This window comes from Rhodococcus sp. BP-349 (assembly GCF_019835845.1).
GTDB lineage: Bacteria > Actinomycetota > Actinomycetes > Mycobacteriales > Mycobacteriaceae > Rhodococcoides.
In genome coordinates, this window is the sequence record NZ_JABUDR010000001.1 from 1,706,431 (window position 1) to 1,763,095 (window position 56,665).

Below are 56,665 nucleotides of genomic sequence, written 5' to 3' on the forward strand. Positions count from 1 at the left end.
CATCGGCCCTGCGGCGTGCGCTGCGCCGCGCCCGCGACGGTGTGGTGATCAGTGTCGACGAGGCGACCACCCTGCTGCACGCCCGCGGCGACGACCTGACCGATCTGTGCGCGTCCGCGGCGCGGGTGCGGGACGCGGGTCTGCTGGCCGAGAACCGACCCGGCACGGTGACCTACTCGCGCAAGGTGTTCATTCCGCTCACCCGGCTGTGCCGCGACACGTGCCACTACTGCACGTTCGTGACGGTCCCTGGCAAGCTGCGCGCCGAGGGACACGGGATGTTCCTCGAGGCCGACGAGGTGCTCGACATCGCCCGGCGCGGTGCCGAACTGGGATGCAAGGAAGCGTTGTTCACGCTCGGTGACCGCCCCGAGGCCCGCTGGCCCGAGGCGCAGGAGTGGTTGGACGCGCGCGGCTACGACTCCACGCTCGACTACCTGCGGGCGATGTCGATCCGCGTGCTCGAGGAGACGGGTCTGCTCCCGCACCTCAATCCCGGAGTGATGAGTTGGGAGGAGATGTCGCGCCTCAAGCCGGTCGCCCCGTCGATGGGCATGATGCTCGAGACCACCTCGCGGCGACTGTTCGAGGAGAAGGGGCAGGCGCACTACGGCAGTCCCGACAAGGACCCCGAGGTGCGACTGCGCGTGCTCACCGACGCCGGCCGACTCACCGTTCCGTTCACCACCGGCATCCTCGTGGGCATCGGCGAGACGATCCGCGACCGCGCCGAGTCGATCATGGCGATCCGCAAGTCGCACAAGGCTTTCGGTCATGTCCAGGAAGTCATCGTGCAGAACTTCCTGGCCAAGGACGACACCGCGATGCGCTCCGCACCCGATGCCGGCCTGGAGGAGTTTCTCGCCACCATCGCCGTGTCCCGCATCCTTCTCGGCCCGGCCATGCGCATTCAGGCTCCGCCGAACCTGGTCTCCGCGCAGGAATGCGCGGCGTTGCTCGCCGCGGGCGTCGACGACTGGGGTGGCGTCTCGCCGCTCACTCCCGATCACGTCAATCCCGAGCGGCCGTGGCCGAATCTCGACACGCTCGCGCAGCTGTCCGCGGACGCCGGCTTCACCCTGACCGAACGCACGGCGGTGCAGCCGAGGTACGTCCTGGCCGGCTCCCCGTGGATCGATCCGCGGATCTCGGCACACGTGCACGCGCTCGCCGACGGCGCGACGGGACTGGCGGTGCCCGAGACGATCCCGTCCGGCCTGCCGTGGCAGGAACCCGACGAGGTGTGGGAGTCCACCGGCCGCGTCGACCTCAACACCGGCATCGACACCGAGGGCCGGAACACCGAGACACGCAGCGACATGGGCAGCGCGTTCGGTGACTGGGAGTCCATCCGTGAGCAGGTGGCGCACCTGGCGACGCTGGACAGCGTCGACCGCGACGTGGTCGCCGCGCTGCGCGCCGCGGAGAAGGATCCCGGCAACTGCACCGACGAGGAGTACCTCGCACTGGCCACCGCCGAGGGTGCGGCGCTCGACGCTGTGACCGCGTTCGCCGATCAGCTGCGCCGTGACGTCGTCGGTGACGACGTCACGTACGTCGTGAACCGGAACATCAACTTCACCAACATCTGCTACACCGGCTGCCGTTTCTGCGCGTTCGCGCAACGCAAGGGTGACGCCGACGCGTTCTCGCTGTCGACCAGCGAGGTCGCGGACCGTGCCTGGGAGGCACACGTCCTCGGCGCCACCGAGGTCTGCATGCAGGGTGGCATCGATCCGGAGCTCCCCGTGACCGGCTATGCCGATCTCGTGCGCGCGGTGAAGGCGCGGGTGCCGTCGATGCACGTGCACGCCTTCTCGCCCATGGAGATCGTCAACGGGGCCTCGCGCGGGGGCCAGTCGGTGCGCGACTGGTTGACCGAACTGCGGGAGGCGGGGCTGGACACCATCCCCGGTACGGCGGCGGAGATTCTCGACGACGAGGTCCGCTGGGTACTCACCAAGGGCAAGCTGCCCGCGCAGACGTGGATCGACGTCGTCACCACGGCGCACGAGGTGGGATTGCGGTCGAGCTCGACGATGATGTACGGCCACGTCGACAACCCGTCGCACTGGGTGGGGCATCTGAACGTGCTCAAGCGCATCCAGGACCGAACCGGCGGATTCACCGAGTTCGTTCCGTTGCCGTTCGTGCATCAGAGTTCACCGCTGTATCTCGCCGGTGCATCTCGGCCGGGACCGACACAGCGGGACAACCGCGCCGTGCACGCGCTCGCGCGGATCATGCTCCACGGCCGCATCGACAACATCCAGACGAGCTGGGTGAAACTCGGCGTGACGGGAACTCGGGTGATGCTGAACGGCGGCGCCAACGACCTGGGTGGCACGCTGATGGAGGAGACGATCTCGCGGATGGCGGGATCGCAGCACGGATCGGAGAAGACCGTCGAGGAACTACACGCGATCGCCGAGGGAATCGGACGACGCGCAGTCGAGCGCACCACCGCCTACGCAGACCGGACGGAAGCAGCATGAGCGCTGATCGATTGGGCGACGAGCGCGTCGCCGGAGTTCTCAAGGCCGCCGTGCGCGTCATCGTGCCGGTACTCGAACTGCTCGCGGACCGCGACCCGCTCGGCCTCAAGAAGCGCACCTTCCGCGAGCAGGCGGACGCGAGCGGCACCAAGGTCGACGCCGCCCTGAACGCCGTGGCCTCGGTGTTCGACGCCGCCGACACGCCGGGAACCAAGGCGTGGGAGTCGATGACCGTCGACCAGCGCGTCTCGTGGTGGGTCGGCCGCGTCGGCGGCATCGGCACCGTTGCGGTGGCGTTCCCCGGCATCTTCGGTGTGCTCGCCCGCCGACTTCCGCTCGGCGACGTCCTCGGGTTCGCCAATCAGGCCATCGTCCTGGTGGCCGTCGCCCGTGAATACGGCATCACCGAGCAGGACGAGCAAGTTCGACTGCTCGCATCGGTGCTGTGCAATCGGGAACTGCCGAGGGGCGCCAGCGTCCACGCGCCCGAACCCGACGTCGACGGCGTCACGGACGACAGCCGGGTCACCGAGCCGTCCGGGCGGTTGTCCCGGTCCCCGTTCGCGCTGCTGTCGACCTTGTGGTCCGTCACCAAGATCCTCAAGGCAGTCACCGACGAATTGGACAAGCGGCCCCGCAGCCGTACCGTTTACAGATGGCTCGGTAACCTGCCCGTGGTCGGTGCGGTCGCCGGGTACTTCGGCGAGCGCGGCGCACTCTCTCGCGCTGCGAAGCTGGGGCGCCGGTGGATCGAGCAGAACAGCACAACTGCGTCGAGCGGGTCCTTGCGGCGCCGCGACACGCACATGGAACGGAAAGGGTAAGGAGAACCCCAGTGACGTACACGATCGCTGAACCGTGCGTCGATGTCCTCGACAAGGCATGCATCGAGGAATGCCCGGTCGACTGCATCTACGAGGGTGGACGCATGCTCTACATCCAGCCCGACGAGTGTGTGGACTGTGGTGCCTGCGAGCCGGTGTGCCCTGTCGAGGCGATCTTCTACGAGGACGACGTCCCCGAGCAGTGGTCCGCCTACGTCAGCGCCAACATCGACTTCTTCGACGACCTGGGATCGCCCGGCGGCGCGGCCAAGGTGGGCAAGACCGACCACGATCCGGCATTCATCAAGGCTCTGCCACCCATGGGTGAGAACTGAGCGTGACGGACGCACCCGTCGTCTCACGTCGGTCGCCCACCGAACGTCGGTCCACGGCGAGTCTGCTGCCCGAGTTTCCCTGGGACACGCTGGCCGACGTCACCGCGCAGGCGCGGTCACATCCCCACGGCATCGTGAACCTGTCCGTGGGAACGCCGGTGGACCCGGTCGCCGATGTCATCCGTGACGCTCTCGCCGCGGCCTCCGCGCAGCCGGGTTATCCCACGACAGTGGGCACACCCGAACTGCGGGCGGCCGCTGTGGGCGCGCTCGCCCGCCGCTACGGCATCGGCGGCCTGGACGAGCGTTCGATCCTGCCGGTGATCGGCACCAAGGAAGTCATCGCCTGGCTGCCGACGCTGCTCGCGCTCGGCCCGGACGATCTCGTCGTCATCCCGGAACTGGCGTACCCCACCTACGAGGTCGGGGCCCTGCTCGCGGGGTGCCGCACACTCCGCGCGGACGGAGTGTCGCGCCTCGGTCCCGAACGTGCGTCCCTGATGTTCGTCAACTCGCCGTCCAATCCCAGTGGCCGAGTGCTCGGCGTCGCACACCTGCGCAAGGTGGTCGAGTGGGCGCGCGAGCGCGGCACGATCGTCGTGTCCGACGAGTGCTACCTCGGTCTCACGTGGGAGGGACGCGCCGTCTCGATCCTCGACGACGAGGTGTGCGGTGGGGACACGACCGGGCTGCTGGCCGTGCACTCGCTGTCCAAGACGTCGAATCTCGCCAGCTACCGCGCCGGGTTCGTCGCGGGTGATCCCGCTCTGGTCGCGGAGCTGCTGGCGGTCCGCAAGCATGCGGGCATGATGGTCCCCCTGCCTGTGCAGGCTGCCATGACCGCGGCGCTGAGCGACGACGACCACGAGAACGTCCAGCGCGAGCGCTACCGCGATCGTCGGACCGCGCTCGCCGCCGCCGTGGTGGCGGCCGGCTTCACCATCGATCATTCCGAGGCGGGCCTGTACCTGTGGGCCACGCGCGGGGAGCCGTGCCGAGACACCGTGCGCTGGTTCGCCGAACGCGGCATCCTCGTCGCTCCGGGGGAATTCTACGGTCCCGACGGCAGCACCCACGTCCGCATCGCGCTGACGGCGACCGACGAGCGCATCGCCGCCGCCGTCGCCCGTCTCACGGTCTGAGCCCGGCCGTGGGAGCGCTCGACCGCGCCCAGGAGGACCTCGCTCGCGGGGAGCCGTGGAGTGCGCGCAAACGCCTGACCGCGCTGCTCGATCAGGACGCCGCCTCGCAGCCCGCGCTCGACCTCCTCGGCTACGCGTGCCTGGCGATGGACGACCCGGCCGGTGCCGGTGCGGCCTGGTTCCTCACCGATCGAGACGACGAGGACCCGCTGGTGCGGCACGCGCTCGACTCGTTCGTCGCCGCCTGCCCGACGCCGCTGGTGCTCGCGCGCCGGCTACCCATCAACGCGCCGTCGCGGGCGTACCCGCCCCGCGTGCGCGAACGGCTGGCGGTGCTCGAATCCCGGGTGCGCGCCAGCGGCGAGGAGTGGGAGCCGCCCGGCGAGGTGCACTACTTCGCGCAGGAGGGCGTCGACGTCGAGGCCTTCGACGAGTGGTCGGAGGCTCCCGTCTCGTCCCGATCCGGCGTGAAGATGGTCGCCGCCGTCCTGGTGATCGCCATGATCGGCACCGCGTCCATCGCGACCGTTCTCACCGTCTTCTTCTGACGACGCGCCGCCGCGAGGCCGAGGACGTGTCGGGGGCCGGTGGTACAGATGGAGTCATGAAGGATTCGCTGACGGGATGCGTCGAGTGTCTCGGCGCGCTCGACCATTGTCACGGCACGCTCGTCGTCCACTCGTACGGTGCGGTCGAGTGCACCGACGACGCCTGCGTTCTGCTGCACGCCGTCCGCCACACCCTCGTCGTCGATTGTTCCGCGGTCGCCGGGGGCTGCACGTGCGTCGAGGTCACGGAGCTGTCGCGGGCGTCGTGAGAGACTCCTCGGTGTGCTGCTCCGGTCTCTGAACTCGTACGCGATCACCCACGGCGGCGACGTCGACGACGCCGTCACCGTCGGTGACGTGGTGCTCTCTCGACGTGATCTGCTCGGTGCGGCCACGTCGGTGGCGGAGCGCATCATGGGCGTCGACCGGGTGGCCGTCCTCGCGGAACCGACCGCACGTACCGTCGTTGCCGTGGTCGGCGCGCTCATCGCCGGGGTGGCCGTGGTGCCGGTGCCACCGGACTCGGGGCCGACCGAACTCGACCACATCCTCGCGGACTCCGGTGCCCGCGGGTGGCTGGGTGTGGCGCCCGATCACGACGGCGGTCTGCCCGTCGTCCCGGTCCGCATGCACGCACGGTCCTGGCACAGCTACGCGGAGCCGTCCGACGACGCGACCGGGCTCGTGCTCTACACCTCGGGAACCACGGGCCCTCCGAAGGGCGTGATCCTCAGCCGCGGTGCGCTGGCCGCCGGCATCGACGCGCTCGCCGAGGCGTGGGGGTGGACGGCGAACGACACCCTGGTGCACGGACTCCCGCTCCATCACGTGCACGGGCTCGTGCTGGGAATTCTGGGTCCGCTGCGACTCGGCAGTCGGGTGATCCACACCGTCACGCCGTCCGCGGAGCGGTACGCCGCGGCGCGGGGAACGATGTATTTCGGGGTGCCCACCGTGTGGTCGCGAGTGGCGGCCGACCCGGTGTCCGCCGCGGCTCTGTCCCACGCCCGGTTGTTGATCTCGGGCAGCGCCCCACTGCCGGTGCCGGTGTTCGAGACGATCGCCGCTCTCACGGGACTCGCGCCGATCGAGCACTACGGCACGAGCGAGACCCTCGTCACCCTGAGTGCGCGCGCCGACGGTGAACGGCGTCCCGGGTGGGTCGGAGTGCCGGTGCGCGGCATCGACACTCGGCTTCGCGGCCAGGACGGGTCGGAGATACCGCGCGACGGGGTGTCCATCGGCTCGTTGGAGGTGCGCGGCCGGTTCTTCGACGGCTACCTGAACAGGGCGGAGGCCACCGCGGCCTGCTGGACGGACGACGGGTGGTTCCGGACGGGAGACGTCGCGGTGATCGACCCGGCGGGCTTCCATCGGATCGTCATCTAGTCTGTGGCACAACAGCTCTCGGTGCACGAGCGGCCACGCGAGGTGCGTGTGGTGGACGCGTTGCCGCGGAACGCGATGGGCAAGGTCCGCACGAACCTGGTGGAGTAGCGTCGGGAGACATGACCTCCTCCACTCGTATCGTCCTGGCCTCTCGTCCCACCGGCGCACCCACTGCCGAGAACTTCCGGACCGAGACGGTCGATCTCCCCGAGGTCGGTGACGGTCAGGTCTCGCTGAAGACCCTGTACCTGTCGCTGGACCCGTACATGCGCGGCCGGATGAGCGACGCCGAGTCGTACGCGGAGCCCGTCGAGGTGGGCGACACGATGGTGGGCGCCACGGTCTCCGAGGTGATCGAGTCCCGCAGTGACGCCGTGTCGGTCGGCGCCGTGGTGCTCGGCTACACCGGGTGGCAGTCGCACGCGGTGGTCGACGCGTCGACCGTGCGAGTGCTGGATCCGGAGAAGGCGCCCGTGTCCACCGCGCTGGGAGTGCTGGGGATGCCGGGCTTCACCGCGTACTCCGGCATGACGAAGATCGGGCAGCCGAAGGCGGGGGAGACCGTCGTGGTCGCCGCGGCCAGTGGGCCCGTCGGCTCGGCCGTCGGCCAGTTCGCGAAGATCAAGGGTGCGCGCGCCGTCGGCATCGCCGGCGGTCCCGAGAAGTGTGCGTACCTGATCGACGAGCTCGGCTTCGACGCCGCCGTCGATCACCGCGCCCCGGACTTCACGGATCAGTTGAAGGCCGCGACTCCGGACGGCATCGACGTCTACTTCGAGAACGTGGGCGGCGCCGTCGCGAAGGCGGTGCTCCCGCGGCTCAACCTCTACGCACGCGTGCCGGTGTGCGGTCTGATCGCGCAGTACAACGACACGCAGGCACCGGAGGGCCCGGATCGGCTGCCCGGCTTCTTCACGCGCGTGCTGACGAAGAGCCTGACCATCCGCGGCTTCATCCAGAGCGAATTCGTCCCGGAGCTCTACAAGGACTTCCTGCGCGAGGTCGCCGAGTGGATCGACAACGGATCGTTCCGGTACCGGGAGGACGTGGTCGAGGGTCTCGAGAACGCTCCCGAGGCGTTCTTCGGGCTGCTCGAGGGCAAGAACTTCGGCAAGCTCGTCGTCAAGGTGGCGTGACGGTTAGAGTACACGTGTGCACTCGAATCGCGATCGGAACGAAGTAGCGGGCGCTGCCGACGTCGTGGCCACGGCCATCGACATCCTCAGCCGCCCTGTCCAGGGGACCCACCGCGCGATCAACGACGTGGTGTTCGGGGTGCTGGGCCGTTCCGCGGCACCCGTGCGCATCCTGAACGAGGGCATCGCCGACCTGGTGTACGAGGCTGTGCGCGGGGGCGGTGTGGCGGCCGCCGAGGCTGTCACCGCGGTGTCCCGGCTGTTGCCCGAGGACCGGGTGTCCCACGCGGTCACGTCCACCGCTGCCGGATCGGTCGTGGTCGGCGCCGTCAACGGTCTGCTGGGCGATCGGCTCGCCGCCGAGGGCAACGACCTGACGGTGGAACTCGGGCCGCATCACGAGCGTCGCATCGTCGGGAACGACACCGCGATGCTGACCACCGCGTATCCGAAGGCCACCGGTCACGTCGCGGTGCTCGTGCACGGGCTGGGCGAGACCGAGCAGGCCTGGTACTACCGCCACGACGGCCGGGGCAGTTACGGCGAGGCGCTGGCGGCGCACGGCATCAGCGCGGTCTGTCTGCGGTACAACACGGGCGCCGGAATCGAGGACAACGGGGCGGCGTTGGCCGGCCTCCTCGACGAGCTGATCGCGGTCTGGCCCGTTCCCGTCGAGCGGATCGACCTCGTCGGTCACTCGATGGGCGGCCTCGTCGTGCGGCGCGCCTGCGCGGTCGAGGCGAGCAGAGCGACCTGGCTGCCGCTGGTGCGCACGGCCTGCTACCTCGGCACACCGCACGAGGGCGCACCGCTCGCGACGGGCGTGTACCACCTCTCCCGCGCACTGCGGAAGGTGAAGCAGACCGCGGTCTGGGCCGACCTTCTCGATGTCCGCAGCCGCGGCGTGGACGACCTGCGACTGGCCACCGACGTGGCACTCGCGCCCGGCATCCGGCACGTCGCGGTCGCCGCCACCCTGGCGGCCGACGACACGGCCTGGTGGGCCGACGCGGTGGGAGACGGACTGGTGACCCTGCGCAGCGCACGGGGGCCGATGACGGAGTTGCACACGCTCGTCGGTACCGGGCACCTCGCGCTGCTGTCCGACCCGCGGGTGCTCGACGTGCTCACCGAACTCATGGCGGACGCGACACCGGCCGAGATCGACGACGTCACCGAGCCGGACGAGACGGTGGCCTGAGACCACCGCCGCGCGTCAGACCAGGCTCTCCTGCCACGCCGTGTTGAGGTGCGCGAACCTGCCGTCGCCGGCGACGAGGGCCTCCGGGGTGCCGTCCTCGACGATCCGTCCGTCGGCCATGACGAGAACGCGGTCCGCGATCGCGACCGTCGACAGGCGGTGCGCGATGATCAGTGCGGTCCGGCCGTGCAGGATCGTCTCGAGGGCGCGCTGGACCAGGCGCTCGCCGGGGATGTCGAGGCTGGACGTGGCCTCGTCGAGCACGATCACCGACGGTGCGGCGAGGAACACCCGCGCGAAGGCCACCAGCTGTCGCTGTCCGGAGGACAGACGTCCACCGCGCTTGCGCACGTCGGTGTCGATGCCCCGCGGCAGTGCGGCCAGGAACGGGGTGAGGCCCACGGCGTCGGCGGCTGCCCGCACCTCGTCGTCGGTCGCGGACGGTCGGCCGAGGCGGATGTTGTCCGCGATCGATCCGGAGAACAGGAACGATTCCTGCGTCACCATGACGACGTTGCGACGCAGGTCGTCGTCGGACAGGTCGCGGAGATCGATGCCGTCGAGACGGATCCGGCCGTCCGTGGGGTCGTAGAACCGCGCGAGGAGCTTGGCCACCGTGGACTTGCCGGCACCGGTGGCGCCGACCATGGCGACCACCTGTCCGGCCGGCACGTGCAGCGAGAACGGCTGCAGCACCAGCGCGTCCGCGGCGTAGCCGAACGAGACCCCGTCGAACTCCACGTCGCCGGCCGCGATTCCGATCGGCACCGGGGTGGTGGGAGGCGCCACGGAGGGTTCCTCCTCGAGCACGCCCGAGATCTTCTCGAGCGCCGCCGCGGCCGACTGGTACGCGTTGAACACCTGCGCGAGTTCGTCGAGCGGCCCGTAGAACCGGCGGAGGTACAGCACGTAGGCGGCGAGCACGCCGATGTCGAGGGCACCGCCGATGACCCGCATGCTGCCCACGACCACGATGACGGCGAGCGTGGCGTTGCCGATCCAGCGCACGATGCCGGTGTAGCTCGCCATTCCGCGCAGCGCGGTGGTGGTGGCGTCCCGGTACTCGGTGTCCTCCGCGAGCAGGATCGCGTCGTTGCGGCGCTCGCGGCGGAACACCTGGACGGCGCGGATGCCGACCATCGACTCGACGAAGTGCACCACGACGCGCGCGATGGACACTCGGGTGCGTCGGTAGGCGCGGCGCTGGCGGCGCTGCGACCAGCGTGTGATCAGTAGCAGTGGAACGAATCCCGCGAGCACGACGAGGGCCAGCGGCACGTCGAGCCAGAACAGGATGACGGCGATCGAGACCATCGACAGGATCGCGGTCAACGCATCGTTGAGCGCACTCTCGAGAAGTGTCTGCAGCGACTCGACGTCGCTGGTCAGTCGCGAGATCACCTTGCCGGACGTGTACTTCTCGTGGAAGGACAGCGACAGTGCCTGCGTGTGGCGGAACACCCGATCGCGCAGATCGAACAGGATGTCCTGGCTCAGGCGGCCCGAGACCATGAGGAACGCGTACGTCGTGGCGGCGCCGAGGAACCCGACCACGACGTACCCCGCCACGGTCCACACCAGGGGCGCCCATCGTCCGTCGACGGCGGCGGCGACGCCGGTGTCGAGAGCGTGGGCGATGAACAGCGGCCCGGCGACGAACGCCAGGTTGTCCAGGAAGATGATCGCCATCGCGAGGACCGTGCGGCGGCGGTGCGGGCGCAGCAGCGAGAAGAGCAGTCGACGTGAGCGACCGGCCAGGACGAGGTTGCCTGCCCGGTCCACGTCGGTGTCCTCACCTCCGACGCCACGCCAGTCGGTATCAGCCATGATCTCGCTCCGCTCCCGACATCGAGCCCATCACGTCGCGGTACGCGGCCGAGGTGGCGAGCAGGTGCTCGTGCGTCCCGGTCTCCATCACCGTGCCGTGGCCGAGGTGCACGACGCGATCCGCGAGCGCGGCGGTCGAGGGGCGGTGTGCCACCAGCACGGTCGTGGAGTGCGCGAGCACGGTGCGCAGTCGGCGCTGGACCGTCGCCTCGGTGTCCACGTCGAGTGCGGACAGCGGATCGTCCAGCACGAGCACGCGCGGACGGCCGAGTACCGCCCGCGCCAGCGCCAGACGCTGGCGTTGACCGCCGGACAGGCTCAGACCCTGCTCACCGATCCGGGTGTCGAGGCCCCACGGGAGCTTGTCGACGAAGTCCGTCGCGTGCGCGATCTCGAGTGCCTCCGCGACGTCGTCGTCCGTCGCGTCGGGCCGACCCAGTGCGACGTTCTCGCGCACACTGGCCGAGAACAGCACCGGCTCCTCGAAGGCGACCGAGACCACCGAGCGCAGATCCGCCAGCCGCATCGACCGGACGTCGACACCGTCGAGAGTGATGGCGCCACCGTCGACGTCGAAGAGCCGAGGAATCAGCGTCGTCAAGACGGACTTCCCCGTTCCGGTGTTGCCGACGAGAGCCACCGTCTCGCCCGGACGCACCTCGAACGTGACGTCGTGCAGGAGGTGGTCGGATGCGTCCGGGAATGCGAAGGAGACGTGGTCGACGCGGATGTGCCCCCGAACCGAGTCGGGCAGGGGAATGGGGAAGACCGGATCCACGATGGTGTCCGGGGTGTCCATGATCTCCCAGTACCGATCCGCCGCCGTCCGCGCGTTGTTCAGCTCGGCGAGCAGGAAGCCGAAGGACTCGATGGGCCACAGCAGGAAGGCGACGATGGCCATGGTCGCCACCAGGGTTCCGGCCGTCAGGGTCCCCGTCACGATGGCGTACGTCCCGTAGGCGAGCATGCCGCCGACGGCCACCGGCGGCAGTCCGACGATGACGGTCCACAGGATCGCGAGGTAGCGCACCTTGGTCAGCTCGGTCGTGCGGAGCGTCGCGGCCTCCGCGAGGAAGCGGCGGCCCAGGTGAGCGCTGCGTCCGAACGCCTTGAGCACCCGGATGCCGTGGATGGACTCCTCGACGGTGGTGGTGACGTCGCCGGCCTGGTCCTGGGCGTCGCGTGCGACGACGCGATAGAGCTCTTCGAACCGGACGCACGCCCACACCAGCGGAATCGCCACGACGAGCATGATGACGCCGAACTGCCATGCGCGGGAGAGCAGGACACCCGGACCCACGACGAGGGTCACCGCGTTGATGATGATGAACGGTCCGATGAAGGCGACGAAGCGGCGCAGCGCGGAAAGGTCGGAGATGGCGCGGGAGAGCAGTTGGCCCGATTCCCAGCTGTCGTGGGCGGCCACCGACACGTGCTGCAGCTTCGCGAACACGTGCGCGCGGGCCGTGATCTCGAACTGACTCGACGGCCCCGACACCAGGTAGCGACGGATCCAGATGCCGGCGGCATCGATCGTCCCCAGCAGCAGCACCAGTGCCGCGGGCCACCACACGCCGGCGACGTCGCCGCGGGTGATCGGGCCGTCGATGATGCTCTGGATGACGAGCGGGATCACCAGGCCGGTGAGCGTGGCGATCAGCGAGACCACGATGGACCCGACGAAGTACCAGCGATACGGCGCCAGGAACGGGGCGAAGCGGCGGAGCGACGAGGTCACCGTCGCGGAGGACGCCTCGACCGCACGTCTCGTTCCGCGATCGAGCACTCCGGTGGACACACACGACTCCTCACGTACCGCTCGACTGTCTCATCGAGCCGTACTCGGAGCCAACCTATTTATCGGAGGGCCTGTTCCCGCCGTGGGACATCACCGCCGCTTCGCGTCACCGAACGGTTCGTCACGTTCCTGGACGGCCTGCCGGAATCCGACGGTGGCAGCGCGGGTCTGGAACGCGAAGCCCTCACGGGTGTGCCGGGCGACGCCGTCGAAGACCGTGCTGATCATCGTGGAGGTGTGCACGCCGGAGCTGATCAGCGCGCTGTTGAGCGCCAGCTTGACCATCATCAGTTGGTTGATCGGCATGCGCGCGATCCGCGCGACCAGTTCCTCGGTGCGGGCGTCGAGCTGATCCGCGGGCACCGATTCGACGGCGAGACCCCACTCCGCCGCCTGCGCCCCGGTGAGACAGTCACCGGTCAGCAGCAGTCGTTTGGCGCGCTGGTCGCCGAGGCGGTGTGCCCACATCCCGGCGGCGGGAACGCCCCAGACGCGGGTCGGCGGGTAGCCGATCCGCGTGTCGTCCGCACAGATGATCTGGTCGGCGTAAAGCGCGATGTCGGTACCGCCCGCCACGGCGAAACCGTGCAGCTTGGCCACCACCGGCTTGTTCGCGTGCAGCAGGCTGGCGAATCCGCGGTTGAATCGGCTCATCATCGCGTAGTCGATCATCGGGTCCCACTGGCCGGACGGATCGTGGTTGCGGGCCTGGACGACGGGGTCGAGAACCGTCCCCGTGGTGTCCGCGGCTCCGCTGTCGCCCCGGTCGAGATTCTCCGCGTAGATCGACAGGTCGTAGCCGCCGCAGAACCCCTTGCCGCGGCCGGACAGCAGCATGACGTGCACCCGCGGATCGAGATCCGCGCGCTCGACGGCCGCCGCCAGTTCGACGGGGGTGTCCGCGGTGATGGCGTTGCCGTGCTCCGGTCGATCGAAGGTGATCCGGGCGATCCGCCCGTCGACTTCGTAGGTGAGCGTCCGGAACACCGGCGAGTCCTGCCGTGAAGTCCGGCCGGTGAAGGGGGAGTCGGCTCCCTCGTCCCACCCGTCACGCCACGGGGCGGGTGCGTCGGTCACGCCGGAACCTTCGGCGTCGATCGCTCGATGATGGCGGCCGTGTCCACCCCGGTCGGCAGGGTGCCGTACACGCTGCCCCAGTCGCCGCCGAGTCGGCTCGTCGTGAACGCGTCGGCGACCGCGGGGTGGCCGTGCCGCACGAGCAGCGAGCCCTGCAGTGCCAGTGCCATCTCGCCGACGACGCGGCGTGCCCGCTGTTCGAGGGTGGCGATGTCGGTGAAGGAGTCCTTCAGCGACCGCACCGCGGCGTCGAGCGACGCATCGGCTCCGCGGCAGCCGTCGAGCTCGTCGAAGAACACGGCGAGCGTCTCCGGCTGTCGTGCCACGGCGCGCAGGGTGTCGAGCGCCGCGACGTTGCCCGAACCCTCCCACACCGACAGCAGTGGAGCCTCCCGGTAGAGCCGCGGCATCCTCGACTCCTCCGCATACCCGTTGCCGCCCAGGCATTCCAGGGCCTCCGCCGCATGCGCCGGGCCGCGCTTGCACACCAGGTACTTGCTGACGGAGAGGCTGATGCGCCGCAGTGCGGCGGCACGCTCGTCGCCCGCAGCGGCCCTGTCGGTGAGCGCGGCGAGCCACAGGGCGACGGTCGTCGACGCCTCGGACTCGATCGCGAGATCGGCCAGGACGTTCCGCATGAGCGGCTGGTCGACGAGGTTCTTCCCGAACGCCTGCCGGTGCACCGCATGATGCACGGCCTGAGCGGTGCCCGCCCGCATTCCCGTGGCCGACCCCAGGGTGCAGTCCAGCCTCGTCATGTTGACCATCTCGATGATGGTCCGCACGCCGCGACCCTCGTCGCCGACGAGCCACGCGGTCGCGTCGTCGTACTCCACCTCGCTCGAGGCGTTGGAATGGTTGCCCAGCTTGTCCTTCAGGCGCTGTATCGCCATGGCGTTGCGAGTGCCGTCCGGGAGGACGCGGGGCAGGAAGAAGCACGACAGGCCGCCGGGCGCCTGCGCGAGGACCAGCAGGACATCCGACATCGGCGCCGACGTGAACCACTTGTGGCCGGTGATCCGGTACGAGCCGTCCGGCTGCGGCACGGCCGTCGTGCGGTTCGCCCGGACGTCGGAACCCCCCTGCTTCTCGGTCATCGACATGCCCGCGATCAGACCCGTCTTGGTGGCGGGAGGACGGTACGAGGGGTCGTACGTCGACGAGGTGAGCAGCGGTTCGTACAGCGCGGACAGTTCCGCGTTCGCTTGGAGTGCGGGAACGACGGCGTACGTCATGGAGATCGGGCACCCGTGCCCCGCGTCCACCGCGCCCCACACGCTGAACTTCGCGGCACGGATCAGATGCGCGTGCGGTGACGGGTCGCGCCACGGCGCCCCGTGCATGCCGAATTCGACTGCCGTGCGCATCAACTCGTGGTACGCCGGGTCGTAGACCACCTCGTCGATGCGGTTCCCGTAGCGGTCGTGCGTGTGCAGGACGGGCGGGTGCTCCTCGGCGAGATCGCCCCAGCGCTGCGCCTGCTCGCTCCCGGCCAGCCGACCGAGCCGGTGCAGCTCGTCGAGCGCGTCGTCGGCGCCCTCGCGGTGCAGGGCCTCCAGGACGACCGGGTGGTCGGCGACGTCGTGGCCGATGAGCGGCGGAACCTGATTGGTGACGGTGTGCGTGGGGGTCATGACGCTCTCCTGTCGGTCGGGGCGCCGAGGGCGCGGAGTGTGAAGGTCTCGAGTGCGGCGAGAACGCGAGCGTCGGCCTCGCCGCGGGCGAGTGGGACGACCAGTGCCTCGCCGATGGCGCCGACGATGCACGCCGCCGTCAGGGACGCGTCCTGGTCCGGGAGTTCACCGGCCTCGACGGCGGCACGGATGGCGGCGGCGAACGCGTCCGCGAACGACTGCCGGAAGGCGAGTCGCTCGGTGTCGACGAGGGCGTCGATGGGCTCGGCCAGCAGCGCGTACGCGAGAGTCGGTGCGCGACAGGCACGATCGCAGAAGGTGTGGACTGAGGCGAGCAGGCTGTCGGTGTGGGTGCCGGTCGCGGCGGCGCGCACACCCGCCGCTGTCGCGGCGGCCACCTCGCGGCTGCAGGCGTCGCGGAAGACCTCGGCGAACAGTTCGCCCTTGCCGGGGAAGTAGCGGTAGACGGTGCCCACTCCGATGCCGGCGCGGGCGGCCACGTCGGCCATCGAACAGGCGGCATACCCCCGCTCGGCCACGAGAGACAGTGCAGCGGTGACGATTCGAGACCGGGCGGCATCGAGCCGCTCCTGGACCGCAGCGGTCCGTCGGTACACCATGGCAAGAAGTGAACGCCCGTTCCGCACTGGTGTCAAGGATGGAACGGTGATTCACATGTTCGGGAGGGCAGGGCTACCAGCGCGACCCGACGCGATTGTTGACCAGCAGCGTGCCGTCCGGATCGAGACGGGACTCGGGACGGAACACCATGACGGCGTCGTCCTCGTCGGGGGGCGTCGGCTCCTCCGTGTTGCCGATGCCGCCGAGAAGCCCACGCCACAGCACCCAACCGCGCCGCTCGTAGAACCCGACGGCGTCGGGGAGGGAATTGAGCACGCCGACCACGTCGTCCGACTCGATCTGCTTCTCGATCGCGGCCATGAGCCGCGCACCCAGCCCGGTGCCCCGGAACTCCGGGTCCAGGGCGACGGCCTCGACGAAGCCACCGTCGAACTCGTCGCCGCCGTGGTGGAGAAGGCGCGGCACCACGGCGGCATGGCCGATGATGCGGTCGCCGTCGCGCAGGATCACGTGGGTGCCGCCCAGGGCGTGCTGCCAGTCGTGCGGAGTGAAGCGCTCACCGAAGGCGCCGCGCACCAGCCCCTCGCACGTGTGGGCGTCCGCGTCACCCAGATCGTCGGTGCTCACCGACTCGAGTCGCGGTTCCTGCTGTATCGCTTCCTGGCTCACGGTCCCCCCGGACGCTGCCTGCCGCCTAATCGCTCAGTCGTTGGCGTGCAGAATCGAGTTGAGCTCGACGCCCGTACCCTTCCACGGCACGACCTCGACGGCACCGGAAACGGAGTTACGACGGAAGAGCATGTTCGACTGTCCGCTGAGATCGGCCGCCTTGACGACGGTGCCGTCCGGTCCGGTGACCTTGGTGCCCGCGGTGATGTAGAGACCTGCCTCGACGACGCAGTCGTCGCCGAGGGAGATGCCGAGGCCCGCGTTGGCGCCGAGCAGACAGCGCTGTCCCACCGAGATGACGGCCTTGCCGCCGCCGGACAGGGTGCCCATGATCGAGGCGCCGCCGCCCACGTCGGAGCCGTCGTCGACGACGACGCCGGCGGAGATGCGGCCCTCGACCATGGACGAGCCGAGCGTGCCGGCGTTGAAGTTCACGAAACCCTCGTGCATGACCGTGGTGCCGGACGCGAGGTGGGCGCCGAGGCGCACGCGCCCGGCGTCGCCGATGCGGACACCGGTGGGGAGCACGTAGTCGACGAGCCGCGGGAACTTGTCGACGCTGAACACGGTGACGTTGCCCCGTGCCCGCAGCCGGGCGCGCGTCGCCTCGAAGCCGTCGACGGCCGCCGGGCCGTGGTTGGTCCACACCACGTTGGACAGCAGCCCGAACTGGCCGTCCAGGTTGAGGCCGTGGGGCTGGACGAGGCGGTGCGAGAGCAGGTGAAGGCGCAGGTAGACGTCGTGTGCGTCGACCGGGGCGTCGTCGAGGGAGGAGATGGTGGTGCGCACCGCGACGATGTCGAGGTCGCGTGCATCGTCGTGTCCGACCAGCGACGCCAACTCCGACGGAACGTCCGCCGCGTCGAGCCGCGTGGTGCCGGTCTCGGCCACGTCGGCGAGCTCGGGAGAGGGGAACCAGGTGTCGAGCACCGTTCCCGACGCGGTGATGTGTGCGATGCCGACTGCCGATGCTCCTGTGGTCACGGGGACCGAGCCTAGAGGACGACCGGACGGCCCGGCGAACGTAAGGTCGGCTGCGTGAGCGCACCGATCTCCCTGGACCTGCACGCCGATCCCGTCGACCTCACGGCGGCGCTGGTGGACGTTCCCAGCGTCTCGCGCGACGAGGCTGCGCTCGCCGACGCGGTGGAGCGGGCGCTGCGCGAGCAGACCACGGGATTCGAGGTCGTGCGCTCGGGCAACGCCGTGCTGGCCAGGACGAACCGGGGGCTCCCGACGCGGGTGATCCTCGCGGGTCACCTGGACACGGTCCCCATCGCCGACAACGTGCCGAGTCGGCGCGAGCCCGGGCACGCCGAGGGCGACGTCCTCCACGGCTGCGGAACCGTCGACATGAAGTCGGGCGACGCGGTGTTCCTGCATCTGGCGGCGACGGTCGCGGAGCCGAATGCGGACCTGACCCTGATCTTCTACGACTGCGAGGAGATCGAGGCGTCGGCCAACGGTCTCGGCCGGATCGAACGGGAGATGCCCGAGTGGCTGCGCGGTGACGTGGCGATCCTCGGGGAGCCGTCGGGCGGCTTCATCGAGGCGGGGTGCCAGGGCACGCTCCGGGTGCGGTTCTCCGCGTCGGGAACACGCGCCCACTCGGCGCGGTCGTGGTTGGGAGACAATGCGATTCACAAGCTCGGTCCGCTGTTCGAGCGCCTCGCCGCGTACGCGCCGCGCAGCGTGGACATCGACGGCTGCGTGTACCGGGAGGGACTGCAGGCGGTCCGTGTCAGCGGCGGCGTCGCGGGGAACGTGGTCCCCGACGAGGCATTCGTCGACGTCAACTTCCGCTTCGCCCCCGACCGCAGTGTGGAGCAGGCGATCGAGCACGTGCGCGAGGCGACCGACGCGGAGCATCTCGACCTCACCGTCGAGGTGACCGACAGGTCGCCGGGCGCGCTGCCGGGTCTGGCCGCACCCGCGGCGGCGGCGCTGGTCACGGCGGCGGGGGGAGAGTTCCGCGCCAAGTACGGCTGGACCGACGTCTCCCGGTTCTCCGCGCTGGGCATCCCGGCGGTGAACTACGGTCCCGGCGATCCGAACCTCGCGCACAAGCGCGACGAGCGTGTACCGGTGCAGCAGATCACCGACGTCGCCGACGTCCTGCGCCGGTATCTGACCGCCACCGACGCCCACTAGCCTCTCCCTCATGGGAGCGCACGAGAGCCGGGAGAACGTCGGCGAGAGGTCCACGAACTACCGCGGGCCCGTCATGGACCGACGGGAGTTCGGCGGGTCCACCACCGATCAGCGGCTCCTCGACTCGCGGGGCTCCGCCGACTGGCTGCACACCGATCCGTGGCGGGTGCTGCGGATCCAGAGCGAGTTCGTCGAGGGCTTCGGCGCACTGGCGGAACTGCCTCGGGCCGTCACGGTGTTCGGGTCGGCGCGGACGTCGCGCGAGTCCACGGAGTACGCGCTCGGCGTCGAGCTGGGCACCGCGTTGGCCGGCGCCGGCTACGCCGTGGTGACGGGCGGGGGACCGGGCGCGATGGAGGCCGCCAACAAGGGGGCCTGCGAATCGGGCGGGTTCTCGGTCGGCCTCGGTATCGAACTGCCCTTCGAGCAGTCGCTCAACGAGTGGGTCGACCTCGGCGTCAACTTCCGCTACTTCTTCGTCCGCAAGACGATGTTCGTCAAGTACTCGCAGGCCTTCGTCTGCATGCCGGGCGGTTTCGGCACGCTCGACGAATTGTTCGAGGCACTCACGCTGGTGCAGACCCGCAAGGTGACCCGGTTCCCCATCATCCTGTTCGGCACGCAGTTCTGGGGCGGGCTGCTCGACTGGATCCGCACCACGCTGGTGGCCGCCGGCACGGTGTCCGAAGCGGACCTGGAGCTGATCCGCTGCACGGACAGCGTCGCGGAGGTGGTCCGCTGGGTCGACGAGAGCAGGGCGGCCGAGATCGCGGCGATCGAGTCGCGGGCGAGCGAGACCGAGCAGTGACCGGGCCGATCGCGGTCTGTGTCTACTGTGCGTCCGGCCCGGTGGAACAGCGCCACCTCGATCTGGCCACCGCCGTGGGCACCGAGATCGGGCGCCGCGGCGGCACGCTGGTGTCCGGGGGCGGCAACGTCTCCATGATGGGCGCCGTCGCGGCGGCCGCACGTGCCGCGGGTGCGTTCACGGTGGGAGTCATCCCGCAGGCACTGGTGCACCGCGAGGTCGCGGACATCGACGCCGACGAACTGGTGGTCACCGAGACCATGCGCGAGCGCAAGCGCATCATGGACGACCGCGCCGACGCGTTCATCACGCTCCCGGGCGGGATCGGCACGCTCGAGGAACTGTTCGAGACCTGGACCGCCGGATATCTGGGAATGCACGACAAACCGGTCGTAGTGTTGGATCCCGTGAACCACTTCACACCGCTGTTCGACTGGATGCGCTCGCTCGTCGGGACGGGTTTCGTCTCCGAGCGTTCGCTCGATCGCCTGGTCGTCACGGCGGACGTGGACGCGGCTCTGACGGCGTGTGGGCTCGTGCAGGGCACGCGCACCGTGAACATTACCAATCAGTAAGGTAAGCGTCGTCACAGCCGGAGACGTTGCCGGCTCGCCAGGGGAGGGAACCACAGCATGGGTGCCGAGGCTCGTCACAAGGTCGGATTGCTCGACATCGCCGCCACACTTCCGAAGATGACGGCAGCGCTGCCCAGTGTCCTCCGGGGAGTGCCCGGGTTCCTGCGCAAGCCCGACGACAAGGAGTCGATCGGCCACATCTTCCAGCGCGTCGCAGCCAAGACCCCGGATCACCCGTTCGTCCGGTTCGAGGGGGACACCCTCACCTACGGCCAGGCCAACGACCTCGTGAACCGGTACGCCGGCGTGCTCACCGACCGCGGTGTCCGCCGCGGCGACGTCGTCGGCGTGTTGGCCAAGAACTCGATGCGCACGCTGCTCGTCACCCTGGCCACCGTCAAGCTCGGCGCGACGGCCGGGATGCTGAACTTCAACCAGCGCGGCGATGTTCTGGAGCACAGCCTCGGGATCCTCGACGCGCGTGTGGTCGTCGTCGACAGCGACTGTGTCGAGGCTCTGGAGACCCTCGACGAGGCGCTCCCCGAGAAGGTCATCCTGCACGCGGACGAGCTGGACGAGAAGGCGGCGTCGGCGAGCGCGGAGAATCCCGCCACCACCGCCGAGGTGCAGGCCAAGGAGAAGGCCTTCTACATCTTCACCTCCGGCACGACGGGTATGCCCAAGGCCAGCCTGATGAGCCATTTCCGGTGGATGAAGTCCATGTCCGGCCTCGGCAGCATGGGTGTGCGGCTCGACAAGAACGACGTTCTCTACTGCTGCCTCCCGCTCTATCACAACAACGCGCTGACGGTCTCCCTCTCGTCAGTGCTCGCGTCCGGCGCCACCCTCGCCATCGGCAAGCAGTTCTCGGTGTCCAACTTCTGGAAGGACGTCCGCGAGAACGAGGCCACCGCGTTCACCTACATCGGCGAGCTCTGCCGGTACCTGCTCACGCAGGACGAGACTCCGCAGGACGCGGACAACACGATCAAGTTGATCGTCGGCAACGGCCTGCGCCCGGAGATCTGGGAGGAGTTCACCACCCGCTTCGGCATCGAGCGCGTGGCGGAGTTCTACGGCGCCAGCGAGTGCAACATCGCGTTCATCAACGCCTTCAACATCGACCGCACCGCGGGCTTCTGCCCGCTGCCGTACGCCGTCGTCGAGTACGACGACGAGTCGGGCAAGGCCACGCGAGACGACAAGGGTCGGCTGCGCAAGGTCGGCGCCGGCGGCGTGGGTCTGCTGCTCTCGAAGGTCACCGACCGTGCGCCGTTCGACGGGTACTCCGATGAGGAGGCCACGAACAAGAAGCTCCTCAAGGACGGATTCAAGGACGGCGACTGCTGGTTCGACACCGGAGACCTGGTGCGGCAGCAGGGCTTCCGGCACGTGGCGTTCGTCGACCGCCTCGGCGACACCTTCCGCTGGAAGGGTGAGAACGTCGCCACCACCCAGGTCGAGGGCGCGCTGAACTCGCACCCCGACGTCGATCAGGCCGTGGTCTTCGGCGTGGATGTTCCCGGCACCGACGGCAAGGCGGGCATGGCGGCGGTGACGTTGCGCCACGACAAGAGCTTCGACGGTGCGAGCTTCGCCGAGCATGCCTACAAGAACCTCCCCGGCTACGCGGTGCCGCTGTTCATCCGGGTGGTGGACTCGCTCGAGGCCACGTCCACGTTCAAGAGCAAGAAGGTCGAGCTCCGCAAGGTGGGCTACGGCGACGGGGACGGCGACCTGTTCGTCCTGAAGGGCAAGTCCGGCGGTTACGTCGAGAGCTACGACGAGTACGTCGACGAGGTCGGTGCCGGCAAGCTGCCCAAGGGCTGAGGTGGCCCCCGGGGACGGGCATCATGGTGGTGTGAGCGCACCCGAGACGTCCGTCCCCGCCGACACCCTGTGCGGTAGACCGGTCGCGACCGACCGTGCGCTGGTCATGGCCATCGTCAACCGCACCCCCGACAGCTTCTACGACCGCGGCGCGACGTTCGAGGACGACGCCGCGATGGACGCGGTCCGCCGTGCGGTGGACGAGGGTGCCGACCTCGTCGACATCGGCGGTGTGAAGGCCGGACCCGGCGCCACCGTCGACGCCGCCGAGGAGACCCGACGGGTGGTTCCGTTCGTCGCCGCCATCCGCGCCGCGTACCCGGATCTGGTGATCAGCGTGGACACCTGGCGCGCCGAGGTCGCTCGACTCGCGTGCGCGGAGGGCGCCGATCTGATCAACGACACGTGGGCCGGAGCGGACCCCGACCTCGTGTACGTCGCCGCCGAGGTCGGGGCCGGCATCGTCTGTTCCCACACCGGCGGAGCGGTTCCTCGGACCCGGCCGCACCGCGTCCGCTACGCCGACGTGGTCGCCGACGTGCTCTCCGAAGTGACTCGATCGGCCGAGAACGCCCTCGCCGCGGGTGTGCGCGCGGACGGGATCATCGTCGATCCGACCCACGATTTCGGCAAGAACACCTATCACGGGCTCGAACTGTTGCGTCGGATCGACAGTCTTGTAAACACCGGATGGCCTGTCCTGATGGCACTGAGCAACAAGGATTTCATCGGGGAGACTCTGGGTGTAGGACTCGCCGAACGGTTGGAGGGAACATTGGCCGCGACAGCTTTGACGGCATCACAGGGTGCTCGGATGTTCCGGGTGCACGAGGTGGCAGCGACGAGACGGGTGGTCGACATGGTGGCAGCGATAGCCGGCACCAGGGCTCCCGCCCGGACGGTACGAGGTCTGGCATGACACTGGCAGGCATGCTCACCCCCGCGACCGACTGGGATCGCGAGAACAGCTGGGAATCACCCTCCTGGACCCTCGAGGAGCTCGAGGCGGCGAAGGGTGACCGGACCGTCTCGGTCGTTCTTCCCGCACTGAACGAGGAGGAGACCGTCGCCGGTGTTCTCGACACCATCTCGCCGCTCCTCGGGCGACTGGTCGACGAGTTGGTGGTGCTCGACTCCGGGTCGACCGATCGGACCGCCGTGCGTGCGACGGCCGCCGGTGCCACCGTCGTCTCCCGGGAGGAGGCGGTTCCCGAACTGGCCCCCGCACCGGGCAAGGGCGAGGTGCTGTGGCGCGCCGTCGCGGCCACGACGGGCGACATCATCGCGTTCGTGGACTCCGATCTGATCGATCCCGACCCGCAGTTCGTGCCCAAGCTGCTCGGGCCGTTGCTCACAGGGGACGGCATCCATCTGGTCAAGGGGTACTACCGCAGGCCGCTGAGCGGGTCGACCGAAGCGCACGGTGGTGGACGCGTGACCGAACTGGTGGCCAGGCCGCTGTTGGCCGCCCTGCGTCCCGAACTCGGTCGGGTCATCCAGCCGCTGGGCGGGGAGTACGCCGGAACTCGCGAACTCCTGTCCTCGGTGCCCTTCGCGCCCGGGTACGGCGTGGAGATCGGATTGCTGATGGACACGTACGACCGGTTGGGAATGGATGCGATCGGTCAGGTGAACCTCGGCGTCCGTCGGCACCGCAACCGGCCGCTCGTGGAGCTGGGGGCCATGAGCCGTCAGATCGTCGGAACCATGCTGGCGCGCGCCGGCATCCCCGACTCGGGAGCCGGTCTCACGCAGTTCGTCCTCGACGGGGAGACCTTCGTCCCCTCGATCACCGACGTCTCGCTGACCGACCGGCCGCCCATGCGCACGGTGCGGCCGTGGGCGGGCAAGACGGGATTCGAGAAGTCGGGGGGCTGAGAAGTCGGGGGGCGCAGAGGCGCACCACCGCCGCGGATCCTGTCGCCTCGTCGTGACAGGATTCGCGTCATGGTGACGATCCTGCTGTACGTCGTCGTGATCGCGGTCGTGGCCGCGGCCCTGTTCCTCCTCGCGTCCGTCGTCTTCGGCCGCGGGGAGGAGATGGAACCGTTGCCGGAGGGGACCACGGCCACCGCGCTGCCCGCACGCGGCATCTCCGGACGCGACGTGCGGGCTCTGCGCTTCTCGCTCACGGTGCGCGGGTACGACGCCCGCGAGGTCGACTGGGCCCTCGATCGGCTCGCGGTCGAGATCGACGGTCTGCGTCTGCGCCTGCGGGAGGCCGAGCCGTCGGAACCTGTCGTGAAGGACGCGCCCGGTGACGACGTCTGAGTCCGGTCTCCGGATCGGTTCGGACGGACGGGCCCGCTGCCTCTGGGCCGGTGACCCGACCACCGATCCTCTGTACGCCCGGTACCACGACGAGGAGTGGGGTGTGGTGGTGCACGGCCGGGACGCCCTCTACGAGCGGATCACCCTCGAGGCATTCCAGTCGGGGCTCTCGTGGATCACCATTCTGCGCAAGCGCGACGCTTTCCGAACGGCGTTCGCGCACTTCGATCCCACCGTCGTCGCGCGGTGGGGAGACGTCGACGTCGAACGCCTCATGGGTGATGCGGGCATCGTGCGTAATCGCGCGAAAATCGTTGCCGCGGTGACCAATGCACGGGCCATCGTCGACCAGGATCTCGATCTCGACACGCTCCTGTGGTCGTTCGCGCCGCCGCGCCGCGGTCGCCCGACAAGCCTGCAGGACGTTCCCGCGGTGACACCCGAGTCCACCGCTCTCGCGCGCACTCTGAAGAAGTCGGGGTTCGCGTTCGTCGGCCCCACCACGGCGTACGCGTTGATGCAGGCGACCGGGATGGTGGACGATCACCTCGCCGGATGCTGGGTTCCCGCGCGCTAGTGCACACCCGTGTCCCGCTCGTTCGAGGGTGTCCGTTGCCCACGGATCCGGAGGATAGGGAACAATAAGTGCACGAGCCTCGTCGGACCCCGGCGAGGCGCGACCGAATTGATGCAGCGCGCGATGCGGGGCAGCGCAGATCTGGAGGGAGCAGAGAATGGCGGCCATGAAGCCCCGGACCGGGGACGGTCCGCTCGAGGCGACCAAAGAGGGACGAGGAATCGTCATGAGGGTTCCACTCGAAGGCGGAGGACGCTTGGTCGTCGAACTGACTCCCGACGAGGCAGCCGCTCTGGGCGACGAGCTCAAGGGCGTCACCAGCTGACACCACACCTGTCATCACCGTGAGAACAGCCCCACCGGCCGACCCTGACCGGTGGGGCTGTTCTCGTCCCGACCGAACGAGCGACACACCACGACGAGCGGAGGAACCGTGAACGACGACGCGGTGGCCCTGCTCGCGTGCCCACACTGCGGGTCTGACCTCGAGGCGGACGATCTCGACTCGGGAGCGGCCGCTCTGCTGTGCGACCGCGGGCACACGTTCGACGTCGCGCGCCAGGGATACGTCAGCCTGCTCGCCGGGTCCGGCGGCAAGATCGTCGGCGACTCCGCCGAGATGGTCGCGGCGCGCGCCGAATTCCTCGACCGCGGGCACTACGACACGCTCATGGACGCCGTGGCCGATTCCGTCGGGGACCGGCGCCGCGTGCTCGACGTCGGAGTGGGCACCGGGCACTACCTCGCCCGCGTGCTGGACGCGGGCGTCCCCGATGCCGTCGGCGTCGGTCTCGACGTGTCCAAGGCCGCCGCACGCCGCGCCGCACGATCGCACCCGCGAGCGTCCGCGGTGGTCGCCGACGTCTGGCAGAGCATCCCGGTCCGCTCCGGCGTGATCGACGCCGCCCTGTCGGTGTTCTCGCCGCGCAACGCGGAGGAGCTCGCGCGCGTGCTCGCACCCGACGGGGTGTTGGTGGTGCTCACTCCCACCGAGCGCCATCTCGTCGAGCTCGTCGACGATCTCGGTCTGGTCCGGGTGGACGAGAACAAGACGCAGAGGTTGGGCGACACGCTCGGTGGCCGGTTCGAGCGGGTGCGCCGGGTCCCGATCACCTACTCGACCACGTTCACGCGGGACGAGATCGTCGACGTCGTGAGCATGGGGCCGTCGGCGCGCCACATCCCGGCGGCCGACCTGCGCGCGCGGGTCGACGAGATGCCGCCCGCGCGCGCGGTCACCGTGTCGGTGACCCTCGGCGTCTACGCGCGAGCCGCGGCGTAGACGTCCATCGTCTGTGCCGCGATCGACTCCCAGGAGAACTCGGCCACGGCGCGCTCACGACCGGCGACACCCTGCCGCGCTGCTCGACTCTCGTCGGCTACGAGGTCGTTGACCGCGGCGGCCAGGTCCGCCTCGAACGTGGCGGTGTCCGCGGCGTCGTAGTGCACGAGGGCTCCGGTGCGGCCGTCGGCCACGACCTCGGGAATGCCGCCCACGTCGGAGGCGACGACGGCCGTCTCGCAGGCCATCGCCTCCAGGTTGACGATGCCGAGTGGCTCGTACACCGACGGACACACGAACACGGCGGCCGCCGAGAGGATCTGACGGATCTGTTCGGTCGGCAGCATCTCACGGACCCAGAACACGTTGCCGCGGCTCTCGGACAGGGCGGTGACGGCGCGCTCGGTCTCGGCCGCGATCTCCGGGGTGTCGGGCGCACCGGCACACAGCACCAGCTGAATGGACGGGTCGAACGAGTGGGCCGCGGCGATGAGGTGCCCCACGCCCTTCTGCCGGGTGATGCGGCCGACGAACGCGACGATGGGGGCGTCGGTGCGCACGCCGATCGACTCGAGCGCGGACGGGGCGCCCTCCGCGGGGCCGCCGGCGTGCCACACCTCGGTGTCGATGCCGTTGCGCACCACGTGAACTCGATCCGGATCGATGCGCGGGTAGCAGTCCAGCACGTCGGATCTCATGCCGTCGCTGACCGCGATGACGGCGTCGGCGTACTCCATGGCGTTGCGCTCGGACCACGACGAGATGCGGTAGCCGCCGCCCAGCTGCTCGGCCTTCCATGGTCGGCGCGGTTCCAGCGAGTGCGCGGTGAGCACGTGCGGGATCCCGTACAGCTCGGCGGCGAGATGGCCGGCGAGCCCGGTGTACCAGGTGTGCGAGTGCACCACGTCGGCCTCGCCGGCGGCGTTCGCCATCCGCAGCCCCGTGGAGAGCGTCGTCAACGCCGGGTTCGCATCGGCCAGGGCCGGGTCCGGGGAGTGCACGACGGCGGTGTCGCGCGGCGCGCCGATGCAGTGCACGTCGACCTCGCACAGTGCGCGGAGACGGTCGACCAGCTGCGTCACGTGAACGCCCGCGCCGCCGTAGATCTCGGGGGGATATTCCTTCGTCATCATCGCCACTCGCATGAGAGGAACGTAACGCGTCGGTGTGCATTCGGCCTATACGTAGCGATTGCTCGTCACAACCGGATAGGTTGGCTGTTGTGAGGACCCAGCCGCATGTACTCGGAATCGTGCTCGCCGGAGGTGAGGGCAAACGCCTGTATCCGATGACAGCCGATCGCGCGAAGCCCGCGGTCCCGTTCGGTGGTGCGTACCGCCTGATCGACTTCGTGCTGAGCAATCTCGTCAATGCCGGCTATCTGCGGTTGTGTGTTCTGACTCAGTACAAGTCGCACTCGCTCGACCGGCACATCTCCCAGACCTGGCGGCTGTCGGGGTTCGCGGGTGAGTACATCACCCCAGTACCCGCGCAGCAGCGGCTCGGGCCCCGCTGGTACACCGGCAGTGCCGACGCCATCTTCCAGTCGATGAACCTCGTGTACGACGAGGATCCCGAGTACATCGTCGTGTTCGGTGCGGACCACGTGTACCGCATGGACCCCGAGCAGATGGTGCAGCAGCACATCGATTCCGGTGCCGGTGTCACGGTGGCCGGCATCCGCGTACCGCGCGCCGAGGCAACGGCATTCGGCTGCATCGACAGCGACGCCTCGGGCAACATCACCGAGTTCCTCGAGAAGCCGGCGGACCCGCCCGGAACGCCGGACGACCCCACCATGACGTTCGCGTCGATGGGCAACTACGTCTTCACCACCAAGGTGCTCGTCGATGCCATCCGTGCCGACGCCGAGGACTCGGACTCCGATCACGACATGGGCGGCAACATCATTCCCGCGCTCGTCGCGGCCGGGAAGGCGTCGGTCTACGACTTCAAGGACAACGTCGTCCCCGGTGCGACCGAGCGGGACAAGGGCTACTGGCGCGACGTCGGCACCCTGGACGCGTTCTACGACGCGCACATGGACCTGGTGTCGGTGCACCCGATCTTCAACCTGTACAACAAGCGATGGCCGATCCGCGGCGCCGCGGACAACCTGCCGCCCGCCAAGTTCGTGCAGGGTGGTCTGGCGCAGGAGTCGATCGTCGGAGCGGGTTCGATCCTGTCCGGCGCGACGGTGCGCAACTCGGTGCTGAGCTCGTCGGTGATCATCGACGCGGGCGCCACCGTGGAGGGCAGCGTCATCATGCCCGGAGTGCGCATCGGTCGTAATGCGGTCGTCCGCAACGCCATCCTGGACAAGAACGTGGTGGTGAACGACGGCGAGATCATCGGCGTCGACCGCGAGCGGGACAGCGAGCGGTTCAACGTGAGTGCCAACGGCGTGGTCGCCGTCGGCAAGGGTGTCTGGATCTAGGTCACTCCGGCACGCGCGAGGCGCACAGCAGGCCGTCGCCGAGGGGAAGGACGACCGCCGTCAGGCTGTCGTTCTCCGCGATGGCGCGGGCGGCCGCGCGAACGGCGACGGTGGCCTCGTCGCGTGACGAGGCGTCCGCGACACGTCCACCCAGCAACGCGTTGTGCAGGATCAGGGCGCCACCGGGGCGGAGCATCCGCACGCCCTCCGTCACGAATCCGACGTGGTCGCGCGGCGTCGCGTCGACGAACACCAGATCGTAGGACGCGTCGGCCAGGCGGGGGAGGACGTCGAGGGCGCGGCCGTTGATCAACCGGGTCCGCGACGCTCCGATGCCGCCGGAACGGAACGCCTCCTTGGCGGCGCGCTGATGCTCCGGTTCGGTGTCGATGGTGGTGAGGACCCCGTCGGGCCGCATCCCGTCCAGCAGCCACAGCCCGCTGACGCCGGCGCCGGTTCCGACCTCCACCACCGTGCGGGCTCCGGACAACTGCGCGACCATGCTGAGCACGGCTCCGACGGACGCCGGTATCGGCGCGGCGCCCAGATCCACGGCGCGCTCGCGCGCGGCCTGCAGGATCTCGTCCTCCACGACGGAGGCTTCGGCGTAGTGCAGCATCTTGGCGGCGTCGGCAGTCACGAAGGGACCCTAACCCGCCCACGAACTCCTCGCGTCCAGACTCTCAGCCCACACTCAGCCTTCTCACACGGGTCGCACACCTGCCCGCGACATAGTTTCCCTACGCGGGTTCGTCGGATCGTCCTCACGCTTCGGTCGCGCCGAACACGGGTAACACCACATCGCACGTCGATACCACGCCGCGATGATCGCCCGAGTAGGAGGATTGAACGATCCACATGATCACCAGCCCGCGCGAACACGCTGCCCTCACCTCCCCGACCTCCCGCCCCGCCGCCGAGTCGGACCAGGCCGCCGCGGACAGTTCCGAGGAACTGTCCGGCACCGCGGTGTTCGACGCGACCGGGGACGCGACGTCGATGCCGTCCTGGGACGAGCTCGTCCGGGAGCACGGTGACCGCGTCTACCGCCTCGCCTACCGGCTGTCCGGCAACGCGCAGGATGCCGAGGACCTCACACAGGACACCTTCATCCGCGTGTTCCGCTCGCTGCAGAACTACCAGCCCGGCACCTTCGAGGGCTGGTTGCACCGCATCACGACGAACCTGTTCCTGGACATGGTGCGCCGCCGCAACCGCATCCGGATGGAGGCGCTGCCGGAGGACTACGACCGGGTGCCGTCCGACACCCCCGACCCCGAGCAGATCTACCACGATGCGCGTCTCGACCCGGATCTCCAGGCGGCCCTCGACTCGTTGGCTCCCGAGTTCCGTGCAGCAATCGTGCTGTGCGACATCGAGGGTCTGTCCTACGAGGAGATCGGCGCGACCCTGGGGGTCAAGCTCGGCACCGTGCGAAGCCGTATCCATCGTGGCCGCCAGGCGCTGCGCGACCACCTCGCCGCCAGTCGGCGTACCCGCGAGTCGCTGACCTCGGCCGAGTAGCCGCCGACGCGAGTACCGTTCTGTGGGGGACGGAGTGCGGGCCGGGAACTTCCGGCCGGTGCCGTGCGTTTCACCCCGGGACGATCCGCACATCGGCACGGCATGAAGTGGAGGCAGCATGACTCGGTTTCGTGATCCTCGGCAGTTCAGCCCCACCGACCACCTCGCCAGTGAGGCGGTGGCCGCCTATGTCGACGGCGAACTGCGCATGAACGCCTATCTGCGCGCCGCGCGACACGTGTCGGAGTGCGCTTCGTGTGCCGCCGAGGTCGAGGCACAGCAGCAGGCCCGTGTCGCTCTCCAGGGCTCGCCGGAGATGTCCATGCCATCCTCACTACTGGGTCTCCTGCACCAGATCCCGCACTGCACATCTCCCGAACCCGGCCGATCCGAACCCGGCATCGGCTCCGGCCTGCGTCATGGTCTGGGGTCGGTCGTCGGGTCACGTTTCCGGCGCCGGTAGCGTGCAGAGGTGACTCCAGCCGACGAGTACCGACCGGACCCCACGGCTTCTTCGGCGGACGGGGGAGCACCCGACGACGATGCGCCGCGGCTTCCTCCGCGTCCGCTCTACCGGCCCACCATCGACGCGCACGTGGTGCGGGCGTTCGGTCGCCCCCACGGCATCCGCGATTCCTTCGGTGACGCGCAGACCCGGCGGCGGGACAGCTCGTCGATCCGCGTCGCGGCGCCCGATCCCGTCCTCACCGAGGCCTTCGGTCGGCCGCCCGGCGTCACCGAATCTCTGGTGCGCGAGCCCGAGGCCCCCGAGGTCGAGCAGGAGCCCGAACCCCAGAACCCGTGGCGCGTGCCCTCGTCGGCTGTCACGACGGTCTCGCCCGCGCTCGACGAACCGGAACCCGCGCCGCTGACGCCCGGCACGAGACTGGGTGCGCGGGAAGTTCTGTTCGGTCGCCGAGTATCCGCCGGCGCTCTCGCCTCCCTCGCCGGTGTCGCGCTGGTCATCGGCCTCCTCGGCGGCGTCGTCGGCAGTGTCGCCGCCGATCTCGGCGGCTCGCTGACCAGCTCGCGCGTGACCCTGGAACAGGGCGGCAGCGAACTCCCGCAGGGCCAGGTGGCCCGCGTCGCCGAAGCCGTCCTGCCGTCCGTGGTGTCGGTCCAGGAGACGTTCGGCGGCAACGCCGGTACCGGTTCGGGCGTCGTCATCGACGGAGCCGGTTACATCGTCACCAACAATCACGTGATCTCGATGGCCGCGACCAACCCGGGCGCGACACTCAACGTGACGTTCTCCGACGGCACCAAGGTGCCCGCGCAGATCGTCGGCCGGGACACCAAGACCGATCTCGCCGTGCTCAAGACCGACGTCGCGGACCTCAGCGTCGCCCAGCTCGGCCGCTCGTCGGACGTGGCGGTCGGCGACGACGTCGTCGCCGTCGGATCACCACTGGGACTGAGCAAGACGGTCACGCGCGGCATCGTCAGTGCGCTCGATCGTCCCGTGCGACTGTCCGGGGAGGGCACGGACACCGACGCCGTCATCGATGCGGTTCAGACCGACGCGGCGATCAACCCCGGCAACTCCGGTGGTCCCCTCATCGACGCCGAGGGCCGCGTCATCGGCATCAACTCCGCGATCCGCAGTGAGAGCGGGGGATCGGTGGGACTGGGCTTCGCCATCCCCATCGACGACGTCACCGAGGTCGTACAGTCCCTCATCCGGACCGGCGCGATGAATCATCCGGACATCGGCGTGAACGCGCGGTCGGTGATCAACGACGCGCTCAGTGGCGCTCAGATCGCCAACGTCACCGCCGGCGGCCCCGCACAGCAGGCGGGCATCGCGGAGGGCGACGTGATCGTCCGAGTCGGCGACCGCACCGTCTCCGGTGCCGACGAGCTGACGGTCGCAGTGCAGGAACAGGAGATCGGTCGGCCCGTGCAGGTACAACTAGTCCGCTCGGGGCGGACCGTCGACGTGACGGTCACTCCGGTGTCGGATGCGTAAGGTGTAGACGTGTTCTCGAACATCGGCTGGGGCGAGATGATGGTTCTTCTCGTCGCCGCACTCGTCATCCTCGGTCCCGAGCGTCTGCCCGGGGCCATCACGTGGACCACCCGCTCGCTCCGACAGGTTCGGGACTACGCCAGTGGCGCGAGCCAGCAGCTCAAGGACGAGCTGGGCACGGACTTCGACGACCTGCGCAAGCCTCTGGCCGACCTGAACCAGCTCCGCGGCATGACCCCTCGCGCGGTCATCACGAAGCACCTTCTCGACGGCGACGATTCGATCTTCACGGGAAAATTCGACGAGAAGCCTCAGTCCGGGACACAGTCGTCGACACCGCAGTCGGGTACGCCGAACATGACCAAGTCCACCGGGTCGGCGCCGCTGCCGACCGGGGACCGTCCCCCGATCGACCCCGACGCGACCTGAGTTCTCCCGGACGCTTACAGATGCCGGGTGGTGTCGATGCCCAGGCTCATGCCGGCGAGGCCGCGACTGCGGACCGACAGCTTCTCGGCCACCTCGATCAAGGCCTTGGCCGCGGGTGACTCCGGATCGCTGAGCACGATCGGCACGCCCGAGTCGCCGCCCTCACGGACCGCGGTGTCGAGGGGGATCTGACCCAGCAGGGGAACCTTCGCGCCGACCGCGGTGGTGAGTCGCTCGGACACCGCCTGGCCTCCGCCGGAACCGAAGATGTCCATGCGCGAGCCGTCCGGCAGCTCGAGCCACGACATGTTCTCGACCACACCGACCACGCGCTGACGCGTCTGCAGGGCAATGGCGCCGGCACGTTCCGCGACCTCGGCCGCGGCCTGCTGCGGAGTGGTCACGACGAGGATCTCGGCACCGGGGATCAACTGGGCGACCGAGATGGCGACGTCGCCGGTACCCGGCGGCAGATCCAGCAGCAGGATGTCCAGGTCGCCCCAGAACACGTCGGCGAGGAACTGCTGCAGGGCGCGGTGCAGCATGGGACCGCGCCAGACGACGGGCGTGTTGCCCTGGGTGAACTGGGCGATCGAGATCATCTTCACGTCGTGCGCGACCGGCGGCATGATCATGCGCTCGACCTGCGTAGGGCGGGCGTCGGTACCGAGCATGCGGGGCACCGAGTGGCCGTAGATGTCGGCGTCGAGAACGCCCACCGACAGTCCCTTGGCAGCCATCGCGGCGGCCAGGTTGACGGTGACCGACGACTTGCCGACACCGCCCTTCCCGGACGCCACCGCGTAGACGCGGGTGAGTGAGCCGGGCTGAGCGAACGGGATGACCGGCTCGGCGGAGTCGCCGCGCAGCGACTTGCGCAGCTCGGTGCGCTGCTCGTCGTTCATGACGTCGAGTTCGACGCGGATCTCGCCGACCCCGGCGACGTCGGCCACGGCTTTGCGCACGCGGTCGGAGATCTCCGTCTTCATCGGGCACCCGGCAGTGGTGAGGTAGATGCCGACGTCCACGGATCCGTCGTCACCGAGGGCGACACTCTTGACCATGCCGAGTTCGGTGATGGGCTTGCGGATCTCGGGATCGTTCACGCGCGCGAGGGCGCTGCGAACATCCGACTCGGTGGCTACGGGCATCTCTCCATGGTATGCGGTACCGCGTCAGTGAATTCGGGGCAGGTCCGCTTCGGAGGGGGCGATGCCGGTGGAGTAGGCGACCGACCACGCCACCACGTTCGCCACGTAGGCCATCGAGTTGTTGTAGCGCAGGATCGCCTGCGTGGCCTGGATCGGATCCGCCATGTTCAGGCCGCCGTCGCACAGGTACTTCCCGGTGGTGGCGGCGCTGTCGAACAGGTTCTGCGGGTCGGCCCTGCCGTCGCCGTTACCGTCCGTGGCGTAGTGCTTCCACGTCGCCGGCAGGAACTGCATCGGTCCCACTGCGCGGTCGTACGTCGCGTTGCCGTCGAGCTCGCCGCCGTCGGTGTCCATGATCACGTTGTTACCGGCGAGGCTGCCGTCCAGGACCGGTCCGAGGATGGGCTCGAACAGCGTCCCGTCGGCACCCGCCTTGCCGTCGTTGGCGTGGGTGGACTCGACTCGGCCGATACCCGCGAGGAGGGCCCAGTTCATCGAGCACCCGGGGGTGGTCTGCGCCAGCAGGGTCTCGGCGTTCCGGTAGGCGGCGACGTTGATACCCGGGACGCCCAGCGGGCCGGCCGCGAGCGACTCGGGCAGCGCCGGCGCGGGAGCGGCCTCCGGCGCGGGCGGTGCCACGGGCTCGGGCGCGGACTGCGTGGTGGGTGCGGGCGCGACGTCGACTGCCGGGACCACGTCGGCGGGCTCGAGGGCGGACTCGCTGGCGGTGGTGTGCGTCCGGAGAAAGGGGATGTCCGCGCTGGCGCCGTAGCCGCTGGCCACGGTGATCGCCCCCGCGGGGATCAGACCGGTCAACGCGATGACCGTGTTCCGTCGCAGTGTGGAAGACGATCGTTTGCGGTGCCGACCCACGGATACACAACCTCCTCGCCCCCGCGAGACTCGTGATCCGCGACGACTGTTCCCGCCCCGTTCCGGGACTCTTCCGACCTTTGCTGTCGGAGCGAGGCTACCTGATCCGTTGCCGATCCGTTACCGGCCCGTGATGTGGGCCACGAGCGGTCACGGCGTCGTGACGGATGTGTCCTGCACAGGTGGGGCGGGTGGTGTCAGTGGTGCGGGAGGGCACAGGAGGCACGGGATCGTGGGGAGTTCGATGACCGGGAGCGGCGGCAACCCGGGGATGCCGAACGCCGGCGGGGGCGTTGTCGTCGCCGGCGTGAGTGACGTGTCCGGCATCGCGGTGGTCGGCGCTGTCGTCGGGGCCGTGGTCGTCGGATCCGTGACCTCGCCGCCGGCGGCGGCTGCCGCGGCGACGGCCAACGCGTCCGCAGGGGAGGGGGCCGCCTCGCCGATCCGGCCGACCACGGGTGTGCCGCCGCCGGAGTACGCCGCAGACCAGGCCAGCACGTTGGCGGTGTAGGCCGCCGAATTGTTGTAGCGCATGACGGCGGTGGTCGCCTGGGCCGGATTCGTCATGTCCAGCCCGCCCGAGCACAGGTATTTGCCGGCGGCGAGTGCGGCGTCGAACACGTTGTTCGGATCGGTCGTGCCGTCGCCGTTGCCGTCGGCGGCGTACCCGGCCCAGGTGGCGGGGATGAACTGCATCGGCCCGACCGCACGGTCGTGCCCCGCGTCCCCGTCGAGCGCGCCGCCGTCGGTGTCGGAGATGACCGCGTCCGCAGCCGATCGTCCGTCGAGCACCGGGCCCAGCACGGACGTGATCGTGGTGCCGGCGGCATCGGTGCGGCCGCCGCCCGCGTGTCCGGACTCGATGCGCCCGATGGCGGCGAGCAGGTGCCACGGCAGGTGACAGCCCGGCGTCGAGGCGGCGAGCTGGGCCTCGGCGGAGCGGTAGGCCTGCAGGACGAGCTCGGGGATGCCGAGCGCGCCGACGAGAACTGCCGTCAGGGGCGCGGCTGCGGCGGCCGGCGCACCGGCGGGCGCGGCCGCGGCAGGCTTCGGAGACCGGAACGCGACCGGTTGCCGCTCGTCGGGCTCGACCAGGCCGACCGCGCGCTCACGTGGTGGGAGTGTCGGCGCCGCAACCGATTCGGCGGCCGCCATCGCCACCGAACTGTGGGCGGAACTCGGCGTCACCGAGCCGGCGGCCAGTGTGACCGCGCTGAGGAGAAGAAGAGAGGCACTCAGTGCACCTCCGAGTCGAGAGTCCCGACCGACGCGCATACGACAAACCCCCACGGAACTCGTCTGCGCACTCACCGAGACCCGACGCGCAGTGTGACCGAGGTTACCGTTGCGTGTCCTCGCTGTGGTCGAAACGAGTTGTTTCCGGATCGGTGGGGGTGGCAGGGGTGAACGAGGGGGTGTCCTCGTCGACCGGCTTCTTGCGAGACTTCTTGCGCGCCTTCTGTTCCTCGGCCGCAGCCTGCGCGGGATCGAGCAGTGCCGCGCGCAGGTCGTCCAGTTCGCGACGGAGGTAGTCACGCGTGGCGACCTCGCCCACCGCGATCCGGAGTGCGGCGAGCTCGCGAGCGAGAAACTCGGTGTCCGCCTTGGTCTGCGCCGCGCGGGAGCGATCCTCCTCGAGAGACACCCGGTCGCGGTCGTCCTGGCGGTTCTGGGCGAGCAGGATCAGCGGGGCCGCGTACGCGGCCTGCGTCGAGAACGCGAGATTGAGCAGGATGAAGGGGTACGGGTCCCACTGCAGGCTCACGGCGAAGACGTTGAGCAGAATCCAGACGATGACGATGCCCGTCTGGATCGCCAGGTACCGTCCGGTGCCGAGGAAACGCGCGACGTTCTCGCCGGTCCGGCCGACCGAGTCGACGTCGAAGTCGAGCTTGAACCGCCGGGATCCGCGTGGAGTGTCGAGGCGCTGTCTGGCGGTCGCCGCCGACTTCTCACTCATGTCCCACGTGCTCCTGTTCGCGCCAGTCGTCGGGAAGTAGGTGGTCCAGGACGTCGTCCACGGTCACAGCGCCGATGAGATGCTCCTCCGCGTCCACGACCGGCCCGCAGACCAGGTTGTACGCCGCGAAGTATCGCGTGACGGCGGCGAGACTGTCGTCCGGGGAGAGCGTGGACAGTGTCGTGTCGATCACGCCGCCGACCAGACTGGCCGGCGGTTCGCGCAGCAACTGTTGGAGATGCACGCAGCCGAGGTAACGGCCCGTGGGCGTGGCCGTCGGCGGTCGCACGACGAAGACGAGTGATGCGAGGGCGGGTGTGAGGTCGGGGTTGCGCGCGCGAGCCAGCGCCTCGGCGACCGTCGCGGACGCGCTCAGGACCACCGGTTCGGGTGTCATCAGACCACCCGCGGTGTCGGGGGAGTGTTCGAGGAGTCGGCGCACCGGCTCGGAGTCCTGCGGATCCATCAGGCGCAGCAGGGATTCGGCCTCCGGCTCCGGCAACTCGCCGAGCAGGTCGGCCGCGTCGTCCGGATCCATGGCCTCGAGCACGTCGGCCGCGCGCGCGGGGGCGAGCGCCTGCACGAGATCGATCTGATCGTCGTCGGGCATCTCCTGGATGACGTCCGCGAGGCGCTGGTCGTCCAGGGCGAAGGCGACCTCGAGTCGCCGCTTCTCCGGAAGGTCGCGGATGGCGTCGGCCACGTCGGCGGGACGGAGTCCCTCGAACTGGGCGAGAAGCTGGGACACACCCTGACCCGGCAGGGACAGATCGGACCAGGTGAGGCCCTGCACGTTCTGCCAGTCGAGCACGTGGATGCTGCCGCGGCGACCCAGCCGGGTGCGGTGGGGGCGCACGGCGACGCGCGCGATGACCCAGTCCCGCGTGCGTGTCTGCTCGATGCCCAGGTCGACGACGACGCAGTCCACGCCGTGCAGATCCTCGGCATCCGGGTCGTCGGTGCGGACTCGCGAGTCCAGGACCTGGGCCAGTGCCAGCACCTCGCCCGGTCGCTGGACGAAGCGGCGCATACTGACGTTGCCGGTGGTCAGCGTCACCGACGTGGGCTCGACGGCCGTCACGCGCAGCATCGGGACGAAGATCTTGCGCCGGGTGGCGAGGTCGACCACGAGGCCGAGAACCCGGGGCTGCTGGCGGCCCACGCGCACGGTCACGACGATGTCGCGGACGCGGCCGATGCTCTCACCGTCGGGTCCGAGCACCACGAGGCCCGCGAGCCTGGCGGCGAACACCTTGTTCACTGCTGCCATGGGCGCAACAGTAGACGGGGGCCTCGCACGCGGTGCGGGCCGATAGTGTGCCGTGGTGACCACCACAGTGCCGCGCGCCCGCCTCCGACGCTCCGTGCTCGCCGTGCCGGGCAGCAGTCCGAAGATGATGCGCAAGGCTCTGAGCCTGCCAGCCGACGCCGTCTTCCTGGATCTCGAGGACGCGGTCGCGCCGGCCGCCAAGGCGCAGGCGCGCATCGACGTCGCCGACGCGCTCGGATGGGACGGGTGGGGCACGCAGCTCCGGCTCGTGCGGGTCAACGACTGGACGACGGACGCCACGTTCCGCGACGTGCTCGAGGTGGTCGGACGGGCGGGTGCCCACCTCGACGCCCTCGTCCTGCCCAAGGTGCGCTCGGCCGGTGAGGTGCAGGCGCTCGATCTGCTTCTGACACAACTCGAACGCGAGTCGGGCCTGCCGGTCGGCCGCATCGGGATCGAGCCGCAGATCGAGGACGCCGTGGGTCTGCTCCACATCGACGCCGTCGCGACGGCCTCGCCGCGGGTGCAGACCCTGGTGTTCGGGCCGGTGACTTCATGGCCGACGTCGGCATGCGCACGCTCACGGTGGGGGAGCAGCCGCCCGGCTACGAGCGCGGCGACGCATACCACCACGTGCTGATGACGATCCTGCTGTCGGCGCGGGCCCACGGGCTCCAGGCCATCGACGGACCCTGGGTGCAGGTCCGCGACACCGACGGGTTCACCCGCGCCGCCCGGCATTCCGCGGCTCTGGGCTACGACGGCAAGTGGGTGCTGCACCCCTCGCAGATCGACATCGCCAACGAGACGTTCTCGCCGCGCCAGGCCGACGTCGACCGCGCCCACGACATCGTCGAGACCTACCGTCGGTACCTCTCCGTCGACGGGGGAGCGCGCGGGGCGGTCATGGTGGGAGACGAGATGGTCGACGAAGCGGGTCATCGGATGGCTCGGGCTCTGGTCGAGGCCGCCGACGCGGCCGGCATGGTCCGTAGCGGTGCACGGCCCGCACCGGACCCCACGACCGACCCGCCAGCAGGCACAATGGAGTCATGACGAACCCCATGTCGCAGTCCGGCCGCCCCGGACAGGGCCTGCCCACCCCGCCGTCGGGCTGGCCCATCGGTTCCTATCCCACCTACGCCGAGGCGCAGCGCGCGGTCGACTACCTCTCCGATCAGGAGTTCTCGGTCCAGGACGTCACCATCGTGGGTGTCGACCTCATGCAGGTCGAGCGTGTCATCGGTCGCCTCACCTGGGCCAAAGTGATTGGCGGCGGCATCATCTCGGGCGCCTGGCTCGGTGTCTTCCTCGGACTCGTTCTGGGAATCATCACGAACACCAACTACCTGAGCGCGCTCCTCGTCGGTGTGCTGGGCGGTATCGTCTTCGGACTGATCTCGGCCACCATTCCCTACGCGGCGACCAAGGGGCAGCGCGACTTCGCGTCGACGATGCAGTTGGTCGCGGGGCGGTACGACGTGCTGTGCGAGCCGAAGACGGCCGAGAAGGCGCGCGATCTGCTGGCGCGTCTCGCCATCTGACCTCTCACCACCGACCCGTCGGTACCGAAAGCATCACGGGATTGCAACAAGCCACCGTTTTCCTCTCAGCTTTCGACTAGGTTCCACTTCGCAGGGAATGCGTGTCCAACGAAGCACACGCTGCGGAGTCGGGCCGACTGTGGCGCCTTCTCTTGCGGCAGAGGAGGCGGTCGTGCCGAAGAGGTACAGGGCGAGGAAACTCGCAGCGACAGGGGCCGCCGCGGTGGTGGCCGGAAGTCTGTTGGCGGGGTGTGGATCCTCCGACGACGGAATCGTGTTGAGTTTCTACACCGCCGCCGACGGCGCGGAGCAGTACGCGGCGGCGGCGCAGGCGTGCACCGAGCAGTCGGGCGGCGCGTACCGGGTGGAGCAGCGCACGCTCCCCAAGAGCGCCAACGATCAGCGCCTGCAGCTCGCTCGCCGTCTGGCGGGCAACGACCGCACGCTCGATCTGATGACACTCGACGTGGTCTGGACCGCCGAGTTCGCCGAAGCCGGTTGGGCACTGCCGGTTCCGGACGATCTCGAGGCGAAGCTGCGCGACGGGTCGGTGCTCGAGGGCCCGCTCGCCACCGCCGAGTGGCTCGACGCCGAGACGGAGCAGAAGGACAAGCTGTACGCGGTCCCGCTGAACTCCAACACCCAGTTGCTCTGGTACCGCCCGGACATGGTGCCGAACGGTCAACCCCCGGCGACGTGGGACGACCTCATCGCCACCGCAGGCGAGAACGCCGTCTCCGGCAAGCCCGCGGCCATCGGTGTGCAGGCAAAGCAGTACGAGGGCTTCATGGTCTGGTTCAACACCCTCCTCGAGAGTGCCGGCGGATCCGTCGTCGGCGAGGACGGCACCACCGTGACACTGAACGACACCCCCGAGCACCGCGCGGCCACCGAGAAGGCGCTCTCGATCATCAAGAGCGTCGCGACCGCTCCGGGCGCCGACCCCTCGGTCTCCCAGAGTGACGAGGGCACAGCACGTCTCGGCGTCGAGGCGGGTACCATGTTCGCCGAGGTGAACTACCCGTTCGTGCTCCCCGGTCTCAAGGAGAACGCGGCCGCGGGCGGCGTGTCCTTCCTCGACCTGTCCACCGTTCCCGCCGACCAGCAGGACGCGGCGGTGAACGAGGTGTTCCGCAGCGCGCCGTACCCCTCGGTGAACCCCGGTGAGCCCGCCAAGGTCACCATCGGCGGGTTCAACATCGGTGTCGCCAAGACCACCGAGCATCCCGACGAGGCGTGGGCCGCCGTCGCGTGCCTGACCGACGAGCAGAACCAGCGCAACAACGCCGTCGACGGCGGTGTGCCGCCGGTGATCCGCTCGCTCTACGACGATCCCGAGTTCCAGGCCGCCTACCCGGCATGGGAGGGCGTTCTCGGCTCGATCGAAAGTGCTGCGGTCCGACCGGTGTCGCCCGCGTACCAGTCCATCTCGATCCTCTTGACCGATGCGCTCAACCCCCCGCAGGACATCGATCCCGTGGGAGACGTCGACAGGCTCGCCGATCTGGTCCGCCAGGCCGTGAACTCCGAAGGGCTGATCCCATGACCGTCACCGACGAGCCCCGACGCCCGCAGAAGCACGCCAAGGCGGCCGAGGCGGTGTCCGAGGGCAAGAAGGCGGAGCGCCGACTGGGGCTCCTGCTGGTCGCTCCCGCCGCGATCCTGATGATCGCCGTCACCGCGTATCCCATCATCTACGCCTTCTGGCTGAGTCTGCAGAAGTACAACCTGGCTTTCCCGGACGACAAGGAATTCGTCGGCCTGTCCAACTACGTCTCCGTCCTCACCGACGGCTACTGGTGGACGGCATTCGCGGTGACCGTGGGCATCACCGTCATCTCGGTGATCATCGAGTTCGTCCTCGGCCTCGCGGTCGCGTTGGTCATGCACCGCACCATCTTCGGGCGCGGCGTCGTCCGCACCGTCGTGCTGATCCCGTACGGCATCGTGACCGTCGCCGCCGCCTACAGCTGGTACTACGCGTGGACACCGCAGACCGGCTACCTGGCCAACCTGCTTCCCGAGGGCAGTGCGCCTCTGACGCAGCAGCTTCCGTCGCTCGCCATCGTCGTGCTCGCCGAGGTGTGGAAGACGACGCCGTTCATGGCACTCCTGTTGCTCGCCGGTCTCGCGCTCGTTCCCGACGATCTGCTCAAGGCGGCCCAGGTGGACGGCGCCGGCGCGTGGACCCGACTGATCCGCATCATCATCCCGTTGATGAAGCCGGCCATCCTCGTGGCGCTGCTGTTCCGCACGCTCGACGCGTTCCGCATCTTCGACAACATCTACGTTCTGACGAAGGGCAGCAACAGCACCGGCTCGGTGTCGATCCTCGGGTACGACAACCTCTTCGGGGCGTTCAACCTCGGTATCGGGTCGGCCATCAGCGTGCTGATCTTCTTCTGCGTGGCCATCATCGCCTTCGTCTTCATCAAACTGTTCGGGGCCTCCGCACCCGGCTCCGACGCGGAAGGACGCTGACCCATGGCAGCCACCACGAAGACGAAGGCCGGCTGGTCGATCGTCAACCTTCTCGTCCTGCTGTATGCGCTGATTCCGCTCGTGTGGATCATCAGCCTGTCGTTCAAGCCGGTGGCGAACATCGCCGACGGCAAGTTCATCCCGACGACATGGACGCTGGACAACTACAAGGGCATCTTCCAGACGTCCCAGTTCACCAGCGCCCTGATCAACTCCATCGGTATCGGTCTCATCACCACGCTCATCGCGGTGGTCATCGGCACGATGGCGGCCTACGCCGTCGCTCGTCTCGACTTCCCCGGCAAGAAGCTCCTCGTCGGCGCCGCGCTGCTCATCGCGATGTTCCCCCAGATCTCGCTCGTCACACCGCTGTTCGACATCGAGCGTGCGCTGGGCCTGTTCGACACCTGGCCGGGCCTGATCATCCCGTACATCACGTTCGCGCTCCCGCTCGCCATCTACACGCTGTCGGCGTTCTTCCGTGAGATCCCGTGGGAGCTGGAGAAGGCAGCCAAGATGGACGGTGCCACCCCGGGACAGGCGTTCCGCAAGGTCATCGCACCGCTCGCGGCACCGGGCATCGTCACCGCGGCGATCCTCGTCTTCATCTTCGCGTGGAACGACCTGCTGCTCGCCATCTCGTTGACGGCCACCGAGCGTTCGGTCACGGTGCCCGCAGCGATCTCACAGTTCACCGGTAGTTCGCAGTTCGAGGAACCGACGGGCTCGATCGCGGCTGCGGCCGTGGTCATCACCATCCCGATCATCATCTTCGTCCTGTTCTTCCAACGTCGTATCGTGGCGGGCCTGACGTCCGGCGCAGTGAAGGGATAAGTCCATGGCCGAAATCGTTCTCGACAAAGTGACCAAGCTGTACCCGGACGGTGCCGCGGCGGTGAGCGACGTCGACATCACCATCGCCGACGGCGAGTTCATCATCCTGGTCGGACCATCCGGTTGCGGAAAGTCCACCACCCTCAACATGATTGCCGGCCTCGAGGACATCTCGAGCGGCGAACTGCGCATCGCCGGTGAGCGCGTGAACGAGCGGGCACCGAAGGATCGCGACATCGCGATGGTGTTCCAGTCGTACGCTCTCTACCCCCACATGACGGTGCGCGACAACATCGCCTTCCCTCTCACGCTCGCCAAGATGAGCAAGGAGGACATCGCGAAGAAGGTCGACGACGCCGCCCGCATCCTCGACCTGGGTCAGCACCTCGACCGCAAGCCGTCCAACCTCTCCGGTGGTCAGCGTCAGCGCGTCGCGATGGGACGCGCGATCGTGCGCAGCCCCAAGGCATTCCTCATGGACGAGCCGCTGTCGAACCTCGACGCCAAGCTGCGCGTGCAGATGCGGACCGAGATCGCCCAGCTGCAGAAGCGTCTCGAGACCACCACGGTGTACGTGACGCACGACCAGACCGAGGCCATGACGCTCGGCGACCGTGTCGTGGTGCTCCGCGGCGGACTGGTGCAGCAGATCGGATCGCCGCAGGAGCTCTACGATCACCCGCGAAACCTGTTCGTGGCGGGCTTCATCGGGTCGCCGTCCATGAACTTCGTGTCGGGTCGTCTGACGGAGGGCGGGGTCACCACCTCGCTCGGCGAGATCCGGTTGAGCGACGAGGCGCGGCAGAAGATCGCCTCGAAGAACGCGAAGGGGGACGTCGTCGTCGGTATCCGCCCCGAGCACCTCGAGGACGCCTCGCTCGTCGAGTCGTACCAGAAGATCAACGGCAGCACGTTCTCGGCGCGAGTCGAGGTGCTGGAGTCGATGGGGTCGGACAAGTACATCTACTTCTCCGCCGAGGGTCCCAAGGTCACCTCGCGCGAACTCGACGAGTTGGCAGCGGATTCCGGCGCGGACGGCGGCCAGTTGGTCGCTCGCCTGTCGGCCGAGTCCGCCGCTCGCATGGGTGAGTCCATCGAGCTGTGGTTCGACCAGAAGCGCGTGTCGGTGTTCGACGTCGAGTCGGGTGCCAACCTGACGCTCTGACCGCTCGAACACGAGGACGGCCCCCACCGCACGGTGGGGGCCGTCGTCGTCTCGGTCAGCGCGCGTCTCAGTTCGGGGCGGCCTCCTTGAGCTGCGCGATGATCTCGTCGTTCCAGATGTGACTGCGCACCAGCCGATAACGCTCGCGCGCCACCCACATGTAGGCCTCGGCGTCGGTGTGGCGGGTCAACATGCCCCCGACGGACCGCACCATCCGGACGACCGGCAGGAACTCCTCGCCGAACCAGCGGCGGGCGACGGTGCGGCGGTCCACGAACTCGCCGAGCTCCTGCATCAGCCGGAAACCCCAGGCCTCCACGGCATCCGACAGCTCGGCGTACTGCCACGGGTCCGTGAACTCGATCGCCTCGCGCGACTTCCCGGTGAGGGGGACGCGGCTGAGGAAGATGCGCCGGTGATCCTTCACCAGGAGATCGCCCCGCGTGGAGATGCCGTCGGGGGAGATGCGGGTGATGATCTCGGTGACGTAGGCCTCGATGGTGAGACTGTGCATCGCGCAGGCGATGGACACGCGATGGTGCCCGTCGATGACGAAGTGCATGCCGCCGACGCGATACACCTCGATGGGCGGCATCGGTTCGCCGCGTCGCCAGGCGGTGGCGAGGCGCTGCCAGCGTTCGCGCGTCCGAGTCGACGTGGGACGGAAGTACCGGTCGAAGTCACGGGTGCGGTCCACGCTGCCCACGATCGAGTCGACCCGGATGACCTCGAGTCCCACGCGGCGCTCCCGCACCTTGCCCAGGGCGGCGACCACCTCGTCGAACGGGAGGATCGTGTTGATGTCGTCCGGTTGACGGCGCAGCCAGCCGACCAACCGCGCCACGTCCGCGCGCCGGCGCTGGCGCGAGAAGTCGTTCTGCGCGTCCGCAGCGGGGAATCCGGTGTCACGAGCCATGACGTCGCCTCTCGATGATGGGCGCGGTGTCGCCGCCCGGGGTGATGTCGATCAGGGCGTAGCCCACAGTGTTGATCACCGTGGCTCCGTGCAACTGTCGGTCGGCCGGTCTCGTGCCGTGCGGGTGGATGTGTCCGTGGACGAGGAGCTGCGGCCGCAACCGCTCGGTGAGCGGATCGAGACACCGGAAACCGCGGTGTGGTGCGTCCTCGGCGTCGCCGACACCGAAGGGTGGGCTGTGGGTCAGCAGGACGTCGACCCCGTGTGCCTCTGCTCCCCGTCGCAGCAGCGGGTGCCAGGTGTGGGTCCGGATCAGAGAGCCGGAGCGCCGCTTCTGCTGCCGTTCCGTCCACTGGTTGGGGCCGTCGCGGTAGCGGATGGAGCCGCCCAGCCCGGCGATCCGCAGACCGGCGGCGGTGACGATCCGTCGATCGGCGTTGACGGCGCCGTCCGGACCGGGCCAGCTCGACGGCAGCCCGGCACGCATCCAGCCGGCTCGACCGGCCGAGTACCCGGTGAGGTCGGCGTCGTGGTTGCCGGGAACGAAGACGCACGGGGCATCGGCGGCCTCGGCGAGGTGCTCGAGGTACTCGAACGGCAGGTCGCCCGCACCGAGGACCAGGTCGACGTCGAACGGGAGTGTGCGGGCGTTCCACAGGCCTTCGACCACCTCGTCGGACACGGTCAGCACAGTCACCACACGCAGGACCGTACCGGCACCCTGGTCCCGTCGGAGCCGGTACGGACCTCGTGGGGTTGGATGGACACCGTGAGTGGGAGCGACGTGGCAGCGCAGGTGCGGACCCATCTGCAGACGGTGCTCGGTCAGGACGACCCGTCCAGCGCCTCCGTGACCTTCCTGGGCCTCGAGCCGCTGCACGTGCTGCTGTTCTCCGCGGACAACGAGGGCGTCGTGCGGTTCGCCACCCTCGGGTGCTCGCGGCATCCCATGGCCGATCCGTCCGACATGGTGACCGACTCGCAGCGCGGCCCCCGGGCCGAGCTGATTCTCGCGCTGCGCGGGGTGGACGAGTCGGTCGCGAAGGTCTGGCGCACGCTCGCCGTCTTCGCTGCGTCGCCCGCGGTGGAGGGCATCGTGCTGGTTCCCGACGCCCTGCTGGACGCCGGCGAGCCCCTCTGGCCGGGCGCTCCGTTCACGGCGGTGCTGCTGACGGCCGAATCCGGGGTGGGCGATCTCGACCTGCCCGAACCGTACGACCCGGTGCGGTTCCTGCGGGCCGTGCCCATCACCGGCACCGAGGCGGCGTGGGTGCGCCTGCGTGGGGCCGACGCACTGCGTGACGCGTGGACCGAGGCGGAGATCGACATCGCCGACCCGCGGCGCTCGGCGGCGTCGCTGCGCCCGCCCACCTGATCGCTCGCCCACCTGACAGACTGGGCGCGTGCTGATCGATCTCCACACCCATTCCACGTCGTCGGACGGAACCGAGACGCCCACCGAGCTGATCGCCACGGCGACCGCCGCGGGCCTCGACGTGATCGCGTTGACCGACCACGACACCACCCACGGCTGGGACGAGGCCGTGGCCGCGGTGACCGCGATGCCCGGTGCGCCCACCCTCGTACGCGGCATGGAGATGTCGTGCCAGGGCCGCGGAGCCGACGGTGACCCGGTGACGGTGCATCTGCTCGCGTACCTCTTCGACCCCGGGCACATCGCCTTCGCCGAGGAGCGCAGCCGGTTGCGTGGGGAACGGGACGTGCGCTTGCGCAGCATGATCGACCGCATGGCGGCCGACGGCTACGACGTCGACGCCGACACCATCCTCGCCGCGGCCGGTCCGTCGGCGGGCCGCCCGCACCTCGCCCGAGCACTCGTGGCCGCCGGAGTCGTCGAGACCGTGAACGACGCGTTCACCGACCTGCTGCGGACCGATGGGAAGTACTACGTCGAGAAGGCGGACACACCACTCGACCTCGCCGTCGAGATGATCGCCGACGCCGGGGGAGTGCCCGTCATCGCCCACGCCCGCGCGCGCACGCGAGGTCGACTCCTGCACACCGACCACATCCTCGAACTCGCCGCCGGTGGGCGACTCGGCGGACTCGAGGTCGATCACCCCGACCACAGCCCCGAGGACGCGGACGCCCTGCGCGAGATCGCGCGCGAGCACGATCTCGTCGTGACCGGATCCTCCGACTACCACGGCACCAACAAGACGACGCCGATCGCGGCCCGTACCACCGCCGAGGACCAGTTCGACAAGCTGGTGAGCCGGGCTACCGGCGTGCCGCTCGTCTCACCCGGAGGCTGCCGGTGAAGGCGCTCAGCGGATCGATCACCGCGGGTCTCGTCGTCCTCACGGCGCTCGTCATCGCTGCCGCCGTCGTCGGCGGAGACCGGGGATTCCCCGGCCCCGGCACTGCATCCATCGCATGGCACGTCGCCGCCGTCGTCGCGGCGCTCCTGCTCCAGCGCATCGCCGACCATCGCTCGCGCGGGGTGTCGTTCCTCGGCTCACTGGGCGTGCTGGTCGTCGCGGGAGCCCTGCTGTGGACCCAATGGTGGGGCTGACGAGACGTTGGTGGGGCTGACGAGACGTTGGTGGGGCTGACCGGCACCTGTTTGCTCCCGAGGAACCGGCGGTGGCACACTGGCTCCACTCGCGATCACCGCCACCCCGTGGTGATCGATCCCGGTCACCGCTCGTCGGTGGCGCGCGAAGTCGGCTCACCCGCCGCGCACGCATCGAGATGTCGCCTGCCCTCGGTTCTCATCCCCCGGGCGCGTACCTCGACTTCCCCTCACGCCTGTGATCCGCACCCGTCGTGCGGACGATGAAGGAGCGCCCCCAGTGACCGCCGCAACAGATCCGACCGAACACCCGACCGGCCTCCGGCCTGCCCGCGAAGACCTCACGACCATCACGGACGAGGAGATCTTCCTCAGCCACGTGGGCGGCAAGCTGTCCGTCGAGCTCACCGCGCCGCTCGAGACCAAGCGCGACCTGTCCATCGCGTACACCCCCGGGGTGGCCAAGGTGAGCAGTGCGATCGCCGCCGATCAGGAGCTGGTGAACAAGTACACCTGGACCGAGCGACTCGTGGTGGTGGTCAGCGACGGCTCCGCGGTGCTGGGTCTGGGTGACATCGGCCCGCGCGCCTCGCTGCCCGTCATGGAGGGCAAGGCGGCGCTGTTCAAGAAGTTCGCCGGCCTGAACTCGATCCCGCTGGTGCTCGACACCAATGACGTCGACGAGATCGTCGAGACGCTGATCCGTCTGCGCCCCAGCTTCGGAGCCGTGAATCTGGAGGACATCTCGGCACCCCGGTGCTTCGAGATCGAGAAGCGCGTCGTCGAGGCACTCGACTGCCCGGTGATGCACGACGACCAGCACGGTACGGCCATCGTCGTCCTGGCTGCACTGAAAGGCGCTGTGGCAGTGCAGAAGCGGGAACTCGCCGGTCTGCGTGTCGTCATCTCCGGCGCGGGCGCAGCGGGTGTCGCATGCGCGAACATCCTGCTCGCCGCGGGCATCTCGGACGTGGTGGTGCTCGACTCCAAGGGCATCGTCGGTTCCGACCGCTCCGACCTCAATCCCGTGAAGGTCGACCTCGCCTCGCGCACCAACCCGCGCGGCCTCACCGGAACGGCCGCCGACGCTCTGACCGACGCGGACGTGTTCCTCGGGGTGTCCGCGGGAAAGATCGGGCACGAGCTCATCGCGTCGATGGCCGACGACAGCATCGTCTTCGCCCTCTCGAACCCGAACCCGGAGATCCATCCGGAGGACGCGAAGAAGTACGCCGCCATCGTCGCCACCGGGCGCAGCGACTTCGCCAATCAGATCAACAATGTGCTGGCGTTCCCCGGCGTGTTCCGTGGTGCTCTCGATGCGGGCGCGCGGCGCATCACCGAGAACATGAAGCTCGCCGCCGCGGACGCGATCCTGTCCGTGGTCGGTGACGATCTGAGCGTCGACATGATCGTGCCCAGCCCGCTCGACCCGCGGGTCGCTCCGGCCGTCGCGGCGGCAGTGGCCGCGGCAGCGAAGGCGGACGGCGTCGCCTGAGACGTCTCAGAGACGGGGCGCGCGGCGCAGCCGCCCCGTCCCCGGCGCCGAGGCCCACACGGCGAGCGCCAGCAGGCCGTCCGCCACCAGAGCCAACACGGCCACCAGGATCGCGCCGACCACCACTCGGTCGTAGCTGTAGAGCGCCAGACCGTCGAAGATGTACCGCCCGAAGCCGCCCAGGTTGACGAATGCGGCGACCGTGGCGGTGGCGATGACCTGCAGGGTGGCGTTGCGGATGCCCCCGAGCAGCAGCGGCAGCGAGTTGGGGATCTCCACTCGCAACAGCACCTGGCGTTCGGTCATGCCCATCGCGCGTGCCGCGTCCACGACGGTGGCGTCGACATTGGCCACACCCGCGTACGTCCCGGCCAGAATGGGCGGGATGCCCAGGAGCACGAGGGCGATCAGTGGGGGCACCAGGCCGAGCCCGAGCAGCAGGACGAGGAACGTGAGCACGCCCAGGGTCGGCAGCGAGCGCAGGCTGTTCACCAGGCCGACCAGGGCCACCTCGCCGCGGCGCAGGTGCCCGATCAGCAGTCCCAGCGGAACCGCGACGACGACGGAGAACAGCACGGCGAGAAAGCTGTACCAGACGTGCTCGGTGAGCCGTGTCGCGATGCCGGTGCCGCCGGACCAGTTGGCGCCGTCGAGGATGTAGCCGATCGCGTCGGAGAAGATGCTCATGCGCGTGCCCCCGTCACTCGTCGCCGCCGCGTCGTGGGCGCACCGGCGCGGGTCCACGGCGTCAGTGCGCGCCCGAGAAGGAACAGCAGCGCGTCGAAGATCAACGCCAACACGACGATCGCGATGATCCCCGCCAGAATCTGGTCGGGGTAGTCACGTTGGTAGCCCTGGGTGAACAGCTGTCCGAGTCCGCCGATGCCGATGACGGACCCGACCGACACCATCGAGATGTTGGTGACCGCGACGACGCGGACGTTGGCGACGAGAACGGGAAGAGCGAGCGGCAGTTCGACCGTCGCGGCACGGCGGAACCGTCCGAAGCCGACCGCGGTGGCTGCGTCGACGACGGCGGGGGACACGGAGTCCAGTGCCTCGGGCACCGCCCGGACGAGAAGCGCGGTGGAGTACACGGTCAGTGCGATGACCACGTTCAGCGGATCGAGGACGCGCAGTCCCGCGATCAGGGGGATGGTGACGAACAGTGCGAGCGAGGGGATCGTGAACGCGACACTCGCGACCACGAGGGTGAGGCGCCGGAGCCAACTCACCGTGCGTACGGCTGCGCCCACGGGAACCGCGACGACCAGTCCGACGAGCAGCGGCACCAGCGACAGGTACAGGTGGGTCCGCGTCAGCTCGAGGACGATGTCGATGTTGTCGATCAGCCAGCGCATCAGGGCTTCTCGAAGTACTGGCGGCCGCGCTCGCGGTCCTCGGCACGGCGTTGGTCCGCCAGCAGCGCCACCACCTCGGTGGCGTCGATGCCGCCGAGGACACTGCCGTCGGCGTCGACGGCCACCCCGACGCCGGACGGCGACGAGATGGCGGCGTCCAGCGCCTGCCGCAGGTCACCGGAGGGCGGGTACAGCGAGCCGCCCGCGGAGGTGCTGTCCTCGACACTCGCGCCGGCCTTGAGCGCCTCGAGGCCGGTGACGTCCATCCAGCCTCGCGGACGGCCCTCGGCGGAGACGACGAGCAGCCACTGACCCTCGTCGAGGCGGACCGACACCGCGTCGTGTTCCGACGCCGTCGTGATGGGATGCAGGGACACCCCGTCACCGTGCCGGAACGACAGCCCGCGGTAGCCACGGTCCCGTCCGACGAAGGTCGCGACGAAGTCTGTCGCGGGAGCCGACAGCACCACGTCGGGTGTGTCGTACTGCTGCAACGTCCCGCCGGTGCCGAACACCGCGATGCGATCGCCGAGCTTGATGGCCTCGTCGATGTCGTGGGTGACGAAGACGATGGTCTTCTTCAGATCGGCCTGCAGCCTGAGCATCTCGGCCTGCAGGTCCTCGCGCACCACGGGGTCGACCGCGCTGAACGGCTCGTCCATCAGCAGGATCGGCGGATCGGCCGCCAGGGCGCGCGCGACGCCGACCCGCTGCTGCTGGCCGCCCGACAGTTGCGCGGGATACCGAGTGGCCAGCGACAGATCCAGGCCGACGCGCTCGAGAACCTCCATCGCGTCGCGACGGGCCTCCTTGCGCGAACGTCCCGTGAGCACGGGGACGGTGGCGACGTTGTCCACGACGGTGCGGTGGGGCAGCAGTCCGGCGCTCTGGATGACGTAGCCGATGCCCAGCCGGAGCTTGACCGCATCGACGGTCGAGATGTCTCGACCGTCGACGCTGATGGTGCCCGACGTGGGCTCGATCATCCGGTTGATCATCCGCATCGAGGTCGTCTTGCCGCAACCCGACGGGCCGACGAAGACGGTGAACGACCGATCCTCGATCCGGAGATCGAGAGAGTCGACCGCGAGCGTTCCGTCCGGGTACTGCTTGGTGACGCCCTCGAACGAGATCACGAGACCGGCTTGTCCAGACCCTGCTCGACGACCCAGGCATTCGCGGCGGCTGCGGGCTCCGTCTTCGCATCGCCCGCCACCTCCTGGTTCAGCGCCAGCAGCTCGACGGTGGTGAGCTTGGCCGACACGGCGTCCAGGACGGCGGTGAGCTTGTCCGACTTCTTCGACGCGTTGTAGACCGGGACCACGTTCTGAGCCGGGAAGTTGTTGTCCGGGTCGCCCAGTGCCACGAAGTCGTTCTCCACGATCGCGGGAGTGGTGGTGAACAGGTTCGCCGCGGTGATGTCTCCCGCGGCCAGAGCGGCCACGGTGGCCGGACCGCCGCCGTCGGAGATCGGCACGAAGTTGGCGGCGGGGATGTCGACGCCGTACTTGTCGCGCAGGCCGGGCAGACCGACGGGGCGCTCGGCGAACTCGGGCGGTCCGCCGAACTTGACTTCACCCGCGTACGGCGCGAGGTCGGAGATGTTGGTCAGGTTCCAGCGCGTCGCGGTCTCCCGCGTGACGACGACGGCGTCCTTGTCCTCACCGGGCGCCGGCGTGGATGCCAGGAGATCGTCGCTCAGCGCCGCGGTGAGGGCGGTGTTCACCTCGTCGGGAGCCGTGGCCGTGGCTTCGGGGTCCAAGTACAGCAACAGGTTTCCGGTGTAGTCCGGGATGAGGTCGATGGAGCCGTCGCGGACGGCCGGGATGTACGCCTCGCGGCTGCCGATGGACAGGCGCGTGCTGGCATCGAAGCCGTTGGCCTTCAAGGCGTCGGCGTAGATGTTCGCGATGATCTCGGATTCGGTGAAGTTCGCGGAACCGACGACGATGGTGTTCGGATCGCCTCCGCTACCACCTTCACCGCCGCTGCTCAGTGGGTCCGAGTCGCCGCCGCAGGCGGACAGGGTGAGTGCTGCTGCGGCCACCAGAGCGGTGGCGGCGACGCGCACGGAACGTGAGGTGGTGCGACGTGTCGTGTTCACTGCTCGAGTGTAACGATAGGCCCCGACACCGGCCCACTTTCGGCGCCGGAACGCCGGTACCGGGTTCGAGAGGATGGTCGATGCGGGTCTGCAGGTCGGCCGTCGCGGCGCTGCTCGCGGCCTCGATGGTGGCCGGGTGTTCGAGCACCGGCGACCCCGAGGGAACGACTCGGCCCTTGACGATCGCCGACACCGGAACTCCGGTGCAGACGGTACTGGCGCACCTGTACGCCGGGGCGCTGTCGCGCGGGGGAGCGGCGGCTCGGGTGGACACCGTCGGCGGCCTGCCCGGCGCACTCGCCGGCCTCGACGACGCCTCCATCGCGCTGGTCCCGAGCTTCACGGGAATGCTTCTAACGCAACTGGATCCGTCGTCGGATGCGCGGGCGCCCGAGGACGTCTACGCCGATCTGGCGCGCGCACTGCCGGAGTGGCTGGCCGTCACCGACCAGGGTCTCGCGGAGAACGGGCCGACCGTGTCCGTCACTGCGGCTGCGGGAGCGGCTCTTCCGGAAGCCACTCTGTCGGCTCTGGCTCCGCAGTGTTCCCGTCTCTCCGCGGCCATAGACCCCGGCGTGGACGCGGCCGCGGTGACGCGGGCCCTCGCCGAGAGTTACGGCTGTGCGTTCGCTCCTGCAGGTCCTCCGGAGGTGACCGTCGTCCGAGCCTCGGACCGGATCGCGGGGGTGGACGCGACCGGCGTGGTGCTCGCCGACGATCGCGACGGCCTGATCGCCGACGTTCTCGTCCCGCTCGTCCGCAAGGGCGCCGTCGACGAGACGCTGGACCGTCCGCTGCAGATCGTCGCCGGTGAACTCACGACCGCGGATCTGGCGGAGATGGTCGAACGCGTTCGCGGCGGCGAGGATCCGGGTGCGGTGGCCGAGAGCTGGCTAGGAATGCAGTCCTTCTGACTCGGTGGTCGCGTCGCGGACGAAGACGCCGATCTCCCGAACCGCCGCTGCCGACTCGGCCAGCAGAGTGGCCTGCAGGTGGGCGACGTGCCACAGATCGGTCAACTCGGTGCAGCGGACGGTGACACCGGCATCGCTCAACGCTCGGGCGAAGCGGAGGATCTGAGGCCGCAGGATCTCGTCGGCGGAGTACTGGACGAGCGTCTCGGGAAAGCCGGTCAACGAGCCCCGCACAGGGGCGTAGCGCGGATCGGTCGGATCACCGTCTCCGAGATACTGACGAGCCGAGTTCCGCAACCAGCGAGAGTCGAGCAGGAAGTCACGCGGTGCCGGGAAGTCCTGGTCCGCCGGATCGGCCCACGGCGAGATCATCGCGACGCACGACGGCGGGGTTCCGCGGTCGACGAGCGCCTGGGTCGTCGCGGCGGCCAGGCCGCCGCCGGCCGAATCACCCACCACGGCAATGCTGTCCGGGGCGAAGCCGTCGGCGACCAGCCCGTCGAACACGGCCAGTGCGTCCTCGAGTGCTGCCGGGCAGGGATGCTCCGGAGCCAGCCGGTAGTGCGCCGCCACCACGACGGCGCCGCTGTCCCGTGCGAGCGACGACGTCACGACGCGGTGCGTCAGTGGCGACCCGAGGGTGTACGCGCCGCCGTGCAGATACAGCACGGCGGTGCGGCGGACGGTGGCACCGACCGTGACCCGTTCGACCGGAACACCGCCCACGGTCCCGCTGCGGACCACCGTGCCCTCGGGCAGGGGCAGCGACCGGGCCGCGACCTCGAGCAGCGCGCGCTGCAGCGGAACCGGGAGGCGTGGATTCAGGATGACCCGGAACACCGGTTTCAGAACCCGCGACACCACGGGCAACGGCAGAGTCATCGGTCGCATCGCCTGAACCTACCGCTGGGTGGTCGTCCGCGGCAGGACGCGTGAGGACAGCTTCACGATGATGTCCTGGTATCTCGAGCCCGTGATGCGGGCGAGGGCGTCGAGCGCTCGGGCGTCGTTGCCGATGAGCACGCGGGCCTTGTTCTTCTCCACTCCCCGCAGGATCACGAGGGCGGCCTGTTCCGGGGTGGTCTTCGCGAGTCGACGGTCGAAGAACTCGGCCACCGACTTCTGGTCCTGACCCTCGGCGACGGTCGCGTTGCGGGCGATCGCGGTCTTGATGCCGCCCGGGTGGACACACGTGACCTGGACCGGGTGGCGGGCGATCAGCATCTCCTGGCGCAGCGCCTCGGTGAAGCCTCGCACGGCGAACTTCGCTGCGTTGTAGGCGGACTGCGACGGGATCGAGAGGAGGCCGAAGAGGCTGGACACATTGATCACATGACCGTCTCCCGACTCGATGAGATGCGGGAGAAACGCCTTCGTTCCGTTGACGACGCCCCAGAAATCGACGTCGATCACGCGTTCGAGGTCCTTGAACTCGGTCTTCTCGACGTCACCGTGAAAGGCGATGCCCGCGTTGTTGTAGACCTGGTTCACGGCACCGAAGTGTCGACGTACGGTCTCGGCGTAGTCGAGCACGCTGCCGCGTTCGCTGACGTCGAGGTGGTCGCTGCGGACCTCGGCGCCGCGCTGCTCCACGGCCGCCACAGTGGCGGCCAGGCCCACCGAGTCGACGTCGGACAATGCGAGTCGGGCTCCGCGCGAGGCCAGTTCGAGAGCCAGTGCGCGGCCGATCCCCGATCCGGCTCCGGTCACCACGGCCACTCGTCCACGGAACTCGCTCATCGGGAGATCGCCTTCTCGTCGTCGTTGTCGGTCGTGGCAGGGGTGGGGGATCCGTCGACGGCACTCACCGGCCTCGCGACGTCGGAGGCCGTGACGGCGTCGTACGCCTCGAGGTCGAAGTTGCGGGTGATGCGGCGGAACTCGAACGTGAAGTCCGGCCACAGCGTCGTGTTGTTGCCGTGCTTGTCGAGGTACCAGCTCGCGCAGCCGCCGTTGAGCCACACTGTCTTGTTGAGCTTGGTCTGCAGGTCGGCGTTGAACTCGTCCTGCACCTCGCGGCGCACCTCGACGACACCGAGATCGTGCTCGTCGATGGTGTTGAGCGCGTCGATCACGTAGTTCAGCTGCGACTCGATCATGAACACCATCGAGGTGTGACCCAGGCCCGTGTTGGGTCCGACCAGGAAGAACAGGTTGGGGAAACCCGCGACCGTGGCGCCCTTGTATCCCTGCTGTCCGCGCTCGTCGAAGACCTCGGCGAGCGAGCGGCCGTCCTTGCCGAAGATGCCCTGGAAGGTGGGGGAGTCGGTCACGTGGAATCCGGTGGCGACCACAAGGGCGTCGATCTCACGCTCGGTGCCGTCCGCCGTCACGATGGAGTGCGCCCGCACCTCACGGATACCGTCGGTCACCAGGTCGACGTTCGGTCGATCCAGTGCCGGGTAGTAGTTGTTGGAGATCAGCATGCGCTTGCAGCCGATGCGGAAGTTCGGCGTCACCTTGCGACGCAGCTCGGTGTCGCGGATACCCTTCGCGATCTGTCGGCGCGCGATGAACTCGAACGCCTTCATGAGCTTGGGGACGCGGGTGAGGCCGACGACCTGAGTCTCACGCGCGGCGTAGATGCCGGTGCGTGACAGACGCTGGTAGCCGGGGAGGTACTTGAACGCCAGCTTCTCGATGCGGGTGTACTCGCGGTCGAAGCGCGGGAGGACCCACGGGGCGGTGCGCTGGTAGACGTCGAGATGGGCCACCGTCGGCGCGATGGCCGGGACGATCTGGATCGCAGAGGCGCCGGTACCGATGACGGCGACGCGCTTGCCCTCGAGGCTCGCGTCGTGGTTCCAGCGGGCCGAGTGGAAGATCTCGCCCTGGAAGTCGGTGATGCCGGCGATGTCCGGGAGGTTCGGCTCGCACAGCGCGCCGACGGCGGACACGACCTTCTTGGCCGTGAAGTTCCCCTGCGTGGTCACGATGTCCCACTGCGAGGTGGCGGTGTTCCAGCGGGCCGACTCGACGTGGCAGTCGAACACGTGGCGGTCGTACACGCGGTACTGCCGCGCGACACTCTCGATGTACTTCTGGATCTCCGGCTGACGGGAGAACGAACGCGTCCAGTCCGGGTTCAGCGCGAACGAGTACGAGTAGAGGTGCGAGGGCACGTCGCAGGCGGCGCCGGGGTAGGTGTTGTCCCGCCACGTCCCGCCGACGTCGCTGCCGCGCTCGAGAACGAGGAAGTCGGTGCTTCCCTGCTGACTCAGCTTGATCGCGGCGCCCAGTCCCGCGAAACCACTGCCGATGATGATCGTGTCGACGTAGCGTGCAGCGACAGCGTCGGTATCTGTGACTGGAAGACTCATGAACTCAGACTAGGTCCTTATTGAGTGTAGGTCAACAGTTACTGACGAATGTTCAGTAGGATCAGGAGCATGGACAGCGGGAAGCGCACGCGGCTCAGCCCGGAACAACGGCGGGCTCAACTCATCGACCTCGGTGTCGAGATGCTCTCCGAGCGCACCCTGGACGCGATCTCGGTGGAGGACATCGCCGATCAGGCGGGCGTCTCGCGCGGGCTGCTCTTCCACTAC

The 56,665-nt window shown here is 69.1% G+C and carries 57 protein-coding genes and 2 pseudogenes (2 of these 59 running past the window's edge); 36 read left to right on the top strand and 23 right to left on the bottom strand.

Translation table 11 applies throughout. The features are described 5' to 3' along the window. From HQ325_RS08135 to HQ325_RS08175, 9 genes and pseudogenes are all read left to right on the top strand, one after another. A protein-coding gene (locus HQ325_RS08135) for a bifunctional FO biosynthesis protein CofGH (protein WP_222629092.1) crosses the window boundary here: on the top strand, positions 1-2,495 show its 3' portion. Its footprint begins 73 nt before the window's first position; 2,495 of the gene's 2,568 nt are visible here — the last part of the coding sequence; its start codon lies off the left edge, out of view; it ends in the stop codon at positions 2,493-2,495. Continuing rightward, positions 2,492-3,319, top strand: a complete 828-nt coding sequence (locus tag HQ325_RS08140; RefSeq protein ID WP_222627939.1) for a hypothetical protein — start codon at positions 2,492-2,494, stop codon at positions 3,317-3,319. Before HQ325_RS08135 ends, HQ325_RS08140 begins: the two co-directional genes overlap by 4 nt. Before the next feature lie 11 nt (positions 3,320-3,330). Continuing rightward, a complete protein-coding gene (gene fdxA, locus HQ325_RS08145; protein ID WP_222627941.1) occupies positions 3,331-3,654 on the top strand; it encodes a ferredoxin in 324 nt (107 codons plus the stop codon). A gap of 2 nt (positions 3,655-3,656) precedes the next feature. Beyond that, positions 3,657-4,796 (top strand): succinyldiaminopimelate transaminase, encoded by a 1,140-nt coding sequence (gene dapC / locus HQ325_RS08150; RefSeq protein WP_374107194.1) that lies wholly within the window; start codon positions 3,657-3,659, stop codon positions 4,794-4,796. An 8-nt stretch (positions 4,797-4,804) separates the two neighbouring features. Then, complete coding sequence (locus HQ325_RS08155; protein WP_222627943.1) at positions 4,805-5,344, top strand: DUF6584 family protein; 540 nt, start codon at positions 4,805-4,807, stop codon at positions 5,342-5,344. 56 nt (positions 5,345-5,400) lie between these two features. Continuing rightward, positions 5,401-5,613, top strand: coding sequence for a hypothetical protein (locus tag HQ325_RS08160; RefSeq protein ID WP_222627945.1), 213 nt, complete (start codon positions 5,401-5,403; stop codon positions 5,611-5,613). Positions 5,614-5,626: 13 nt separating this feature from the next. Then, positions 5,627-6,841, top strand: a pseudogene (locus tag HQ325_RS08165) (AMP-binding protein). A gap of 11 nt (positions 6,842-6,852) precedes the next feature. Next, a complete protein-coding gene (locus HQ325_RS08170) occupies positions 6,853-7,869 on the top strand; it encodes an NADP-dependent oxidoreductase (protein WP_222627947.1) in 1,017 nt (338 codons plus the stop codon). 16 nt (positions 7,870-7,885) lie between these two features. Beyond that, positions 7,886-9,070, top strand: coding sequence for an alpha/beta fold hydrolase (locus tag HQ325_RS08175; RefSeq protein WP_222627949.1), 1,185 nt, complete (start codon positions 7,886-7,888; stop codon positions 9,068-9,070). Between the two features lie 15 nt (positions 9,071-9,085). Here the strand turns inward: HQ325_RS08175 and HQ325_RS08180 are convergent, their stop codons facing one another. The 7 genes from HQ325_RS08180 to dapD all read right to left on the bottom strand — a co-directional run bounded on the left by HQ325_RS08180 (position 9,086) and on the right by dapD (position 17,641). Further along, positions 9,086-10,897: an ABC transporter ATP-binding protein gene (locus tag HQ325_RS08180; protein WP_222627951.1), complete on the bottom strand. Its 1,812-nt coding sequence runs from the start codon at positions 10,895-10,897 to the stop codon at positions 9,086-9,088. Continuing rightward, positions 10,890-12,695: an ABC transporter ATP-binding protein gene (locus tag HQ325_RS08185; protein ID WP_222627953.1), complete on the bottom strand. Its 1,806-nt coding sequence runs from the start codon at positions 12,693-12,695 to the stop codon at positions 10,890-10,892. The genes HQ325_RS08180 and HQ325_RS08185 overlap by 8 nt, the downstream gene beginning before the upstream one ends. 90 nt (positions 12,696-12,785) lie before the next feature. Then, complete coding sequence (locus HQ325_RS08190; RefSeq protein ID WP_308014310.1) at positions 12,786-13,772, bottom strand: crotonase/enoyl-CoA hydratase family protein; 987 nt, start codon at positions 13,770-13,772, stop codon at positions 12,786-12,788. Beyond that, a complete protein-coding gene (locus tag HQ325_RS08195) occupies positions 13,769-15,406 on the bottom strand; it encodes an acyl-CoA dehydrogenase family protein (protein WP_222627955.1) in 1,638 nt (545 codons plus the stop codon). The genes HQ325_RS08190 and HQ325_RS08195 overlap by 4 nt, the downstream gene beginning before the upstream one ends. After that, a complete protein-coding gene (locus HQ325_RS08200; protein WP_204866793.1) occupies positions 15,403-16,026 on the bottom strand; it encodes a TetR/AcrR family transcriptional regulator in 624 nt (207 codons plus the stop codon). The genes HQ325_RS08195 and HQ325_RS08200 overlap by 4 nt, the downstream gene beginning before the upstream one ends. Before the next feature lie 73 nt (positions 16,027-16,099). Beyond that, a complete protein-coding gene (locus HQ325_RS08205) occupies positions 16,100-16,615 on the bottom strand; it encodes a GNAT family N-acetyltransferase (RefSeq protein ID WP_222627957.1) in 516 nt (171 codons plus the stop codon). A 75-nt stretch (positions 16,616-16,690) separates the two neighbouring features. After that, positions 16,691-17,641, bottom strand: a complete 951-nt coding sequence (gene dapD / locus HQ325_RS08210) for a 2,3,4,5-tetrahydropyridine-2,6-dicarboxylate N-succinyltransferase (protein ID WP_222627959.1) — start codon at positions 17,639-17,641, stop codon at positions 16,691-16,693. Positions 17,642-17,695: 54 nt separating this feature from the next. Between dapD and dapE the strand changes: the two genes are divergently transcribed. From dapE to HQ325_RS08260, 10 genes are all read left to right on the top strand, one after another. After that, entirely contained in the window at positions 17,696-18,808 is a 1,113-nt protein-coding gene (dapE, locus tag HQ325_RS08215) for a succinyl-diaminopimelate desuccinylase (protein ID WP_222627961.1), read from the top strand. 10 nt (positions 18,809-18,818) lie between these two features. Continuing rightward, positions 18,819-19,616 (top strand): TIGR00730 family Rossman fold protein, encoded by a 798-nt coding sequence (locus HQ325_RS08220; RefSeq protein WP_222627963.1) that lies wholly within the window; start codon positions 18,819-18,821, stop codon positions 19,614-19,616. Further along, on the top strand, positions 19,613-20,191 hold the full coding sequence (locus HQ325_RS08225) for a TIGR00730 family Rossman fold protein (RefSeq protein WP_222627965.1): 579 nt from the start codon (positions 19,613-19,615) through the stop codon (positions 20,189-20,191). Before HQ325_RS08220 ends, HQ325_RS08225 begins: the two co-directional genes overlap by 4 nt. Before the next feature lie 57 nt (positions 20,192-20,248). Next, complete coding sequence (locus HQ325_RS08230) at positions 20,249-22,021, top strand: long-chain-acyl-CoA synthetase (protein WP_222627967.1); 1,773 nt, start codon at positions 20,249-20,251, stop codon at positions 22,019-22,021. A gap of 106 nt (positions 22,022-22,127) precedes the next feature. Beyond that, positions 22,128-22,940, top strand: a complete 813-nt coding sequence (gene folP, locus HQ325_RS08235; RefSeq protein WP_222629099.1) for a dihydropteroate synthase — start codon at positions 22,128-22,130, stop codon at positions 22,938-22,940. An 11-nt stretch (positions 22,941-22,951) separates the two neighbouring features. Beyond that, complete coding sequence (locus tag HQ325_RS08240) at positions 22,952-23,899, top strand: glucosyl-3-phosphoglycerate synthase (protein WP_222629101.1); 948 nt, start codon at positions 22,952-22,954, stop codon at positions 23,897-23,899. A gap of 69 nt (positions 23,900-23,968) precedes the next feature. Then, positions 23,969-24,292: a DivIVA domain-containing protein gene (locus HQ325_RS08245; RefSeq protein ID WP_222627969.1), complete on the top strand. Its 324-nt coding sequence runs from the start codon at positions 23,969-23,971 to the stop codon at positions 24,290-24,292. A 13-nt stretch (positions 24,293-24,305) separates the two neighbouring features. After that, the gene (locus HQ325_RS08250) at positions 24,306-24,869 is read left to right on the top strand and encodes a DNA-3-methyladenine glycosylase I (protein ID WP_222629104.1); all 564 of its coding nucleotides are present in this window, start codon (positions 24,306-24,308) and stop codon (positions 24,867-24,869) included. Between the two features lie 157 nt (positions 24,870-25,026). Next, positions 25,027-25,194 (top strand): DUF3117 domain-containing protein, encoded by a 168-nt coding sequence (locus tag HQ325_RS08255; RefSeq protein ID WP_003406247.1) that lies wholly within the window; start codon positions 25,027-25,029, stop codon positions 25,192-25,194. A gap of 108 nt (positions 25,195-25,302) precedes the next feature. Further along, complete coding sequence (locus HQ325_RS08260; RefSeq protein ID WP_222627971.1) at positions 25,303-26,151, top strand: methyltransferase domain-containing protein; 849 nt, start codon at positions 25,303-25,305, stop codon at positions 26,149-26,151. Here HQ325_RS08260 and glgA read toward each other — a convergent pair. Further along, positions 26,130-27,296, bottom strand: coding sequence for a glycogen synthase (gene glgA, locus HQ325_RS08265; protein WP_222627973.1), 1,167 nt, complete (start codon positions 27,294-27,296; stop codon positions 26,130-26,132). The genes HQ325_RS08260 and glgA overlap by 22 nt on opposite strands. A gap of 77 nt (positions 27,297-27,373) precedes the next feature. On the opposite strand from glgA, the gene glgC reads away from it, so the two are divergent. Further along, positions 27,374-28,588: a glucose-1-phosphate adenylyltransferase gene (glgC, locus tag HQ325_RS08270; protein ID WP_222627975.1), complete on the top strand. Its 1,215-nt coding sequence runs from the start codon at positions 27,374-27,376 to the stop codon at positions 28,586-28,588. Between the two features lies 1 nt (position 28,589). Here the strand turns inward: glgC and HQ325_RS08275 are convergent, their stop codons facing one another. Then, positions 28,590-29,207, bottom strand: a complete 618-nt coding sequence (locus HQ325_RS08275; RefSeq protein WP_027503859.1) for an O-methyltransferase — start codon at positions 29,205-29,207, stop codon at positions 28,590-28,592. A gap of 239 nt (positions 29,208-29,446) precedes the next feature. Between HQ325_RS08275 and sigE the strand changes: the two genes are divergently transcribed. The 4 genes from sigE (at position 29,447) to tatB (ending at position 32,510) form a co-directional block, all read left to right on the top strand. Then, positions 29,447-30,112 carry an RNA polymerase sigma factor SigE gene (sigE, locus tag HQ325_RS08280; RefSeq protein ID WP_222627977.1) on the top strand — a complete coding sequence of 222 codons (666 nt, stop codon included), beginning with the start codon at positions 29,447-29,449 and terminating at the stop codon, positions 30,110-30,112. A 118-nt stretch (positions 30,113-30,230) separates the two neighbouring features. Beyond that, on the top strand, positions 30,231-30,575 hold the full coding sequence (locus tag HQ325_RS08285) for a hypothetical protein (protein WP_222627979.1): 345 nt from the start codon (positions 30,231-30,233) through the stop codon (positions 30,573-30,575). 9 nt (positions 30,576-30,584) lie between these two features. Continuing rightward, positions 30,585-32,081, top strand: a complete 1,497-nt coding sequence (locus HQ325_RS08290; RefSeq protein ID WP_222627981.1) for a trypsin-like peptidase domain-containing protein — start codon at positions 30,585-30,587, stop codon at positions 32,079-32,081. A 9-nt stretch (positions 32,082-32,090) separates the two neighbouring features. Next, positions 32,091-32,510: a Sec-independent protein translocase protein TatB gene (tatB, locus tag HQ325_RS08295; protein ID WP_222627983.1), complete on the top strand. Its 420-nt coding sequence runs from the start codon at positions 32,091-32,093 to the stop codon at positions 32,508-32,510. 14 nt (positions 32,511-32,524) lie between these two features. Here tatB and HQ325_RS08300 read toward each other — a convergent pair whose 3' ends face one another. The 5 genes from HQ325_RS08300 to HQ325_RS08320 all read right to left on the bottom strand — a co-directional run bounded on the left by HQ325_RS08300 (position 32,525) and on the right by HQ325_RS08320 (position 37,764). Beyond that, the gene (locus tag HQ325_RS08300; protein WP_222627985.1) at positions 32,525-33,661 is read right to left on the bottom strand and encodes an Mrp/NBP35 family ATP-binding protein; all 1,137 of its coding nucleotides are present in this window, start codon (positions 33,659-33,661) and stop codon (positions 32,525-32,527) included. Positions 33,662-33,685: 24 nt separating this feature from the next. After that, a complete protein-coding gene (locus HQ325_RS08305) occupies positions 33,686-34,534 on the bottom strand; it encodes a lytic murein transglycosylase (protein ID WP_222627987.1) in 849 nt (282 codons plus the stop codon). Positions 34,535-34,684: 150 nt separating this feature from the next. Beyond that, positions 34,685-35,722, bottom strand: a complete 1,038-nt coding sequence (locus tag HQ325_RS08310) for a lytic murein transglycosylase (protein WP_308014311.1) — start codon at positions 35,720-35,722, stop codon at positions 34,685-34,687. 151 nt (positions 35,723-35,873) lie between these two features. Then, a complete protein-coding gene (locus HQ325_RS08315; protein WP_222627991.1) occupies positions 35,874-36,494 on the bottom strand; it encodes a DUF1003 domain-containing protein in 621 nt (206 codons plus the stop codon). Then, complete coding sequence (locus tag HQ325_RS08320; protein ID WP_027503853.1) at positions 36,487-37,764, bottom strand: magnesium transporter MgtE N-terminal domain-containing protein; 1,278 nt, start codon at positions 37,762-37,764, stop codon at positions 36,487-36,489. The genes HQ325_RS08315 and HQ325_RS08320 overlap by 8 nt, the downstream gene beginning before the upstream one ends. 124 nt (positions 37,765-37,888) lie before the next feature. Between HQ325_RS08320 and HQ325_RS08325 the strand changes: the two are divergent. From HQ325_RS08325 to HQ325_RS08350, 6 genes and pseudogenes are all read left to right on the top strand, one after another. Then, a pseudogene (locus HQ325_RS08325) lies at positions 37,889-38,820 on the top strand (CoA ester lyase). Beyond that, positions 38,817-39,308, top strand: a complete 492-nt coding sequence (locus HQ325_RS08330) for a general stress protein (RefSeq protein WP_027503852.1) — start codon at positions 38,817-38,819, stop codon at positions 39,306-39,308. Before HQ325_RS08325 ends, HQ325_RS08330 begins: the two are co-directional and overlap by 4 nt. Before the next feature lie 172 nt (positions 39,309-39,480). Next, entirely contained in the window at positions 39,481-40,854 is a 1,374-nt protein-coding gene (locus HQ325_RS08335; protein WP_308014312.1) for an extracellular solute-binding protein, read from the top strand. Further along, complete coding sequence (locus tag HQ325_RS08340) at positions 40,851-41,789, top strand: carbohydrate ABC transporter permease (protein WP_027503850.1); 939 nt, start codon at positions 40,851-40,853, stop codon at positions 41,787-41,789. Before HQ325_RS08335 ends, HQ325_RS08340 begins: the two co-directional genes overlap by 4 nt. Before the next feature lie 3 nt (positions 41,790-41,792). Beyond that, positions 41,793-42,623: a carbohydrate ABC transporter permease gene (locus HQ325_RS08345; RefSeq protein ID WP_027503849.1), complete on the top strand. Its 831-nt coding sequence runs from the start codon at positions 41,793-41,795 to the stop codon at positions 42,621-42,623. 4 nt (positions 42,624-42,627) lie between these two features. Then, a complete protein-coding gene (locus HQ325_RS08350) occupies positions 42,628-43,788 on the top strand; it encodes an ABC transporter ATP-binding protein (protein ID WP_204866824.1) in 1,161 nt (386 codons plus the stop codon). Between the two features lie 67 nt (positions 43,789-43,855). On the opposite strand, the gene HQ325_RS08355 is transcribed toward HQ325_RS08350, so the two are convergent. Beyond that, positions 43,856-44,704, bottom strand: a complete 849-nt coding sequence (locus tag HQ325_RS08355; RefSeq protein ID WP_027503847.1) for a hypothetical protein — start codon at positions 44,702-44,704, stop codon at positions 43,856-43,858. Continuing rightward, positions 44,694-45,404: a metallophosphoesterase gene (locus tag HQ325_RS08360; protein WP_222627995.1), complete on the bottom strand. Its 711-nt coding sequence runs from the start codon at positions 45,402-45,404 to the stop codon at positions 44,694-44,696. The genes HQ325_RS08355 and HQ325_RS08360 overlap by 11 nt, the downstream gene beginning before the upstream one ends. A gap of 60 nt (positions 45,405-45,464) precedes the next feature. On the opposite strand from HQ325_RS08360, the gene HQ325_RS08365 reads away from it, so the two are divergent. The 4 genes from HQ325_RS08365 to HQ325_RS08380 all read left to right on the top strand — a co-directional run bounded on the left by HQ325_RS08365 (position 45,465) and on the right by HQ325_RS08380 (position 48,738). Beyond that, a complete protein-coding gene (locus HQ325_RS08365) occupies positions 45,465-46,079 on the top strand; it encodes a suppressor of fused domain protein (protein WP_222627997.1) in 615 nt (204 codons plus the stop codon). Between the two features lie 28 nt (positions 46,080-46,107). Continuing rightward, positions 46,108-46,986 carry a PHP domain-containing protein gene (locus HQ325_RS08370; RefSeq protein WP_222627999.1) on the top strand — a complete coding sequence of 293 codons (879 nt, stop codon included), beginning with the start codon at positions 46,108-46,110 and terminating at the stop codon, positions 46,984-46,986. After that, entirely contained in the window at positions 46,983-47,240 is a 258-nt protein-coding gene (locus HQ325_RS08375) for a hypothetical protein (RefSeq protein WP_027503843.1), read from the top strand. The genes HQ325_RS08370 and HQ325_RS08375 overlap by 4 nt, the downstream gene beginning before the upstream one ends. Before the next feature lie 280 nt (positions 47,241-47,520). Then, positions 47,521-48,738, top strand: coding sequence for an NADP-dependent malic enzyme (locus HQ325_RS08380; protein WP_222628001.1), 1,218 nt, complete (start codon positions 47,521-47,523; stop codon positions 48,736-48,738). Positions 48,739-48,744: 6 nt separating this feature from the next. On the opposite strand, the gene HQ325_RS08385 is transcribed toward HQ325_RS08380, so the two are convergent. The 4 genes from HQ325_RS08385 to HQ325_RS08400 are packed head-to-tail and all read right to left on the bottom strand — an operon-like array spanning position 48,745 to position 52,170. Continuing rightward, positions 48,745-49,425 carry an ABC transporter permease gene (locus HQ325_RS08385; RefSeq protein WP_222628004.1) on the bottom strand — a complete coding sequence of 227 codons (681 nt, stop codon included), beginning with the start codon at positions 49,423-49,425 and terminating at the stop codon, positions 48,745-48,747. Continuing rightward, the gene (locus HQ325_RS08390; RefSeq protein ID WP_222628006.1) at positions 49,422-50,099 is read right to left on the bottom strand and encodes an ABC transporter permease; all 678 of its coding nucleotides are present in this window, start codon (positions 50,097-50,099) and stop codon (positions 49,422-49,424) included. Before HQ325_RS08390 ends, HQ325_RS08385 begins: the two co-directional genes overlap by 4 nt. Then, complete coding sequence (locus tag HQ325_RS08395; protein ID WP_222628007.1) at positions 50,099-51,235, bottom strand: ABC transporter ATP-binding protein; 1,137 nt, start codon at positions 51,233-51,235, stop codon at positions 50,099-50,101. The genes HQ325_RS08390 and HQ325_RS08395 overlap by 1 nt, the downstream gene beginning before the upstream one ends. Then, a complete protein-coding gene (locus HQ325_RS08400) occupies positions 51,232-52,170 on the bottom strand; it encodes an ABC transporter substrate-binding protein (RefSeq protein ID WP_308014355.1) in 939 nt (312 codons plus the stop codon). Before HQ325_RS08400 ends, HQ325_RS08395 begins: the two co-directional genes overlap by 4 nt. Positions 52,171-52,283: 113 nt before the next feature. Between HQ325_RS08400 and HQ325_RS08405 the strand changes: the two genes are divergently transcribed. Continuing rightward, complete coding sequence (locus tag HQ325_RS08405) at positions 52,284-53,117, top strand: glycine betaine ABC transporter substrate-binding protein (protein ID WP_222628011.1); 834 nt, start codon at positions 52,284-52,286, stop codon at positions 53,115-53,117. Here the strand turns inward: HQ325_RS08405 and HQ325_RS08410 are convergent. From HQ325_RS08410 to HQ325_RS08420, 3 genes are read right to left on the bottom strand one after another with little or no spacing between them, the layout of a single operon-like run. Beyond that, positions 53,097-54,008: an alpha/beta hydrolase gene (locus tag HQ325_RS08410; protein WP_222628013.1), complete on the bottom strand. Its 912-nt coding sequence runs from the start codon at positions 54,006-54,008 to the stop codon at positions 53,097-53,099. The two genes, HQ325_RS08405 and HQ325_RS08410, sit on opposite strands and share 21 nt — an antisense overlap. Before the next feature lie 9 nt (positions 54,009-54,017). After that, positions 54,018-54,857: an SDR family oxidoreductase gene (locus tag HQ325_RS08415; protein WP_222628015.1), complete on the bottom strand. Its 840-nt coding sequence runs from the start codon at positions 54,855-54,857 to the stop codon at positions 54,018-54,020. Continuing rightward, complete coding sequence (locus HQ325_RS08420; protein WP_222628017.1) at positions 54,854-56,437, bottom strand: NAD(P)/FAD-dependent oxidoreductase; 1,584 nt, start codon at positions 56,435-56,437, stop codon at positions 54,854-54,856. The genes HQ325_RS08415 and HQ325_RS08420 overlap by 4 nt, the downstream gene beginning before the upstream one ends. A gap of 69 nt (positions 56,438-56,506) precedes the next feature. Here HQ325_RS08420 and HQ325_RS08425 point away from each other — a divergent pair, with 69 nt between their 5' ends. Continuing rightward, positions 56,507-56,665 carry the 5' portion of a TetR/AcrR family transcriptional regulator gene (locus HQ325_RS08425; RefSeq protein WP_222628019.1) on the top strand. It continues 468 nt past the right edge of the window, so only the first 159 of its 627 coding nucleotides appear in the window; its start codon is at positions 56,507-56,509; its stop codon lies off the right edge, out of view.

Coding starts and splice junctions, on each gene's coding strand:
- HQ325_RS08160 (WP_222627945.1), top strand. CDS start 5,401: ATGAAGGATTCGCTGACGGGATGCGTCGAGTGTCTCGGCGCGCTCGAC.
- HQ325_RS08405 (WP_222628011.1), top strand. CDS start 52,284: ATGCGGGTCTGCAGGTCGGCCGTCGCGGCGCTGCTCGCGGCCTCGATG.
- HQ325_RS08200 (WP_204866793.1), bottom strand. CDS start 16,026: ATGGTGTACCGACGGACCGCTGCGGTCCAGGAGCGGCTCGATGCCGCC.
- HQ325_RS08170 (WP_222627947.1), top strand. CDS start 6,853: ATGACCTCCTCCACTCGTATCGTCCTGGCCTCTCGTCCCACCGGCGCA.
- HQ325_RS08355 (WP_027503847.1), bottom strand. CDS start 44,704: ATGGCTCGTGACACCGGATTCCCCGCTGCGGACGCGCAGAACGACTTC.
- HQ325_RS08300 (WP_222627985.1), bottom strand. CDS start 33,661: ATGCCCGTAGCCACCGAGTCGGATGTTCGCAGCGCCCTCGCGCGCGTG.
- HQ325_RS08320 (WP_027503853.1), bottom strand. CDS start 37,764: ATGGCAGCAGTGAACAAGGTGTTCGCCGCCAGGCTCGCGGGCCTCGTG.
- HQ325_RS08330 (WP_027503852.1), top strand. CDS start 38,817: ATGACGAACCCCATGTCGCAGTCCGGCCGCCCCGGACAGGGCCTGCCC.
- folP (WP_222629099.1), top strand. CDS start 22,128: ATGGCCATCGTCAACCGCACCCCCGACAGCTTCTACGACCGCGGCGCG.
- HQ325_RS08245 (WP_222627969.1), top strand. CDS start 23,969: ATGGTGACGATCCTGCTGTACGTCGTCGTGATCGCGGTCGTGGCCGCG.
- HQ325_RS08140 (WP_222627939.1), top strand. CDS start 2,492: ATGAGCGCTGATCGATTGGGCGACGAGCGCGTCGCCGGAGTTCTCAAG.
- HQ325_RS08415 (WP_222628015.1), bottom strand. CDS start 54,857: ATGAGCGAGTTCCGTGGACGAGTGGCCGTGGTGACCGGAGCCGGATCG.
- HQ325_RS08240 (WP_222629101.1), top strand. CDS start 22,952: ATGCTCACCCCCGCGACCGACTGGGATCGCGAGAACAGCTGGGAATCA.
- HQ325_RS08220 (WP_222627963.1), top strand. CDS start 18,819: ATGGGAGCGCACGAGAGCCGGGAGAACGTCGGCGAGAGGTCCACGAAC.
- HQ325_RS08365 (WP_222627997.1), top strand. CDS start 45,465: ATGGACACCGTGAGTGGGAGCGACGTGGCAGCGCAGGTGCGGACCCAT.
- HQ325_RS08285 (WP_222627979.1), top strand. CDS start 30,231: ATGACTCGGTTTCGTGATCCTCGGCAGTTCAGCCCCACCGACCACCTC.
- HQ325_RS08340 (WP_027503850.1), top strand. CDS start 40,851: ATGACCGTCACCGACGAGCCCCGACGCCCGCAGAAGCACGCCAAGGCG.
- HQ325_RS08385 (WP_222628004.1), bottom strand. CDS start 49,425: ATGAGCATCTTCTCCGACGCGATCGGCTACATCCTCGACGGCGCCAAC.
- HQ325_RS08255 (WP_003406247.1), top strand. CDS start 25,027: ATGGCGGCCATGAAGCCCCGGACCGGGGACGGTCCGCTCGAGGCGACC.
- sigE (WP_222627977.1), top strand. CDS start 29,447: ATGATCACCAGCCCGCGCGAACACGCTGCCCTCACCTCCCCGACCTCC.
- HQ325_RS08180 (WP_222627951.1), bottom strand. CDS start 10,897: ATGGCTGATACCGACTGGCGTGGCGTCGGAGGTGAGGACACCGACGTG.
- HQ325_RS08275 (WP_027503859.1), bottom strand. CDS start 29,207: ATGCTGCACTACGCCGAAGCCTCCGTCGTGGAGGACGAGATCCTGCAG.
- HQ325_RS08230 (WP_222627967.1), top strand. CDS start 20,249: ATGGGTGCCGAGGCTCGTCACAAGGTCGGATTGCTCGACATCGCCGCC.
- HQ325_RS08410 (WP_222628013.1), bottom strand. CDS start 54,008: ATGCGACCGATGACTCTGCCGTTGCCCGTGGTGTCGCGGGTTCTGAAA.
- glgA (WP_222627973.1), bottom strand. CDS start 27,296: ATGCGAGTGGCGATGATGACGAAGGAATATCCCCCCGAGATCTACGGC.
- HQ325_RS08195 (WP_222627955.1), bottom strand. CDS start 15,406: ATGACCCCCACGCACACCGTCACCAATCAGGTTCCGCCGCTCATCGGC.
- HQ325_RS08315 (WP_222627991.1), bottom strand. CDS start 36,494: ATGAGTGAGAAGTCGGCGGCGACCGCCAGACAGCGCCTCGACACTCCA.
- HQ325_RS08350 (WP_204866824.1), top strand. CDS start 42,628: ATGGCCGAAATCGTTCTCGACAAAGTGACCAAGCTGTACCCGGACGGT.
- HQ325_RS08420 (WP_222628017.1), bottom strand. CDS start 56,437: ATGAGTCTTCCAGTCACAGATACCGACGCTGTCGCTGCACGCTACGTC.
- HQ325_RS08345 (WP_027503849.1), top strand. CDS start 41,793: ATGGCAGCCACCACGAAGACGAAGGCCGGCTGGTCGATCGTCAACCTT.
- HQ325_RS08390 (WP_222628006.1), bottom strand. CDS start 50,099: ATGCGCTGGCTGATCGACAACATCGACATCGTCCTCGAGCTGACGCGG.